At 57.5% G+C, this 56,920-nt stretch carries 59 protein-coding genes and 4 tRNA genes (2 of these 63 running past the window's edge); 32 read left to right on the top strand and 31 right to left on the bottom strand.

Features of this window, described 5'->3' with window-relative positions; all coding sequences use genetic code 11:
- Together ASAC_RS04560 and ASAC_RS04555 are read left to right on the top strand one after the other, a co-directional pair.
- On the top strand, positions 1–647 hold the 3' end of the coding sequence (locus ASAC_RS04560; protein ID WP_013266824.1) for a DEAD/DEAH box helicase family protein. Its footprint begins 694 nt before the window's first position; 647 of the gene's 1,341 nt are visible here — the last part of the coding sequence; its start codon lies beyond the left edge, outside the window; it ends in the stop codon at positions 645–647.
- Positions 634–2,097, top strand: a complete 1,464-nt coding sequence (locus ASAC_RS04555; protein WP_013266823.1) for a DUF790 family protein — start codon at positions 634–636, stop codon at positions 2,095–2,097. The genes ASAC_RS04560 and ASAC_RS04555 overlap by 14 nt, the downstream gene beginning before the upstream one ends.
- On the opposite strand, the gene ASAC_RS04550 is transcribed toward ASAC_RS04555, so the two are convergent.
- The 4 genes from ASAC_RS04550 to ASAC_RS04535 are packed head-to-tail and all read right to left on the bottom strand — an operon-like array spanning position 2,081 to position 6,070.
- The gene (locus ASAC_RS04550; protein ID WP_013266822.1) at positions 2,081–2,809 is read right to left on the bottom strand and encodes an isopentenyl phosphate kinase; all 729 of its coding nucleotides are present in this window, start codon (positions 2,807–2,809) and stop codon (positions 2,081–2,083) included. The genes ASAC_RS04555 and ASAC_RS04550 overlap by 17 nt on opposite strands.
- 41 nt (positions 2,810–2,850) lie before the next feature.
- Positions 2,851–3,639: a hypothetical protein gene (locus tag ASAC_RS04545; RefSeq protein WP_013266821.1), complete on the bottom strand. Its 789-nt coding sequence runs from the start codon at positions 3,637–3,639 to the stop codon at positions 2,851–2,853.
- A 21-nt stretch (positions 3,640–3,660) separates the two neighbouring features.
- A complete protein-coding gene (amrB, locus tag ASAC_RS04540; protein WP_013266820.1) occupies positions 3,661–4,527 on the bottom strand; it encodes an AmmeMemoRadiSam system protein B in 867 nt (288 codons plus the stop codon).
- Positions 4,528–4,570: 43 nt separating this feature from the next.
- Positions 4,571–6,070 carry an MFS transporter gene (locus ASAC_RS04535; protein ID WP_420805108.1) on the bottom strand — a complete coding sequence of 500 codons (1,500 nt, stop codon included), beginning with the start codon at positions 6,068–6,070 and terminating at the stop codon, positions 4,571–4,573.
- Positions 6,071–6,167: 97 nt separating this feature from the next.
- On the opposite strand from ASAC_RS04535, the gene ASAC_RS04530 reads away from it, so the two are divergent.
- Positions 6,168–6,245 (top strand) — tRNA-Val (locus tag ASAC_RS04530).
- Between the two features lie 140 nt (positions 6,246–6,385).
- The gene (locus ASAC_RS04525) at positions 6,386–7,162 is read left to right on the top strand and encodes a metallophosphoesterase family protein (RefSeq protein ID WP_013266818.1); all 777 of its coding nucleotides are present in this window, start codon (positions 6,386–6,388) and stop codon (positions 7,160–7,162) included.
- 123 nt (positions 7,163–7,285) lie between these two features.
- On the opposite strand, the gene ASAC_RS04520 is transcribed toward ASAC_RS04525, so the two are convergent.
- The 3 genes from ASAC_RS04520 to ASAC_RS04510 form a co-directional block, all read right to left on the bottom strand.
- Positions 7,286–7,750 (bottom strand): DsrE/DsrF/DrsH-like family protein, encoded by a 465-nt coding sequence (locus ASAC_RS04520; protein WP_013266817.1) that lies wholly within the window; start codon positions 7,748–7,750, stop codon positions 7,286–7,288.
- A 61-nt stretch (positions 7,751–7,811) separates the two neighbouring features.
- Positions 7,812–9,287 carry a 4-alpha-glucanotransferase gene (gene malQ / locus ASAC_RS04515; RefSeq protein WP_013266816.1) on the bottom strand — a complete coding sequence of 492 codons (1,476 nt, stop codon included), beginning with the start codon at positions 9,285–9,287 and terminating at the stop codon, positions 7,812–7,814.
- 54 nt (positions 9,288–9,341) lie between these two features.
- Positions 9,342–10,415, bottom strand: coding sequence for a COG1361 family protein (locus tag ASAC_RS04510; RefSeq protein WP_013266815.1), 1,074 nt, complete (start codon positions 10,413–10,415; stop codon positions 9,342–9,344).
- Positions 10,416–10,593: 178 nt separating this feature from the next.
- Here ASAC_RS04510 and ASAC_RS04505 point away from each other — a divergent pair, with 178 nt between their 5' ends.
- Genes ASAC_RS04505 through ASAC_RS04495 form a run of 3 tightly spaced genes read left to right on the top strand, consistent with a single transcriptional unit; the run spans position 10,594 to position 12,596 of the window.
- Complete coding sequence (locus ASAC_RS04505; RefSeq protein ID WP_238523589.1) at positions 10,594–11,298, top strand: uracil-DNA glycosylase; 705 nt, start codon at positions 10,594–10,596, stop codon at positions 11,296–11,298.
- A complete protein-coding gene (locus ASAC_RS04500; protein WP_013266813.1) occupies positions 11,282–11,770 on the top strand; it encodes a protein-tyrosine phosphatase family protein in 489 nt (162 codons plus the stop codon). Before ASAC_RS04505 ends, ASAC_RS04500 begins: the two co-directional genes overlap by 17 nt.
- Positions 11,748–12,596, top strand: a complete 849-nt coding sequence (locus ASAC_RS04495) for a triphosphoribosyl-dephospho-CoA synthase (protein ID WP_238523645.1) — start codon at positions 11,748–11,750, stop codon at positions 12,594–12,596. The genes ASAC_RS04500 and ASAC_RS04495 overlap by 23 nt, the downstream gene beginning before the upstream one ends.
- Before the next feature lie 87 nt (positions 12,597–12,683).
- Here ASAC_RS04495 and ASAC_RS04490 read toward each other — a convergent pair whose 3' ends face one another.
- From ASAC_RS04490 to ASAC_RS04480, 3 genes are all read right to left on the bottom strand, one after another.
- Entirely contained in the window at positions 12,684–13,163 is a 480-nt protein-coding gene (locus ASAC_RS04490; RefSeq protein ID WP_013266811.1) for a hypothetical protein, read from the bottom strand.
- A gap of 103 nt (positions 13,164–13,266) precedes the next feature.
- On the bottom strand, positions 13,267–14,313 hold the full coding sequence (locus ASAC_RS04485; protein WP_013266810.1) for a type II glyceraldehyde-3-phosphate dehydrogenase: 1,047 nt from the start codon (positions 14,311–14,313) through the stop codon (positions 13,267–13,269).
- Complete coding sequence (locus ASAC_RS04480) at positions 14,304–15,533, bottom strand: phosphoglycerate kinase (RefSeq protein ID WP_013266809.1); 1,230 nt, start codon at positions 15,531–15,533, stop codon at positions 14,304–14,306. The genes ASAC_RS04485 and ASAC_RS04480 overlap by 10 nt, the downstream gene beginning before the upstream one ends.
- 102 nt (positions 15,534–15,635) lie before the next feature.
- On the opposite strand from ASAC_RS04480, the gene ASAC_RS04475 reads away from it, so the two are divergent.
- Together ASAC_RS04475 and ASAC_RS04470 are read left to right on the top strand one after the other, a co-directional pair.
- Positions 15,636–16,301, top strand: a complete 666-nt coding sequence (locus ASAC_RS04475; protein WP_013266808.1) for an MBL fold metallo-hydrolase — start codon at positions 15,636–15,638, stop codon at positions 16,299–16,301.
- Positions 16,298–16,672 carry a hypothetical protein gene (locus tag ASAC_RS04470; protein ID WP_013266807.1) on the top strand — a complete coding sequence of 125 codons (375 nt, stop codon included), beginning with the start codon at positions 16,298–16,300 and terminating at the stop codon, positions 16,670–16,672. The genes ASAC_RS04475 and ASAC_RS04470 overlap by 4 nt, the downstream gene beginning before the upstream one ends.
- Here the strand turns inward: ASAC_RS04470 and ASAC_RS04465 are convergent.
- Complete coding sequence (locus ASAC_RS04465) at positions 16,662–17,063, bottom strand: helix-turn-helix domain-containing protein (RefSeq protein WP_048812810.1); 402 nt, start codon at positions 17,061–17,063, stop codon at positions 16,662–16,664. The two genes, ASAC_RS04470 and ASAC_RS04465, sit on opposite strands and share 11 nt — an antisense overlap.
- 144 nt (positions 17,064–17,207) lie before the next feature.
- A complete protein-coding gene (locus ASAC_RS04460) occupies positions 17,208–17,738 on the bottom strand; it encodes a hypothetical protein (protein ID WP_013266805.1) in 531 nt (176 codons plus the stop codon).
- 141 nt (positions 17,739–17,879) lie between these two features.
- On the opposite strand from ASAC_RS04460, the gene ASAC_RS04455 reads away from it, so the two are divergent.
- Positions 17,880–19,784 (top strand): hypothetical protein, encoded by a 1,905-nt coding sequence (locus ASAC_RS04455; RefSeq protein WP_013266804.1) that lies wholly within the window; start codon positions 17,880–17,882, stop codon positions 19,782–19,784.
- On the opposite strand, the gene udg is transcribed toward ASAC_RS04455, so the two are convergent.
- The 6 genes from udg to ASAC_RS04425 form a co-directional block, all read right to left on the bottom strand.
- Positions 19,771–20,403 (bottom strand): type-4 uracil-DNA glycosylase, encoded by a 633-nt coding sequence (gene udg / locus ASAC_RS04450; RefSeq protein WP_148217150.1) that lies wholly within the window; start codon positions 20,401–20,403, stop codon positions 19,771–19,773. The two genes, ASAC_RS04455 and udg, sit on opposite strands and share 14 nt — an antisense overlap.
- A gap of 63 nt (positions 20,404–20,466) precedes the next feature.
- Complete coding sequence (locus ASAC_RS04445) at positions 20,467–21,141, bottom strand: hypothetical protein (RefSeq protein WP_013266802.1); 675 nt, start codon at positions 21,139–21,141, stop codon at positions 20,467–20,469.
- A 253-nt stretch (positions 21,142–21,394) separates the two neighbouring features.
- A complete protein-coding gene (locus ASAC_RS04440; RefSeq protein WP_048812992.1) occupies positions 21,395–21,913 on the bottom strand; it encodes a TQO small subunit DoxA domain-containing protein in 519 nt (172 codons plus the stop codon).
- Between the two features lie 12 nt (positions 21,914–21,925).
- Positions 21,926–22,447, bottom strand: a complete 522-nt coding sequence (locus tag ASAC_RS04435; protein WP_013266800.1) for a TQO small subunit DoxD — start codon at positions 22,445–22,447, stop codon at positions 21,926–21,928.
- A gap of 179 nt (positions 22,448–22,626) precedes the next feature.
- Positions 22,627–22,703, bottom strand: a tRNA-Pro gene (locus ASAC_RS04430).
- A gap of 63 nt (positions 22,704–22,766) precedes the next feature.
- A tRNA-Ser gene (locus ASAC_RS04425) sits at positions 22,767–22,850 on the bottom strand.
- A 138-nt stretch (positions 22,851–22,988) separates the two neighbouring features.
- On the opposite strand from ASAC_RS04425, the gene ASAC_RS04420 reads away from it, so the two are divergent.
- Positions 22,989–23,546 carry a nucleotidyltransferase gene (locus tag ASAC_RS04420; protein ID WP_013266799.1) on the top strand — a complete coding sequence of 186 codons (558 nt, stop codon included), beginning with the start codon at positions 22,989–22,991 and terminating at the stop codon, positions 23,544–23,546.
- A gap of 51 nt (positions 23,547–23,597) precedes the next feature.
- On the top strand, positions 23,598–24,989 hold the full coding sequence (gene pyk, locus ASAC_RS04415) for a pyruvate kinase (RefSeq protein ID WP_238523588.1): 1,392 nt from the start codon (positions 23,598–23,600) through the stop codon (positions 24,987–24,989).
- A gap of 1 nt (position 24,990) precedes the next feature.
- On the opposite strand, the gene ASAC_RS04410 is transcribed toward pyk, so the two are convergent.
- Complete coding sequence (locus ASAC_RS04410; RefSeq protein ID WP_048812991.1) at positions 24,991–25,677, bottom strand: phosphoribosyltransferase; 687 nt, start codon at positions 25,675–25,677, stop codon at positions 24,991–24,993.
- A gap of 75 nt (positions 25,678–25,752) precedes the next feature.
- Here ASAC_RS04410 and ASAC_RS04405 point away from each other — a divergent pair, with 75 nt between their 5' ends.
- The gene (locus tag ASAC_RS04405) at positions 25,753–26,721 is read left to right on the top strand and encodes an ROK family protein (protein WP_148217149.1); all 969 of its coding nucleotides are present in this window, start codon (positions 25,753–25,755) and stop codon (positions 26,719–26,721) included.
- Between the two features lie 45 nt (positions 26,722–26,766).
- Positions 26,767–28,080, top strand: a complete 1,314-nt coding sequence (locus ASAC_RS04400) for an APC family permease (protein WP_013266795.1) — start codon at positions 26,767–26,769, stop codon at positions 28,078–28,080.
- On the opposite strand, the gene ASAC_RS04395 is transcribed toward ASAC_RS04400, so the two are convergent.
- Positions 28,028–28,387 carry a DsrE family protein gene (locus tag ASAC_RS04395; RefSeq protein ID WP_048812807.1) on the bottom strand — a complete coding sequence of 120 codons (360 nt, stop codon included), beginning with the start codon at positions 28,385–28,387 and terminating at the stop codon, positions 28,028–28,030. The genes ASAC_RS04400 and ASAC_RS04395 overlap by 53 nt on opposite strands.
- Positions 28,388–28,578: 191 nt before the next feature.
- On the opposite strand from ASAC_RS04395, the gene ASAC_RS04390 reads away from it, so the two are divergent.
- From ASAC_RS04390 to ASAC_RS04380, 3 genes are all read left to right on the top strand, one after another.
- Entirely contained in the window at positions 28,579–28,863 is a 285-nt protein-coding gene (locus ASAC_RS04390; RefSeq protein ID WP_013266794.1) for a hypothetical protein, read from the top strand.
- A gap of 98 nt (positions 28,864–28,961) precedes the next feature.
- Positions 28,962–30,899: a 2-oxoacid:ferredoxin oxidoreductase subunit alpha gene (locus ASAC_RS04385; RefSeq protein ID WP_238523587.1), complete on the top strand. Its 1,938-nt coding sequence runs from the start codon at positions 28,962–28,964 to the stop codon at positions 30,897–30,899.
- The gene (locus tag ASAC_RS04380; protein ID WP_148217148.1) at positions 30,889–31,818 is read left to right on the top strand and encodes a 2-oxoacid:ferredoxin oxidoreductase subunit beta; all 930 of its coding nucleotides are present in this window, start codon (positions 30,889–30,891) and stop codon (positions 31,816–31,818) included. The genes ASAC_RS04385 and ASAC_RS04380 overlap by 11 nt, the downstream gene beginning before the upstream one ends.
- A gap of 16 nt (positions 31,819–31,834) precedes the next feature.
- Here ASAC_RS04380 and ASAC_RS04375 read toward each other — a convergent pair whose 3' ends face one another.
- Complete coding sequence (locus ASAC_RS04375) at positions 31,835–32,980, bottom strand: MFS transporter (RefSeq protein ID WP_148217147.1); 1,146 nt, start codon at positions 32,978–32,980, stop codon at positions 31,835–31,837.
- A 76-nt stretch (positions 32,981–33,056) separates the two neighbouring features.
- Between ASAC_RS04375 and hjc the strand changes: the two genes are divergently transcribed.
- Complete coding sequence (gene hjc, locus ASAC_RS07645) at positions 33,057–33,539, top strand: Holliday junction resolvase Hjc (RefSeq protein WP_013266790.1); 483 nt, start codon at positions 33,057–33,059, stop codon at positions 33,537–33,539.
- Between the two features lie 52 nt (positions 33,540–33,591).
- Positions 33,592–34,788 (top strand): citrate/2-methylcitrate synthase, encoded by a 1,197-nt coding sequence (locus ASAC_RS04365; protein WP_013266789.1) that lies wholly within the window; start codon positions 33,592–33,594, stop codon positions 34,786–34,788.
- 63 nt (positions 34,789–34,851) lie between these two features.
- On the opposite strand, the gene ASAC_RS04360 is transcribed toward ASAC_RS04365, so the two are convergent.
- From ASAC_RS04360 to ASAC_RS04350, 3 genes are all read right to left on the bottom strand, one after another.
- Positions 34,852–35,682: an ABC transporter permease gene (locus ASAC_RS04360; RefSeq protein WP_013266788.1), complete on the bottom strand. Its 831-nt coding sequence runs from the start codon at positions 35,680–35,682 to the stop codon at positions 34,852–34,854.
- Positions 35,679–36,674, bottom strand: a complete 996-nt coding sequence (locus ASAC_RS04355) for a daunorubicin resistance protein DrrA family ABC transporter ATP-binding protein (protein ID WP_013266787.1) — start codon at positions 36,672–36,674, stop codon at positions 35,679–35,681. Before ASAC_RS04355 ends, ASAC_RS04360 begins: the two co-directional genes overlap by 4 nt.
- A gap of 114 nt (positions 36,675–36,788) precedes the next feature.
- Complete coding sequence (locus ASAC_RS04350; protein WP_274376798.1) at positions 36,789–37,886, bottom strand: MFS transporter; 1,098 nt, start codon at positions 37,884–37,886, stop codon at positions 36,789–36,791.
- A gap of 174 nt (positions 37,887–38,060) precedes the next feature.
- On the opposite strand from ASAC_RS04350, the gene ASAC_RS04345 reads away from it, so the two are divergent.
- The 4 genes from ASAC_RS04345 (at position 38,061) to ASAC_RS04330 (ending at position 40,818) form a co-directional block, all read left to right on the top strand.
- Positions 38,061–38,630, top strand: a complete 570-nt coding sequence (locus ASAC_RS04345) for a DUF998 domain-containing protein (RefSeq protein ID WP_013266785.1) — start codon at positions 38,061–38,063, stop codon at positions 38,628–38,630.
- Positions 38,631–38,720: 90 nt separating this feature from the next.
- The gene (locus ASAC_RS07715) at positions 38,721–39,131 is read left to right on the top strand and encodes a zinc ribbon domain-containing protein (RefSeq protein ID WP_013266784.1); all 411 of its coding nucleotides are present in this window, start codon (positions 38,721–38,723) and stop codon (positions 39,129–39,131) included.
- An 86-nt stretch (positions 39,132–39,217) separates the two neighbouring features.
- Positions 39,218–39,535, top strand: coding sequence for a hypothetical protein (locus tag ASAC_RS04335; protein ID WP_013266783.1), 318 nt, complete (start codon positions 39,218–39,220; stop codon positions 39,533–39,535).
- Between the two features lie 107 nt (positions 39,536–39,642).
- A complete protein-coding gene (locus ASAC_RS04330) occupies positions 39,643–40,818 on the top strand; it encodes a cystathionine gamma-synthase family protein (RefSeq protein WP_013266782.1) in 1,176 nt (391 codons plus the stop codon).
- 10 nt (positions 40,819–40,828) lie between these two features.
- On the opposite strand, the gene ASAC_RS04325 is transcribed toward ASAC_RS04330, so the two are convergent.
- Positions 40,829–40,901, bottom strand: a tRNA-Thr gene (locus ASAC_RS04325).
- A 244-nt stretch (positions 40,902–41,145) separates the two neighbouring features.
- Here ASAC_RS04325 and ASAC_RS04320 point away from each other — a divergent pair.
- From ASAC_RS04320 to ASAC_RS04295, 6 genes are all read left to right on the top strand, one after another.
- A complete protein-coding gene (locus ASAC_RS04320) occupies positions 41,146–42,066 on the top strand; it encodes a hypothetical protein (protein WP_013266781.1) in 921 nt (306 codons plus the stop codon).
- Positions 42,067–42,249: 183 nt separating this feature from the next.
- Positions 42,250–43,473, top strand: a complete 1,224-nt coding sequence (locus ASAC_RS04315) for a hypothetical protein (RefSeq protein WP_148217145.1) — start codon at positions 42,250–42,252, stop codon at positions 43,471–43,473.
- On the top strand, positions 43,464–44,129 hold the full coding sequence (locus ASAC_RS07900; protein ID WP_238523586.1) for a NosD domain-containing protein: 666 nt from the start codon (positions 43,464–43,466) through the stop codon (positions 44,127–44,129). Before ASAC_RS04315 ends, ASAC_RS07900 begins: the two co-directional genes overlap by 10 nt.
- Before the next feature lie 336 nt (positions 44,130–44,465).
- The gene (locus ASAC_RS04305) at positions 44,466–46,202 is read left to right on the top strand and encodes an adenine deaminase C-terminal domain-containing protein (protein ID WP_013266778.1); all 1,737 of its coding nucleotides are present in this window, start codon (positions 44,466–44,468) and stop codon (positions 46,200–46,202) included.
- 1 nt (position 46,203) lies between these two features.
- Positions 46,204–47,757, top strand: coding sequence for a glutamine-hydrolyzing GMP synthase (gene guaA / locus ASAC_RS04300; protein ID WP_013266777.1), 1,554 nt, complete (start codon positions 46,204–46,206; stop codon positions 47,755–47,757).
- Between the two features lie 43 nt (positions 47,758–47,800).
- Complete coding sequence (locus ASAC_RS04295) at positions 47,801–49,210, top strand: IMP dehydrogenase (protein WP_048812987.1); 1,410 nt, start codon at positions 47,801–47,803, stop codon at positions 49,208–49,210.
- Here ASAC_RS04295 and ASAC_RS04290 read toward each other — a convergent pair.
- A complete protein-coding gene (locus ASAC_RS04290; RefSeq protein WP_148217144.1) occupies positions 49,204–49,503 on the bottom strand; it encodes a hypothetical protein in 300 nt (99 codons plus the stop codon). The two genes, ASAC_RS04295 and ASAC_RS04290, sit on opposite strands and share 7 nt — an antisense overlap.
- Before the next feature lie 169 nt (positions 49,504–49,672).
- On the opposite strand from ASAC_RS04290, the gene ASAC_RS04285 reads away from it, so the two are divergent.
- Complete coding sequence (locus tag ASAC_RS04285; protein ID WP_013266774.1) at positions 49,673–50,635, top strand: sodium:calcium antiporter; 963 nt, start codon at positions 49,673–49,675, stop codon at positions 50,633–50,635.
- On the opposite strand, the gene ASAC_RS04280 is transcribed toward ASAC_RS04285, so the two are convergent.
- The 4 genes from ASAC_RS04280 to ASAC_RS04265 all read right to left on the bottom strand — a co-directional run bounded on the left by ASAC_RS04280 (position 50,619) and on the right by ASAC_RS04265 (position 55,026).
- Entirely contained in the window at positions 50,619–51,989 is a 1,371-nt protein-coding gene (locus ASAC_RS04280; protein ID WP_013266773.1) for an ATPase domain-containing protein, read from the bottom strand. The genes ASAC_RS04285 and ASAC_RS04280 overlap by 17 nt on opposite strands.
- Before the next feature lie 127 nt (positions 51,990–52,116).
- Entirely contained in the window at positions 52,117–53,412 is a 1,296-nt protein-coding gene (locus ASAC_RS04275; protein ID WP_013266772.1) for an ABC transporter substrate-binding protein, read from the bottom strand.
- 80 nt (positions 53,413–53,492) lie between these two features.
- Positions 53,493–54,176, bottom strand: coding sequence for a DUF2258 domain-containing protein (locus ASAC_RS04270; protein WP_013266771.1), 684 nt, complete (start codon positions 54,174–54,176; stop codon positions 53,493–53,495).
- 172 nt (positions 54,177–54,348) lie between these two features.
- On the bottom strand, positions 54,349–55,026 hold the full coding sequence (locus tag ASAC_RS04265) for a 2-oxo acid dehydrogenase subunit E2 (RefSeq protein ID WP_013266770.1): 678 nt from the start codon (positions 55,024–55,026) through the stop codon (positions 54,349–54,351).
- A 143-nt stretch (positions 55,027–55,169) separates the two neighbouring features.
- Between ASAC_RS04265 and ASAC_RS04260 the strand changes: the two genes are divergently transcribed.
- On the top strand, positions 55,170–55,679 hold the full coding sequence (locus ASAC_RS04260; RefSeq protein ID WP_013266769.1) for a hypothetical protein: 510 nt from the start codon (positions 55,170–55,172) through the stop codon (positions 55,677–55,679).
- Between the two features lie 2 nt (positions 55,680–55,681).
- Here ASAC_RS04260 and ASAC_RS04255 read toward each other — a convergent pair whose 3' ends face one another.
- Positions 55,682–56,557 carry a prenyltransferase gene (locus ASAC_RS04255; protein ID WP_013266768.1) on the bottom strand — a complete coding sequence of 292 codons (876 nt, stop codon included), beginning with the start codon at positions 56,555–56,557 and terminating at the stop codon, positions 55,682–55,684.
- Between the two features lie 111 nt (positions 56,558–56,668).
- On the opposite strand from ASAC_RS04255, the gene ASAC_RS04250 reads away from it, so the two are divergent.
- Positions 56,669–56,920, top strand: the start of a protein-coding gene (locus tag ASAC_RS04250) for a hypothetical protein (RefSeq protein WP_013266767.1). The gene runs 339 nt beyond the window's last position; 252 of the gene's 591 nt are visible here — the first part of the coding sequence; it begins with the start codon at positions 56,669–56,671; the stop codon falls past the right edge of the window.

The raw sequence follows: 56,920 nt of genomic DNA, 5'->3' as shown, positions 1-56,920 counted from the left end.
GAGGCAAGTACCTCTCAGACTACGACATTAAGAGGGTTTACGTAAGCCTCACGGACGACGAGAAGTCAAGGTATGAGTCCCTGAGGGCCAGGCTAAGGGAAGACCTGAAGAGGCTCGGCGTCACGTTGAGGTCGCTGGAGGACTTTCACAGGCTGCTGTCGTTGGCCGCAAAGAACCCGGTAGCCAGGGACGCCGTGGAGGCCTGGTACGAGTCCGTCAGGATAGCCGTTAACTCTAGGGCTAAAATTGATTCATTGAGGAAGCTTCTGGCGGAGTACAGCGACAGGAAAGTGCTGATATTCACTAGGGACACGGAAATGGCATACAGGATCTCGCGCGAGTTTCTCGTGCCGGCCGTGACCTATAAGACGCCTAAGCAGGAGAGGCTCAAGATACTCGAGCTCTTCAGGAAGGGCGCATACAAAGTCATAGTGGCCTCGAGCGTGTTCGACGAAGGGGTTGACGTGCCTGACGCAAGCGTGGCCATAGTTGTCGGAGGCTATGGGACTCCGCGGCAGTTCATACAGAGGCTCGGCAGGGTCCTGAGGCCCGCGGAGGGCAAGAGGGCCCTCCTCATAGAGCTGGTGACGAAGGGCACGAGCGACAGCAGGCTGAGCATGAGGAGGAGGTCAGGTGCTGAGGTCTGACCTGGTAAGGCTTATAGTTAGAGGCGCCAGGGCCAGGGTGCTCTTCGCAGGCGAGGACGACCTGGACCTGTTCTCTGAGGTGTTAAGGCACCTCAGGCCTGGGCTTAAACTTGGGGAGGCCCTTGAGGAGCTAAAGCCCCTCAGGAGGATATACGACCCTAAGCTTGTTGACGGCATCACGGAGGTGGCCCTGAGGTATTTAGTGCTTGAGGAGGAGTCCCCGGTAAGTCCATACATGATAAGGCAGAAGCTCTTCGAGGGAGGCCCGGCCCTCTCTGAGGAGGAGAGGCGCAGGAGGCTCGAGGAGGTAACTAAACAGCTGGGTGTCGACGCTGAGAGGTTCATGTACTCTGACTTGGACCTTGAGCGCGTCATAGTTTCTGGGCCCGCAATAGGCCCCAGGGATCTCATGGAGGAGTATAACATGGAGGAGCTGGAGGGCCTCCTGCTGAGGTCCTACATGGTTACGCTTGAGGTCAGCGACAATTGGAAGGACCTGCTCAGGTCAATTAAGGCGATGGGACTCATGTACTATGCAAGGTCAAGGCCTGTCCAGGTCGACGTCTACGGGCCGGTGTCGCTGGCTAAGCTAACCGACAGGTACGGCAGGCTGATGGCAAGGCTTGTGCCTCACCTGCTCAGGAGCGCCAGCTGGAGGCTCAGGGCGCAGGTTGCGGTGGGAAGGACCAGGAGGATAGTGACCGTGGAGGTAACTAGCGACGACGCGCCTATGCCCACAAGGCCCACCGTCTCAGGCATAACGTTTGACAGCTCTGTCGAGGAGGACCTCTACAGGAAGCTCACCCTCCTGGCGAAGGACAGCGGCTGGCTGGTTATAAGGGAGCCGGAGCCCCTGGTGACATCAACTGGCGAGATAATGATACCAGACTTTGCTGTCATCAGTGGGAGCTCTAAGGTATTCATAGAGGTCGTGGGCTTCTGGACCAAGGAGTACATAAACGCCAAGCTCAGGAAGCTGGCCGGCCTCAGGGACCCCATACTTCTTGTCGTCAACGAGTCACTTGGCGTTGGGGCCTTTAAGTTGACTGGCCACGACGTTGTTTCCTACAAGGATAAAGTTAACGTGGCGCCAATATACGAGTGGCTAAAGGCGAGGCTTTCTAGTCACGCCGGGCGGCTGCCAGAAAGGTTAGACGTGAAGGGCAGCTACGTGAGCTTTGAAGACGTCGCTAAACGCTATGGCGTTACGGTTGACGACGTGAGGAGGTTTAATGGCACGGTGGAGGGCTACGTTAAGCTCAGGAACTACTTCGTCAAAAGGGAGCTCCTTGACAGCCTCAGCAGGGAAAGCCTTGAGGGCAGGAGGCTCTCCGAGCTGACCTCAAAGTATGGCCCCTGGGTTCAGGAGGCCCTGGCCCTAGTTGGCTACTCGCTCAGATGGACGGGGCTGAACGACGCCGTGGTAGTAAAGGTCAGGGCACGACCCTAGTGCCTACCTCCTCGCCGTTAAGGGCCCTCAGGAGCGAGTCCCACCTGACTATCCTGGTGTTCGCGACCTTGGCTGAGGCCGCCTCAGCGATCTTACCCTTCATGCTGCCCGTGACGTCAACCCCACGTTTGGTTATGTCAGCTATTTCATCCCTTGGGCTTACAACCCTTAAGACCTTTCCCTCAGGGCCTATTACGCCATCGACGTCAGACACGTAGATCAGGCAGTCAGCCTTAGCCTCAGAGGCCAGCATGGACGCTATGGTGTCGCCGCTTACTACCACCCCTCCCCTTTCAGTGAGCACGGCGTCCCCATAAGTTAGCGGCGTTAGGCCGGCCGCGAGGTCCCTTAGCATCGGGGTCAGCTCACAGCTTCTCTCGCCGACACACATGCTGTGGGCGGCATGAAGGCTAACGGGCACCCCGTGCGACAGGAGGCTGTTGACCACGGTAATTCCGAGAAGGAGCATCTCCCTCTGCACTTCTGAGACCTCGCTGGGGCCTAGCCTTCCTCTCTCGGAGAGCAGCCTGCTCACTATGTAATGTCCAAAGCTACCCCCGCCGTGGACTAGGGCCAGCCGTCCGCCCGCCTTGAGGTAGCTGGCCACCTGCGCGGAGAGGCTCTCAAGCACGTCCCACCTGACGGTCTCTGGCGAGGACTTATCGGTTATAGCGGAGCCCCCCAGCTTGACTACAGCTAGGTTGCACCTCAAGTTTCATCTCCGCGCTAACTTTAACTCAAGGGAAAATAAGCCTAGGCCGTAAGGCACATCAGCTCAAGCTCGCCAGGAAGCCCGGGGACCCACTCGCACTCCCCCTGGGGCGTCTGCACCCCATAGAAGAGGTAGGCTGCCGCGTTCTGAACCCTCAGCCTCTTAACTAGCTCACCCCTAAGTGGGGAGCCTGACGTAAGGGAGTCCGAGAGGTCCACGACGGCCTGGCCTATCATGTGCACCGCCGCGTCAAAGAGGCTCTCGCCCAGCTCCTGCCTTGTGGCCCCCTTTCCAACCACAGAGGACGCCCTGACCTCCATGTTAAGGTCTACCCGGCCCAACTGCAGGTCAACGACTTCATCCTCGCTCCTGTACGCAGCGGCCTTGCCGCTGGCGGCCACGTACCTCATGGCGTCTATGGAGCTCTGCCACCACGTGGCCCCCTCCCCCCAGGGGTCTGACATCCTTCCCATCTCGACTATCTCCAGCTCGTCCACTGTGTCCGAGTGCGACCTGGCGGTGAGGTAAAGGAGCGCCGTTGTTAAGGCCGCATAGGTGCTTGCAACGGGCCGCCTCTGGGGCAGGCCCTCTGACCTAACGTAGGAGCAGTCGTTCATGTTAAGGCCGCTCATCAGCCTTCTCCAGAACTCCCTGGCCTTTCCGACAACCTCCTGTGACAAGCCCTCGGCGCTGAGGTCAGCCCTTTCACAGTTCTCCTGGTACTTCAGCTCAAACTTCACCTGCTCGCCCGGCACTACTAGGTAAGGGTTTACCACCTCATCTATTGGAATGCCCATCACTATGAGGGGCAGCCTTAGCGAGAGCCTCAAGGGAGGCCACCGTAGATATCTTTACTTGCCAGGAAGCGGCACCACGGCGGAGGCGTAGCCAACTACCCAGTCCTTCTCGCCGGTCACGTCACCTGACGTTGCGTGCTTCAATATGACGGCCCTGGTGGCGCCCAGGCTTCTTCCCATGTAAAGCAGTGTCATCGCCGGGCCTGGCCCGCACATGGTTATGTCGTCTGCTTCAAGCACCCTGAAAAGCCCCTCGGGGTCCAGGGACTCCACGTACCTCAGGGCCTCGTTATCCTTTGAGACAGTCACGTCGTGGGGCTCGTAGTGGTTCATGTCACTGCTGGCCACGAAGAGCAGGTCAACCCCGTTCTCATTAATTATCTTGACTAGGGCGTCTGCTAGGTCCTTGGACACCTCAGGGTTCTGAAGCTTTATCACTATGGGGACGAGCTTAAAGTTGGAGTCAAAGATATACTGAAGGAATGGGACCTGGACCTCCACCGAGTGCTCGTACAGGTGCGCCTCATTATCGAAGGTGAAGTACTTGGTATTTGATATTATCAGTTTCTCGACCTCTCTGTCAACCTCAACAGTTCCAAGGGGGGTCTCCCACGCGTCCCCCTGCCAGAGCGAGGCGGCCTCGCCGAGGCCCGTGTGGTTGGGGCCTGCCACCACAACTACCTTGGGGGCTCCCTCCTGAGCCATGTTATAGTAGCTATGCGCGGCGACGGGGCCGCTATACATGTAACCTGCGTGGGGCACCAGGTAGCCAACGCTTGTCCTATTCCTTGAGGGCGGCGCCTGGGGGAGCTTTCCTGGGCCAAGCCTGTGAAGGAAGCTTGACTCTATTGACTTTACAAGGTCATCCCTGTCAGCAGGGTAAAAGCTGCCAGCGTGGGCGGGCTTCCTTATTTCCTGCACCAGCTCTTCACCTGGGCTAGCTGGGCGATCAAAATTTAAACAGTTAGCTCCTGCCGTTATCATCGCTTGTCCTAACCATAGGGTGGGCGGCGACCTCCTTCATCCCCGAGTGCCTAGCGAGGGTGCCCGAAGGCCTGAGGGCCGAGAGCACTGCAGCTATGGCCAGAAGCCCAAGGGAGACATGGTAGGCGAAGGCCTGGGCGTTGAGGTAGCTTACCATTAACGACGAGGGGAGGTGGCCGCTCAAAGTGCCGACAAAGAGCTGGTAGACGTAGTACGCAGGCAGGGCGGCCGTCACCGACGTCAAGGAGACGGCGAAGCTCAGGATCATTCCCGTGTTCCTGAACGTGGTTAGAGTCCCAGAGGCGACCCCATACCTCTCCCTGGGAGCTGACGATATTACGGCTGTCGTGTTTGAGGGCCAGAAGAGGCCGCCTCCAAGGCCATAGATGCCCTCCACCATGGCAACCCACCAGAGCGGGGTCCTGGCGTTCATCATCGCTAGCAGGAACAGCGCAGCGCCCTGTATTACAAGGCCTGCCGTGGCTATTGGCCTCGGACCATACTTGTCGGTCAGCCTGCCCCCTATGGGACCAGCTATCATGTTGACGGCGGCCATGGGTATTATTAAGTAGGAGGCCGTCAGCACTGGCAGGCCGAATATGCCCTCAAGGTAGAACAGGAGGAGGAAGTTTACCGCAAACATGGCCAGGCTCTGCACGGTTGCCGTGAATATTGACGCCGTGAACATTCTGTTGTACTTAAACATCCTGAGGTCTACGATAGGGTCCCTAACCTTATACAGCTCCCAGAAGGCGAACGCCGCGAGCAGCGGGGGTGCCGCCGCAAATGACAGCAGCGTGTACACGTCGGACCACCCCCTTAGGAGGCCTAAAGTGAAGCCCAGCTGGAGCGCGAGTATACCCAAAGTGAACAGGACGGCCGCGGGCACGTCAAAGTTTTCGCCGACCCTCCTGAACTTAGTCTCCCTGAGGGTCGCGTAAGCCCACGCCGTCCCAAAGATTCCTATGGGCACGTTGATCAGGAATATCCACCTCCACGTGGTATACGTTATTATTAGCCCTCCTAGGATTATGCCGAGCACCGTGCCCGAGGACCACACTATGGAGTTAATGCCCAGCGCCCTGCCCCTCTCGTTGACTGGGAACGCCTCAGAAATTATTGCAAGGGAGTTTGATAGCATCATAGCCGAGCCTATGCCCTGCAGGGCCCTGAAGGCCACCAGCTCAAGGCCGCTCTGGGACAGCGCCGAGAGCAGGGAGCCTATTGTGAAGACTACGAAGCCGGCGTTGTATATCTTCTTCCTCCCGTAGGTGTCGCCGACCCTTCCAAAAGTGAGCACCAGGGAAGTGTTGGCGAGAAGGTAAGCTACAACTATCCAGACTATGGTCACGTAGTCGGCGTGAAGGTCCTCAGCTATGGGAACGAGTGCCAGGAGCACCACGGTGCTGTCTATTGCCGACATCAGCGAGCCGACGCTTGTAACTGACAGCGCCTTCCACTTGTACTCCAAGCCGGCCACCTTGAGTATCAAGCTAACCGAAATATCTTATACCTTACTATTAACTTTTGCGGCTGCACAGAGCTTAAAAACTAGGCCGAAAGCCAAGAGTGCTGGTGGGCCCGTAGTCTAGATTGGTTAGGACGCCGCCCTGACACGGCGGAGGTCGCCGGTTCAAGTCCGGCCGGGCCCACCACCTGCCTGTAAGTTGGCCGGCCCCTACGCCCTGAAGGGCAAGGCTTGTCGTTCGTTCTGTGCCATGAAGGCAAGCGAGTTATGTACATAAACGTCCCTAAATTCAGCAGCGTAGTGTAAGGGGTTTCAGGGCTAGAGATCATGACGAAGCTGTTGGTGCTGAGCGACGCTCACGGAAACCCTTATGCCTTACGTGCCGTTATTAGCTCTGAGAGCTACGACGAGGTGCTGTTTCTTGGGGACGCCGTGGACTATGGCCCAAGGCCAGGCGAGGTTATAGACATACTTAGGTCCGTTGGCGCAAGGGCTGTCATGGGGAACCATGATAACGCCTTGGTTCACGGCGTTGACTGCATGTGCGGCGAGGAGACTCACTGGGTAAGCGTCTTCTTCAGGGAGAACTTCACGAAAAGGCTGGTTTCCCGTGGCGATTTAGCGTTTATAGCTTCATGGCCTGAGCGGCTGGAGCTCGACCTAGGCTACATGGGGAGGTCGATGGCAGTTCACGGTTCCCCCTCAAGCCCCCTTTACGGCTACGTCTATCCATGGCTTGATGACGACTCCGTAAGGAAAATGCTAGTGAGGAGCCTCAGGCTCTCATTGCCCGCTGGCAACAGGCCGGGCTATTCCATGTACCTGGTGGGGCACACGCATTACCAGTTTATGAGGAGGGTCGGGGGCAGCCTCCTCATGAACCCGGGCAGCGTGGGCCAGCCAAGGGACGGGGACCCGAGGGCGGCCTACGCGGTCATTGACGTTGATAACGGTAAAGTGGAGCTAAAGAGGGCCAAATATGACGCCAGCCTCATTGTCAGGGACCTTGAGGCCCTAGGGGTGCCGGAGCCCTACATGGGTGCCCTTAAGCTGATGTTCCTGGAGGCCAGGGTGCCTTCAAGGGCCCGGGGCTTAGCTAATTAACGTTCTGAACCAAAGGATCAGGTGGCCGATGAGCGATAGCAAACCGGCTGAAGCGGTGATTGAAAGCTCTCGTGCGAGGCCGAAAAACACGTAGGCCCAAAAAGTCATTGAAGAGATGCCGGCTCAGCCTATGTAAAGTATGGGGCCCCCGTAGACCTCGTCAAGGAACGCCTCGGCGCCCTTTATGTCGTCAACCACGTCCGCTAGGTCCTCCTTCTTAATGTTGTAGAACTGGGCCGCCAGGGGACAGGCGTATATCTTGAACGAGTCCCTGTAGAGGTCCTTCAGCTCCTTTATCCACGAGTACCAGTCCTTGACCTTGCCGGAGCTGATCGACTCCTTGAGGTTCTTCAGGTAGGTCTCCACGTAGGGCTTGAAGTACTGCGGGAACGTGGTCAGGTCTATGTCGTCAGTGCTCAGCTTGGGCAGGACGTCCTTCTTAAAGGCAACCAACCCCTCGTTAACCAGGTGCACCCTTACGTCATAGCCCATGGCCAGCGCCGTGGCGCCGTATATTATTAGGCAGCATATCCTGTTGGAGGCGCCTGAGGCGAACACTATACCCAGCTTCCTCTTCCCCTCGCTCAAGGCTCTCGCCGCCCTTTAGAAAACGCTTGAAGCTATTATAACTTTCTCTATATAGAGCAAACTAACGCCCGTAGGCCCTTGTCATGTCCCTGAGCCTTCTCGCGGCCCTCCTGAGCCCATCAAACGATTCAAGCCTCCACCTCCAGTTGTTGCCAACAGTGCCCGGCGTGTTCATTCTGGCCTCAGGGCCCAGGCCGAGCACGTCCTGGACTGGGAAGATGGACACGTCTGCCACGCTCATCATGGCGAGCCTTATGAAGGCCCAGTTTATCTCCCTGGCATCCCTGAGCCCCATGTAGTTCATTGCCTCGCGCCTCGCCCTGGGGGAGGCCTCGTGGAAGAACCAGCCAACTATTGTGTTGTTGTCGTGGGTGCCCGTGTAAACAACGAAGTTCCTGCCGTAGTTGTGCGGCTTGTACGGGTTGCCTGGGTTGCCGTCCCAGGCGAACTGCAGCACCTTGAGGCCAGGGAGGCCAAGCCTGTCCCTGAGCTGCACCACGTCAGGCGTTATGAACCCCAGGTCCTCAGCTATGAGCTGGAGCCTCGGCACCTCCCTCATAACCCGCCTGAAGAGGTCCTCCCCGGGACCCCTGGCCCACCTGCCGTTGACGGCGGTCTTCTCGCCCGCCGGCACCTCCCAGTAGGCGGCGAAGCCCCTGAAGTGGTCAAGCCTGACGGCGTCGAATAACTCCGAGGCGTGGGCGAACCTCCTTATCCACCAGGAGTACCTCTCCCTCCTAAGCGACTCCCAGTCATAGACGGGCGTGTTCCACAGCTGCCCCGTCCTGCTGAAGTAGTCGGGCGGCACCCCGGAGACGTAGGTTGGCCTGAGGTCACGGCCCAGCTTGAATATCCTGGGGTTGGACCACACGTCAGCGCTGTCATAGCTCACGTAAATCGGTATGTCACCTATTATCCTTATGCCGAGCCTCCTCGCGTGAGCCCTGAGCGAGGACCACTGCGAGAAGAACTCGTACTGGATGAAGTGCTCAAGCTCAATCCTCTCCTTCAGCTTCTCGCGCCAGGCCTGCATCTCACCCCTATCCCTGCGCCTAAGGCCCTCGGGCCACGAGGACCAGTCGGAGCCCTTGAAGTGCTCCCTCAGCGAGACGTAAAGCGCGTAGTCCTCAAGCCACCAGGAGTTCCTGTCAAGGAACCTGTCGTAGTCGCCGCTGGGCTTAAACCTTGAGAAGGCCAGCCTTAGGAGCCTCATCCTGTGCTCATACGCAAGCCCGTAGTCCACCCTGTTCGGCTCTCCCCGTGGGAGGGAGGCGAGCTCATCAGCCGCGAGGAGCCCCTCGTTTGCCAGCAGCTGGGGGCTCACCATTATGGGGTTTCCAGCGAACGCTGAGAGTCCGCTGTAGGGCGAGTTGTCGTGCTCAGGGGCAGTGGGGCTCAGGGGCAGCACCTGCCAGTACCTCTGCCCTGCATCCCTGAGTATTTCGAGGAACTCATGGGCTGAGGGGCCCAGGTCGCCTACCAAAGGGGAGCCTGGGAGGGAAGTTATGTGCAGCAGTAGGCCGCTTCCCCTTTCCACTTAGCTTCCCCGCTTGAAATGCTGACAAAGAAAGAAGTTTATTAAGAAAAAGGGTTACATGCCTGGCTTAAGCCCAGCCCTCAAGGCCCTTATCGAAGCGCCTGAGGCGCCGGCCGATAAAAGCATGAGCGAGGCAAACGAGAGCGTCACCCCAAGCGACGAGAACGGCGTCAGGCCCATGCCGAACAGGTAGTCAATTCCGGCCATGGAGCCTGGGGAGTACACGGAGCTGAGCGGGAGCCCCAGGGCGGCGTCAAGTATCATGGCAAGCGTCATAAGCCCTGCTATGGCGGCCGTGAGAGCATACGCCGCCCTCAGGGGCCTCAGGAGGAGCGTCACCCCCGCCGCCACACTGAAGGCCGTGTAGGCGGCCAACAGGTAATAGTGAAGAGGGGCCGTGGCCCTAAGCGCAGGGTCAAAGGCCAGCAGGTAGCCCTCAGGGATGAGCGATAGCAGTGACAGCGCTGGCGCCGACTTGCGCGGCCCGAGGAGCCCTAGGCCAAAGACAGCGGCCAGCGAAAGTATGACGACGACAACAAACGCGCCGAGAGGCGCGAGGCTCGAGCTTGAGGACGAGGGCGATGGCGCGGTAGTGGTGTAGGTGCTTGTAGTAGTTACGGTTTTCGTTGTAGTCACAGTGGTCGTGGCAGCGCTGGACGGCGTTGTAGTTGTAGTAGAAGTCGCGCTGGTAGTTGTAGTGCTCGTTGTAGTAGTTGTTGTGGCAGTGGTGCTATTGGACTTAACGTAGACGTAAATAGTTGCCGGCGAACTTGACGGATCGTCTCCTGTGGCGCTGACGTTGACCTCGTAGACTCCGGAGGGGGCATTAGAGGCCACGGTTATTGTCAGCTTGCCTGAAAACGTGGGGTCACCTGACGAGGGTGACGCCGTGGCGCTTACGTAGCTTGACGACGTTACTATCTTGACGTTGGTTCCCCAGGTGTTGCCGCTCACCAGCTTAACTGTAAATGATATTGTCGTGGAGCCTCCTGGGTATAGGGTGACGTTATTGGCGCTCACTACCACCTCTGAGGCCCCGTAGCCGTACTGGGCCATGGCCACGGAGGGCAGTAGGGCTATGAGAAGGGCTGCGAGGACAAAGATGCCCAGGAGCCTCACCTTACCCACCTGCGTGCCCCCTGAGGGGCGATGGGCTTATGCCTATCTCTATAAGGAGAAATACCTTGCCTGTCCAGGTATAGACAGATATATATGATTTCTAAAAGAAAGGCATTCTCTCAGAGTAGCCATTTAAGTTGGCGTCGGGCTTATTGGTATGGCGAGGGAGCCATCAAGAGGGAGCGGCTTGCAGGGGCTCGAGGAGAGGCTAAGGAGGCTGAGGGAGCTTCAGGACGCCATATTGAGCTGCAACAGGTGTCCAAGGCTCAGGAGGTTTGACGTCGAGGTCGGCCTCAACCCGCCCAGGAGGTTCAGGGGGCAGGCCTACTGGTCGAGGCCGGTTCCAAGCCTTGGGGACCCTCTGGCCCCAATAGTGGTGGTTGGCATGGCTCCAGCCCCTCACGGCGGCAACAGGACAGGCAGGATGTTCACGGGGGATCAGTCAGGGAACAACTTCTTCAGGGCTCTTTACGAGGCCTGCCTGGCTAACAAGCCCACCAGCGTCAGCAGGGACGACGGGCTTCAGGTGTACCACGTTTACATAACAGCCTCGCTTCACTGCGCCCCGCCTGATAACAAGCCCCTCAGGGAGGAGATAGGCAACTGCTTCCCGTACCTCAAGGAGGAGCTGAGCCTCCTGCCCAACGCCAGGGTCTTCGTGGCCCTGGGAAGGCTGGCGTTTGACCAGCTCTGCAAGGTCTTTAACGTCAGGTTTGAGTTTAAGCACGGGGCCGAGTACAGGCTGCCGGACGGCAGGTGGCTCATAGCCAGCTACCACCCGAGCCCGAGGAACGTGAACACCGGGACGCTGACGATAGAGGACCTCAGGAACATCTTTGAGAGGGCTAAGCAGCTGGCCGGCATAGGTGATAAGTGTGAGAGGCCCAGCTGAGGTGGTGCCCAACCTCTACGCAGGGCCAGGCTGCGTCGACTTAGATGAGTATGACATAAAGGTAGACGTGATCATAACGCTTGATCCCTCGTGCCCAGCGGAGGCGACGGGCTCCTCGAGGGAGGTCTACCCCATAAGGGACATGGAGGTGGAGCCCATAGGTAACACGGCCTCCGCGATTGCTGCAATAGCAAAACACCTTGAGCAGGGAAGGAGGGTCTACGTGCACTGCTACGCCGGCTGCGGCAGGACTGGAACCGTGGTCTCAGGGTACCTGATACTCTTCAGAGACATGAGCCCTGAGGAGGCCGTGAACGCCTTCGAGGGAGCCAGGGGCTGCGGGCCGGAGTCCGAGGAGCAGCTTATGTTCCTCGACCTGCTTGAAGTGATGAAGAGGAGGCTGGGGCCGTGGGGCACGATAAGGGAGCTGTCGCAGGGGATGGGGCTTGGTGACGTCCTCTCAGGTATATGAGTGCATGGCCAACGCCTCGGCGCTCTCGCTTGGGGCAATCCTTGAGCCCCTTGCGCATCCAAAGCCTGGGGCGGTGACAAGGGTTGAGGGCCAAAGTGACAAGGACATCTTTGACTTCGCGTTAAACCACGAGGCGGTGGAAAGGGGCGCGCTGGTCGCCTGCGTTAAGGTCGCTGAAGGGGCGGAGGACCCTATAGCGGCTGGCCTTGAGGAGTACTTGAGGGCAGTTAAGGAGATGAGGCTAAGGGCAAACGTCGGCCTGGGCCAGGCCCTCATGATAATTCCCTTGGCCTCGGCGTCGCTGGGCAGGCCGGACATCAAGGGCCTCTGCAGAATGGCCAGCGAGCTGGTCAGAAGGTCAACGCCCAGGGCCTCCGAGGTCTACTATGAGCTCCTCAGGCTCCTCGCGCCGTCGCACCTGGGCAGGTACTGGGGGCCTCTCCCTGACGTCAGCGAGGGCAGGCCCACGGTTGGCCTTGGGGAGGTGTTAAACGCCGTTGACGATATAACGTCCCAGGAGGTCGTCAACGGCTACAGGCTCACACAGGCCGTGGCCGAAATTATGAGGAGAGAGGCTAAGGAGGGGTACGAGAGGGCCCTGGTTAGGGCTTACTCATACTTAGCCTCGGCTGTGCAGGACTCCCTGCTCGCAAGGTCTAAGGGTATCAGGGCGTCACTCATAGCAGCCGCAGAGGCCTCGTTGGCGGGCAACTTCGAGCTATTAGATAGGTTGTGGAGGTCCCGGAGCTGGAACCTAGGCTCCATTCTCGATGTCCTGAGCGCGGCGGCCTCCCTGCTGGCCTATGAAAGCCTAGCCCTAATATAAAAACTTATTAAAAAGTGATAAAAGCGAAAGAAGATCAGAAAACTTAATGGAGTAGCCGCGTGATGTACAGGCTAGTGCTATTCGGCCTCACGGCCACGTTGTTATATATGTTGCAGTTACGCCATCAGAGGTCGATGCCACTATTTCTACAGCCGTGCCTGACGCTGGTGCTGGTGTTGATGACGACAGCGAGCATGTGAAGGAAAGGGTAACGCTCTTGCCTGGAGGTATGGTAGTTGGAGAGAAAGAGGAGGTAGACGTTGACGAGGATGTGCTACATATAACGGAGGAGGTGGTCACGTTCTCAACAGCCATGTAGTTAATGGTGGCTGCAGTTCCGCCTATGTTTTCAACCGTAGCGGAGACGGTATATTGTCCACTTGTTGATGTTGAGGTAATGCTTCCTCCGACTATCTCTATCTTCGTGTATAAGCCTGCATTGCTGGTGTGAACGCCGCCTACAAGGCCGCTGAGCCAGGCGTATATAAGGACCGCGGCAGCTATTGCTATTATTATTAACATAACTACTGCGACTATATCTGAAATGGACCTCCTACTTCTTGCCATGCCCGGCGCCTAAGATTTTTATACCAAAATATACCTAAATGCGTTTTTCTCTTCCCTCCTTTAGAAATCATATATGATAAGGCGTGATAGGTATTACCCAGGCTCAAAGAGAGAGCCCCGGCAGCTTTCCGATGCCCAGGGCATAGTTGGTCAGCTTAACTGACTGCTCGCCGTCGCTGAGGCCTGTGAGCGCCCTTATGGCATCTACGTTTTCTGGTACCACTATGGACTCCTGGTGGACGGCCTGTATGAAGGACACCTCGTCTCCCTTGGATAGGACGCTCTCCTCAAACACCACGAGCTCAGGCACGTCACCCCTGGGCCTAATGTGCCTAGCTGCATCAATGATCTGGGAGGTGCCCTCCACGCCGGACTTTGAGGCGCTGACCACCAGTACCCTCGGCGACGACCTCAGGGCGTCGAGAACCTCCTCCCTTGAGGCGTTCCCCTTAAGCTTCATCGTCACGTAGTGGACGTGCATTAGGGTGGTGGGCACCACCACGGCGGCCGTAGTTATGTCGAGCCAGGGGAGCACGGTCCTCACGTCGCCCGCGTGGTGGCTGGGGACCCTGGGCGGGTTGAGCACAACTGAGTTTATGGGACCCCTCTTGACCTCGTGCATGTCGGCCGCCCTCCTAACTAGGAACGCGTTGACCGCCCTGACACCCACGGCCGAGTTGATCGCGCATATGGACCTCAGGAGCCCCGTCGTGTTGCACGAGACCACCCTGGCGCTGTCCTTGCCTACGGCCTCATCGTAGTTGCACAGCGCGCTGAACGAAACCTGGGCCACCGAGGCCTCCTCGCCCCCCTGGAAAATTGCCTTGACGCCGGCCTCCCTGTAGAGCTTAGAGTAGGTGGCCCCAACGCCGTCCGGGGTCGCGTCAACTATGACGTCAACCTCCCTCAGCAGGTCCCTTATGGTGCCGCTGACCTCAAGGCCTGCCTTCCTGAACCTCTCGGCCTCGGCCTCCCCTGGCACGTAGACCGGTATCCCAGCGCTCATGGCCTGGGCGGCCGCGTAGTCAGGTTTTGTCTTAACCACGCCAACTAGCTCCATGTCAGGCTGGAGGCCCGCCGCCCAGGCCACCCTCCTGCCTATGGTTCCATAGCCGTTTACCCCTACGGCGACCTTGCCCCTCACGGCCACCCTCCCCTGGCTATGAACTTTGAGTAGGAGTAGGCCAGGGCCTCGACGCCCGGCATCTTAAGCCCGGCCGCAAGGTAAAGCATGGCCCCTCCGGCGGTGCTCGTGTAGCCAACGGCCTTCCTCAGGCCCTCCTCGACCCATGACAGCGCGGCGCTGGCGTGTCCCCCGCCGACGAGCACGAAGGCCCCTGACTTCAGCGCGGCCTCAAGGAGGGCCACGGTGCCCCTCCTGAACCTCGGGTCCTCCACCACGCCGGCCGTGCCCTTGAATATCACGGCGTCGGAGGCGTCTATGACGTCCCTGTAGGCGGCCACGGTCGTGGGGCCTACGTCCTTGGGCACGCCGCTCAGCTCCTGCCCGGCCTCCTGGACCTCGACCTCGCCGTCGGGCCTCTCGACGACATAGTCTACTGGAACCATGACCTTGCCCTTCTCGAGGACCCTCCTGGCACCCTCAATGACTTCAACTCCAAGCGACTTAACTATGTCCTCAGCTGGCCCCAGGTACTGGCCGTAGGCCTTGGCGAACGTCAGGGCCACGAGGCCCCCAGTCATAACTGTTCCCTTGCCTATCAGGTTTGGCATAACTTTAACTACGTCGTCAACCTTGGAGCCCCCTATGAAGAATGACCTTGAGCTCACGTCAAGCACCTTGGAGAGCCCCCTGAGCTCCGACTCCATGACCCTGCCGGCCACCGAGGGGAGGACGTAGGGGAAGCCGGCGACGCTCGGCTGGCTCCTGTGGGCCGTGGCGAAGGCGTCACCTACATATACGTCAAAGTGGGGGGCAAGCTCCCTGACCAGGAGCGTCTTAACGAGCCTCTCGGGCTCCGCCTGTATGTTCTCCTCGGCAAGGAGCCTGACGTTGTCTAGGACCAGGACGTCGCCGGGCTCCAGGGAGTCTATTATCCTGAGGGCCTCAGGCCCCGTGACGTCCTTAACGAACTTCACCGAGGTGCCTACCAGGGGCTCGAGGGCCCTGGCGTGCTGCTCAAGGTGGTCGAAGTCGTCACCTCCAGGCCTGCCCTGGTGGGCCATGACTACAACCTTCGCCCCGGACTCGTGGAGCTCCCTTATGGTCTTGGCGTGGGCCTCTATCCTGCTCCTGTCAAGGAGCCTGCCGTCCTTCATGGGGCTGTTTATGTCAACCCTTGCCAGGACTCTCTTGCCCCAAAAGTTAAGGTCGTCCATGGTGCCTACTATAATTCCCCTGAACCTCACGTGAAGCAAGAGGCGCACCAAGCATCTTTCAGAACCAGAAATATAAAAATTTTGAAACAAGGGGCCTAACAATAATAGGCCTTGCCTCCCCCGGCGTCCTGAGTGAGGGAGTTGAGGATCAGCTGGTGCGGGCAGTCATACTTCATTATAGGGAGCGGCAACGCGAGGCTGGCCATAGACCCTCACGACGGCGACAGCCTGGGGCTGCCCAGGTGCGAGGCCAACGCAGATTACATTCTGGTGACCCACGACCACTACGACCATAACTCCGTTGAGACCGCCAGGGGGCCAAAAACTAAGGCCGTGGCGTTCTCAAGGGAGGGCTCCTTCACTCTGGGGCCCTTCTCGGTGACCGGCTTCAGGCTGCCCCACGACCCTGAGGGCGGATCCAGGTATGGCTGGACCACAGCCTACCTCGTTGAGGCGGAGGGACTTAGGGTTATGCACATGGGCGATGTGGGTGTGGGCCCTGTGGACTATATAATCAGGTCAGTGGGCAAGGTTGACGTGATCATGGTGCCTGCCGGCGACGTGACCACCGTGAAACAGGCCGAGGCCCTTGACTGGGCCGCGAGGCTTGGGGCAAAGCTGGTGCTGCCCATGCATTACTGGGTCGCTGGGTCTAACGTGCCGCTCGACCCAATAGACGTGATGCTCTCGCTCTGGCATGGCTCTGTGACAAAGTTAGGCGAACCTCTGGATATCGAGCCAGGCAGGCTTAACGGCCCCGCCCTCGTAATATTACCCCTGGAAAGTGAGCCGAGTTGAGCAGGGCGCCGCCCTTCGCCACCGGCAAGGTGGTTAGTGATTACACGCCGCTCTTCCTCTACTGGGAGAGGGCCAGGGCCGAGGGCAGGGAGGACCTGGTGGAGAAGTCCATGCTGAGCGAGGACGACTTCAAGTTCGTTGAGGGCCTGGTTAAGTCGTCGCCGTCAATGACCCTCCTTGAGCTGGTGGACGCGATAATGACCAGGTTTCAGGGCAGGGTTGACCCAGGCGTTGCCTCAAGGGCCCTGGGGGAGCCCGAGGATGTTGCCGTCGAGAGGCTCCTCTTTATAATAGCTGGGTGGCTGGTGGAGGCGGCCGAGTCGTTCATGATGCTGGGCCTTAGGTCCAGATACCAGATGCCTAAGGATTAACCTTCTCGTCAACCTGCTCCGGGAGCCTCCTCGAGGAGAGGGAGGCCAGGCCTATCTTAGCGGCTATCTCTGAGAGCTTAACTGAGAGCCTTGGATCTGCGACCCCCCTCTCCAGGGACCAGTTCACGTAGTCGTCTATCCCGTCAAGGAGTTCGGCGGCCACCATCCTTGAGATCTCCAGGGCCTCCTCGGGGTTCGCGGACTCTATGGCCCTTTCAAGCACCCTATCTGATGGGTGCGTCTCACCCTTGAGGTACTTGCTTATGGCTGCCGGCGTCACGCCTAGCTCTTCTGCCAGCTGCCTCACGCCCCTTCCTGAGGCCATCAGTTCTATGATCTTCCTTCTGGTCTCTTTCCCCAGCAGGTGTACATAACTGGGCAACAGCCGCACCGTGGCTTGCTAGGCCATCAAGCTAATTGGGGTGTTAGAAACCCTTCGTGGGCCTTACGCCTTATAAATGCCTGGGAAGTTCCTACATCCCGCCTGAGTGCGACAACAGCGCAAGAAGGTCGAACTAGCTCTATAATATAAGGCTCAGAGGCCCAGGGGGAGCCTTGAAGAGCGGCGGTTGGGGGCCCCGACGCCCCTACGTATCTCTACATCTATCCTGGCGTCCATCATGGAGCTCTTGGCCTTAAGCTCCTGTATGGAGCTCTCTACCACGTCCTGCAGCCCCTTGGGGGTGCCAACCTTCTCCAGGGCCTCCTTGCCGGAGGAGCTCACGACCAGCTTCTTGTACCTGGGCTCCGCCTCAAGAAGGCCAACATATAGCAGCGCGACAACGTCGTTCTTCAGCGCCGGACTGTAGGGGTCCTGTCCCACCTTGAAGAACTGGTAGCCCAGGTCGAAGCCCTTCTGCTGAACCTCGCTAACTATCATGTGAAGGGTCCTCTCGTGTATGGGGCCCAGCCTGCTGACCAGGTACACCAGCGACATGAGCTTAGGGTTCTGGAGCACCTTGTCCTTGGTGACCACCTGGGTAGGCGTTATCCTGAGCTCCTTGGCTGACCCTGCCTTCTCGTCAACGGAGGCCTCCTTAAGCTTTGGCTGCTTTCTACCTCCCATAACCTCTCACCTAACGGGCTCACCTGTTTAGGGTCCTCAGGCCTTTAAAAAGTAATGCTCAATGGTTAACTCCATGAGCTCCTCTTGTTGACATAATCAGAGCATATAATCTTTACAGGAGGCGCAGTTGCAGGGGGTAGTATGTCCAAAGGCTTGGCCTTCCTGCTGGCGTCGCTAATAATAATAGCGTCGTTAGCTGCCACGTCGCCTTCCGTGGCAAGGGCCCAGCAGGCGTCGTGGAGCAGGAGTACCTGGATACTTTTGCCTGCCGTGGAGGGCACAAGCGGGGTGGTGACGAACACGACAATAACTCTGTCCTACCCGGGCAGCGGCCAGGTCACGGTGAGCGACAACACGGGACCAGCGCAGCCGTCAACGCTTTACAGTATGGAGACAGCGTTCATGGTAGCCATGACTTACGCTGGCCTGAACTGGAGGTACTACAACCTCAACGTTCACATAAATGTGAGCGGCCAGATATCTGGGCCGAGCGGCAGTTTTGGCGTGATGCTTGCAGTCTACACTTTGGCCACGGGCCTAAACGACACGTACCTCCACAGGTTCGCCATAACGGGGGCGGTGTCGCCCTCGGGCCTCTCAGGCCCCATAGGAGGGCTTCCCTACAAGTGCGAGGCGGCGAGCAGCAATGGCCTTGGAATAGTGTACCCGGTGGGCAACCTTGAAACTGGCATAGCGTCGTGCAACGACACGGACCAGGTGCCCGTGGCCGGCATAGTGGACGCCCTCGTTAAGGTCCTTCACTCGTACAGGTTCAATGTAACGCTGAGCGTGGAGCCCCTGCCCATGTTTAACGCAGTGATGGAGAACGTCGCCACGGGCTTCATAAATGAGTCCACCTCGCTCCTGCACGGCGTGAACCTGTTTGATGAGCCGCAGCCCCTTCAGGGGGAGGTGGAAGGTTACATAAATGCAAGTGAGCAGGATATAGGCCTGGCCGAGAAGTTCCTCAAGACTCTCTCATACGCGGCCGCCAGCTACGCGTTCACGGCTTACATCAATGCCCTGGCAGCCAACTACACAGTTTGGGCCTACAGGGCCTACCAGTCTGGGGAGGGGCTCTCCCAGTTCTTCTCATCCCAGTCGAGCGCCATAACATCTGAAGCCGAGAGCCTAATAGCTCAGGCCGTAGCTTATACCAACAGCTCTAACGGGCTCGCATATGACGAACTCGCGGCGACCGCCTTTGCGAGGCTGGCCGACTCCATATACTACGCGGGCTACGCCTCAAGTATATCCCAGGAGGTAAACGTCAGCGGCGCTTACCTGCCGGCCTACTACCTTGGGGTGGCCAAGGCAAGGATACAGAGCGCCATAGGCTGGCTGATTGCGGCCAACGCTACCAGGGGGACAGGCCCCCTGATATCCCCTCAGTTCGTCGCCTCAACTGCAAGCTCCGTGGGAGCCTTTACTGACACGGCGATAAGGTATGCTAATTCTCTGATAAGTTACTATGTACAGGAGTTTGAGAGTGTAGGGGACATAGCGGACGCCCAGGTGCTGCAGTCCATGGAGAACGACCTCAGCTTCCTCGTCAGTGAAGGCGATCACATGCTCTCACAGGGGTATTACCTGGCGGCCATAGGTGTCTATGAGGACGCCCTCACCAACGCCCTTAACGTCATATTCATAGAGACTCAGAGCTTCTCAAACCCAGCTGTTATCAGCGCTTACGCGAGGGAGCTCGAGATGGAGTACTCCCTGCTGGGCTCCGCGCTGTCGATGAGGGGGCTCAGCAGCTCACTTGACGCCTCATACATGAGCTATGCCACCACGTTGATGCCCTCGGACCCGCAGGACGCTATCTACATAATGGAGAGCGCCGTGGTCGACGAGCTGGTGTGGTACATAGGGGCTGTAGGCTACAGCGGCGGCGAGCCTCAGGCCGTAAGCACATCGCAGTCAGGCCCCAGCCTGGGCGCGACGCTGGCCCTCGTGCTCGCCGCCATGGCTGTGGGCGCCATGGCAGTGGCGGCCATCTCGCTGAGGTCATATAAGAATTACATAAGGAGCGTCAGCCGCCCATGAAGTCAAGCAGAGTCTTCCTCGCCCTCGCAGGCTCCTCCGCCTCCTCAGCAGCCTCCTTGATGTCCTTTGCCAGGTAATCCTTTAGGTCCGGCTTGTAGAGTGCCGCAGCAGGGTGATAGGTCGGTATAACAGTTAGTTCAACGCCCCCTATGGAGACCTTCACCTTCCTCCCCCTCTCGGCTGTGACCCCCCTCCACTGCTTTCCCGCAAGGGACATGAGGGCGGAGCCGGCGGTGTTGCCAAGGGCCACTATAACCTTAGGCCTGACTAGCGATATCTCCTCCTTCAGGAACCCTATGCATGCGGCCACCTCGTCCTCCGTTGGAGTCCTGTTGTTCGGCGGGCGGCACTTTACGACGTTAGTTATGTAGACGTCCTGCCTCCTGAGGCCCGCCTGCTCAAGCAATGAGCTAAGGAGCTGCCCAGCGGCGCCCACGAAGGGCCTTCCCTGCTCGTCCTCGTTCTTCCCCGGGGCCTCACCAACCAGCATAATCTTTGCGCTGAGGTTCCCCTCCCCTGGCACCGCGTTAGTCCTCAGCCTGTGGAGCGGGCAGGCCTTGCAGTTCCTCACCCTCTCCGCTATGTCGTCGTAGGAGGCCTTCTTGTTATCAAGGCTCACCGGGGACACCTCCAGGCCTAAACAAATGTTTTGGGAGAGGCTAAAGCCCGTCTCGCGGCGGTTTTACCCAATGCTCTTGGCGGCCGCCGCGGTGACCTGCACTAGCTGCCCCTTACTGGCGTTTGAGAGGCTAATCACTATAATGAGGTAGGTAGACCTATACGATGCGTACACGAAGGTTATGTTATAGACAGGCGCGTAGGGCTGGACTACGACATAGGTTATGCCGTCAGCGGTCTGAGGCGCGATATTAAAGTGGCCCTCCACAGCGCTCATGGTCCAGTTTATCTGAGTGGAGTTAGTCGCCCTGAAGACCTCTATGCCCAGCTGGTAAGTTGTGTTAGGCGACACCTTAGAGTAGTAGAAGTACCCTGTGACCCAGAGGGGGTAGCCGCCGTTGGCTTGGCCAGTTGGGCCTATGAGCTCAAGTCCATTGCTCAGGTTCAGGGTCTTGCTGGTGCCGTTGAGGTATCCAACGTCCAGCTGACCCTTCTTTAAGTTCACGACGGCTACAAAGGAGCTGTTGCCCAGCATCGTCCAGTTGCCTCCCAAGAGCGAGGAGAGCTCGCTTGAGTTAACGGCGCCAGGCTTGGCTGAGAGCAGTTGCCCTAGGCTGGTGCTGCTTGAGGGCTGCGTTGCTGGGTGCCTTATGACAATAAAGTAGTAAAGACTGCCAATGACCGCTATCGCTATCACGGCGGCGACCGCCGCCAGCACCTTCAGGTTCAAGTCAATCACGTCAAAAGTTACCTTGTACGCGGCGTTTTTATGTTGATCTGAGAAATAGCTTATCGCTGCAACGATTCCACGAAGTTTAACAGCTAAACGTAGGCGCGAAACGCTGATGGGGCTTTGACGAGACCTCTAGAACGAACTGGAACAAAACAGAACAAAACTAAAACACTAAAAAGTAAGGTAATAATAATCTATCTTAAAGTAATTCTCTTGCGGTCTCTTTTTATTAATAGTATTACAGTTATGAGCCTGGTTCTCAGCCCTGCGCCATCACTTCAACCTGGAATGTTATACCATAGGCAGAGTCCTGTCCGTCCACGTCATAAACCCTAACTATGTAGTTGCCCGGCTTCACATGCATGGGCATCTGAAGGATGATCGTTGAGTTCTGCCCTAGGGGTACTTCAAGGGCGAAGCCCGTTGAGTGGGTTAAGTGCCCAGGCAGGTCGTACTTGTTGGTTATATCGCTTGAGGGTATGTGAGCCAGCTGGCTTTCATTCCACTGGTAAAGCACGGTGCCGTTAGGGTAGAGCACCTGGACAAGCGATATGAATCCGCCGTAGGTGTCAGGCCCCGCTACCCTGGCTACCTGGAGGAAGAGGGTGCCGTTCTCGTAGAGCCTGGTCCCGTAGAGCTCGTAGGCCGGAGTCTTGGAGTAGTTCACGAGGTGGCTCAGGCCGCCGAAGTTTATCTGGTACATTGCAAGGGTAACCCCAGTGACGAAGATGAAGGCTACTACGGCTATAGCCTCCATGGCCTTAACTGAGACGCTCATGAAGCTCACCCCTCACCACAGCGGTATGTACATTTTACCTACCTTCAGGCCCTGCGGGAACCTGCTTGAGAGCAGCTGGTCCAGCGAGAGCCACCTGCTTCCAGTGAAGATGAACATGAAGGCCGCAGCTCCCTCGACCACTGCTATCTGCCACTCGTCAACGCACGTGGGCCCCAGCCAGCCCGCCCCTAGCCCTATGCCCCACGAGAGCAGAGCGAGCACAAGGCCCGAGAGCCTGGTGAACAGGCCAAGCATCATCAGGAGGCCGAAGAGCGCCTCCATAGCTGTGAAGAATATCAGGAACTCATAAAGGAGGGCTGGGTGCAGGAGCACGTATTCAAGGGTGCCCCTTATTGGTGCCCACGCGTGGGGCAGAAACGTTATCAGTTTGCCTCCGACGTAGGCCGAGGAGTGAGGGTTCAGCTTGTCTGGGACGTTTATGGTTCTCCTCACGAAGGCCGAGAAGAACATGAAGCCAAGGGTCACGCGGAGTATAGGAAGATACATCTGTGTGGTCTCAACGCTCCTGCTCATATATCTCACAAAACTTTTAAGTAAAACGATTTTGTTTAAACGTTTTTATCAAGTAATTAAATATATCAATTAAGCTCATATAAATAACTTTATAACTATTTTATTGTTTAATAAAACTAGCGACTGCGGCAACCTATGTGGTGCTCCTGACTACAGACCTTTCATGGCTGAAGGTGAGGTGGTGGGGCCGCCGGGATTTGAACCCGGGATCACGAGGGCCCAAGCCTCGCATCTTACCAAGCTGGACTACGGCCCCATGGTGGGTGTGATCCCTCCATACATTTAAGCTTTAGGATTCAGGCCCCGTGGGCCCTCATGACGCCGGGGGTGGGATTTGAACCCACGCACCCTTGCGGGTAACGGGTCTCGAGCCCGTCGCCTTGGACCGCTCGGCCACCCCGGCTCGTGTGCTAACTTGTTACGAGGCCCTTTTATCGCTTCCACCCAGGACAGCTGGCTTCGGCAACGTTAAGGTCCTTGCAGCAGAGTTCATTAAGTTACTTTAAGGTCCCCAAGGGAGTATGTCGTGAGGTAGGGCAAGGTGGTCAGCAGGAAGGCCTTCGCCCAGGCAATAAGGATGCTCACGTCTAACAACGTCAAGTTCACGCTGATAGGGGGCAGCGTCATAGCAATAGCGGTAGGCGCGAGCGACCTAGGCGACGACGTGGACCTCTTCGCAGAGTCCCCCAACGTGATAGATAACGAGGACGCGTACCGTGCTATGGCTGAAGCCAACTCGTGGGACTACGGGCAGACGTGGCTCGGCACCCCCAGGATAACTATGCTAGTGGAGGGCGAGGAGGTGCCGGTGGAGCTCTATGACAACCTTTATGACTTCTATGTGCCCGAGGACTTCATATCCAGCGCAAGGAGGGTTGAGGTGGAGGGCGTCAAGGTGAAGTCCATAGGCGTGGAGCACTACCTGGTGCTTAAGGCCAGGGCTGGCAGGGAACAGGACGAGGAAGCCCTGAAAGAAATAGGGGGTCTTGTGAAGGGCGGCAGGCTGAGGGTGGACAGGGGCAGGGTTGAGGAGCTCGCGGGCGAGTTCGACGAGAGGCAAGTTATACTTAGGAGGCTCCGGGAACACGGCATAATTTAGCATCACATGAATAGCTTGAGCTAATATTCCCTAGCCGGTCAGGGCTACTGGGTGCCGCACGTGAAAAGGCTAGCCAAGATAATGGTTACCATGGGTCCCTCGACGCTTGACTACGCCATAGTAAGGAGGATGATGTCCGCGGGGGCCGACGGCTTCAGGATAAACATGAGCCACGGCGATGAGAAGCAGTGGGCCACGTTCCTTGAGCTTATAGACAAGGCGTCCCAGGAGCTCGGGGTTCACGTAGCCAAGGTAGCGGACCTTGAGGGGCCGAGGGTCAGGCTGGGCGAGTTCCAGGGGGTCGACATAGCTCCAGGGCAGCAGGTCAGGTTTAAGTACAAGGACGCCCAGGGCGAGGGCATACCTGTTGACAACAGGGCCTTCTTCGCATCCCTTGAGAGGGGCGACAGGGTGCTCGTGGACGATGGTAAGGTCGTGCTCTCCGTGGAGGACATAGAGAGGGACTCCGCCACGCTCAGGGTGATAAGCGGCCAGAGGCTGGAGCCAAGGAAAGGTGTCGTGCTGGCCGGCAAGGAATATGACCTGCCCCCGGTTACTGAGAAGGACCTGCAGAACATGAAGTTCATAGCTGCCAACAACTTCGACTACGTTATGGCCAGCTTTGTCAGGAGCGCCAGGCATGTGGAGATCATAAGGAAGGCCCTGAGCGACGCTGGAGCTAAGGACGTGAAGCTGCTGGCAAAGATAGAGACGCCTAGCGGGGTCAACAACATAGACTCCATACTTGACGTAGTGGACGGCATAGTCGTGGCCAGGGGGGACCTGGGCATGCACTTCCCACTCGAGGACATACCGGTAATTCAGAGGAGGATAATAGAGGCCGCCAGGAGGAAGCTGAAGCCGGTGATACTGGCAACGGAGATATTCATGAGCATGATAGAGAGGCCCCTGCCCACCAGGGGCGAGATCTCCGACGTCTACGCAGGCATTGAGGAGGGGGTCGACGGCTTCCTGGTGACCTCGGAGACCTCCATAGGTAAGTACCCTGCCGAGGTGGTCTCGTGGCTGAGCAGGGTAATAGAGGAGGCTAACAAGAACGTGAGGCCCAGGCGCGTCGACCAGCTGACGTCAAGCCTGGAGAGCAGGATATCGAGGGGAGTGGTGGAGATGGCACAGAACGTTGGCGCTTCGGTGGTGGTCTACGCCCATGACTTTGACGTCGCCAGGCTAATATCAGCGTTCAGGCCGGGCACATCGATATACGTGGGCGTGCCCACGACTCAGCTGGCCAGGCAGCTCTCGCTGCTCTGGGGCACAGTGCCAGTAGTAGTGGGGCCTGCCGACAGCGAGGAGCAGGGGCTTGAGGCCACGGAGAAGGAGCTCGAGAGCAAGGGCATAACTGGGCCCGGAAGCCTGCTGGTGGAGCTGTCCTGGACCCCGGACAGGAGCACCGCTGTAGTTAAGGTAAAGCAGGTCTTCTGAGCTACCTCCTTGACTTTGACAGCACAAAGACCCCATCCTTGACCTCTAGGACCCTCTTAGACGTCAGCCTGTCTATCGCCAGCCTCCAGTAGCTGCCGAAGTCCTCAGGCTTAACGCCGTACCACTCAATGAAGAGCGACTTAAGGCGGTCCTCGCTCAGGCCTCCCTTAGCCCTCTCGTCCTCCCTGAAGATCCTCTCTATGAACTGCGTCAGGTCCTCAAGGCGGGTCCACGGGTACTGGAACCAGGCCCAGTCCTTAACTTCAAGGTAATAGTAGTCGGGCTTGAACTTGGCTACGGGGCTTATCCACTGCAGCGCCGCAGTCCTGACCTCCTCAGGCTTCCACTCGCTCGCGATGAAGTCCTTCGCTAGGGCAAGCGTCTCGCCAGTGTCTACTATGTCATCAACTACCAGGACCTTCAGGCCCTTGGCCTCAACCGAGTAGGGGTTCCTTATGATGGCCTTCTGTGACGCCTTAGCGGCCTCGGTCCAGTGCTGGCTCTGCAGGCTCATGAGGTCACTTATGCCGAGGTAGTCGCACAGGAGCCTGGCAGGCACGTAACCGCCCCTCGCCACCGCCACAACCATGTCGGGAAGCCAGCCGGACTCCTCTATCTTCCTGGCAAGGCCAAGGCTCCACTCAACTACCTCGTCCCAGGAGACTAACTTGGTGACCACTTTGGGCACAGTTATCCCCACTGGAGCCACTTGACCACATTTAAAAATATATCGGAGGCTACGCTTTTGTGGGCCGGGGAGCCTATGGGAAGGATAATAGCCGTTGACATAGGCGCTACCAACCTGAGGGTTGCCCTGTTTGAGGGCGAAAGGCCCGTCGCTGTAAGGAAGACGCAGACGCCTAGGACCAGCGGCAGCGACCTAGTTAAGGCGATAGTAGACCTGGTAAGGGACGTGAGTGGGGGCTACGACTTTGAGGCCATAGGAGTGGCCTCCATAGGCCCCCTTGACCTAAGGAATGGGACCCTGCTCTGGGCCCCCAACCTGGGCTATGGTAACGTTAACATAAGGGACTCCCTGGGCAGCGAGTTCCAGAGGCCGGTCTACCTCACCAACGACGCGCTGGCAGGCGCCTGGGCTGAGAAGGTCCTGGGGGCTGGCAAGGAGCTCGAGGACCTGGCCTACGTCACTATGAGCACGGGCCTTGGAGTAGGCGCTGTAGTTGATGGTAACCTCATAGTTGGAAGGAGGGGCAACGCGCACGAGCTGGGACATAGCATAGTTGACTTCGAGTCCGAGCTCAGGTGCGGCTGCGGGGGCAACGGCCACTGGGAGGCCTACGTGGGAGGGAGGAACATACCCAGGACGGCCCAGTACCTAACGTCCAGGTGGTCAGGGCCTCGCACTAAGGCCTTCGAGCTCGCCTCCAGGGGCGAGCTCAGCCCAGAGGCCCTCTACTCAATGGCCAGGCAGGGCGACGAGTTCGCGCGCTACGCGGTGAGCTTCATAAACAGGGTCCACGCGGCCGGCATGATGAATATAATCGCCGCCTACGACCCCGAGGCCATATTCATAGGGGGCAGCATATACCTGTACAACGAGGACCTGATAAAGGGCGAGCTAATAGAGTTCATGAAGGAGTACGTGGGCGTCTTCGGCGTGCCTAGAATAGAGAGGTGCACGTTTGGGGACGACGAGGTGCTTTACGGTGCCGCGGCCACAGCGATAAATCCGCCGCAGGCCATAGCTAGGAGCGCCTACAGGCCAAGGTAGAAACACATTTTATTAGGTCACTTAGATGGCTGGATAGGGTATCCAGTGAAGGAGCTGAGGAAGTCGTCGGTCCCCGGCTACATGATATTTGCCCAGTCGTTAAGCTCTATAGCGCCCCTCAGCTCGACCGCCGCCCTGCTGACAATAGTCATGGCCCAGTCCCTAGCGTCAGCCCCTCTGGCCACAATCCTCGGCGTGGCCATGTATGGGATCTGGGTTGCCATAGGCTACAGCTACTCTAAGGTCATAGCTTCCTACGGCGGCACCTACGAGTTTGCCAGGAGGTCGGCCGGGGAGGGCATAGCCAGGGCCGTCGGTTGGACGTACTGGCTTAGCTACACCGTGTACATATCGGCCATCTCATCATACTTCGCTGGCGCAATGCTCCCCGTGCTGCTCCCCGCCTCGAGGCCGCTCACGGAGCTCGCGGCCATTTTAGTTCCGCTTGCCGTGGCAGGGCTTGCGGTGACTGGCACAACTGCCCCCCTGGGGATCACGCTCTTCACCTCAGCGGCGGAAGTCGTAGTGATCGTTCTGCTTGGAGCGTTAGTGCTGATGCGCACTGGGCTTAGGCCCCCCAGTCTCTCAGTGGCCCCCCAGGACCTCTTCGCAGGCTCCATGGCGGCCGCCTTCACTGTGGCAGGGGGCGGGGCCTCGTTCTTCATGGGTTACGAGGCCAGGAGGGGGTCAAGGGACGTGAGCCTCTCATTTCTTGCAGCTTTCCTAGTAGGCGCAGCGACCATATCCTTTGCCGCGTACTACGAGGTCGCCGCGGCTGGCTTCACAGACCTGGGGGTCTCCTCGCTGCTAGCGGAGACCCAGTATCCAGGGCTCTGGGTAGCAGAGAGGTTCGTCGGAGGCTGGTTCCCCTACCTCTACGTGGCGCTTACCCTGAGCAGCCTCTTCGGCACGCTGGTGGCAGCCTTCATGGCAGTGCAGAGGCTGACCTACGCGCTAACTGGCATCAGGGTCGACAGGTCCGCGATGCTGGTCCTAGCAGTAGTTGTAGGAGTTAACCTAGTTGGAGCCGTGGCTGGGGTGCTTAACGTTTACTTCTACTCTGTAATAGTTTCGCTCACTGCGCTGTTCACTTCCCACTCAGCGATATCTCTGCTCTATGCTGCGTTCTCGCGGAGGTACCTGAGGAGCGCCGCGAAGGGTTTGCCGCTCGCCGTGGGGGGAGCGGCGCTGATGATAGCTGGGCTCTACTATGAGGTGATATCCCAGGGCCTCAGGGCGGCGCTGGTCGGGGTTCTGCCCACGGTGTGCGTGGCGGCGGCCGCAGGCCTCGGCGGAGCGGCTGCCTTCAGGGCTTTATATAGGCGTAGCCCTCCCTCTCAAGCTCAACTATCCTCTTGATGCCCGAGTCCACAACCTCAACGCCGTCGATGAGGTCCTCCTTCTTGATTCCGAGCGCCCGCAGCGATATCGAGCACACGAAGAACTTCACCCCCATGCTGAGGAGCTCATTAATCTGCTCCCTGGCGTAGTCGTCCAGGGACCCCCTAAGTATTGTCAGGGGTCCCCTGACGTTGAATACAAATGCCACCTCAGCGTTCTTCTCGCCGACGCTGTCGAGCAAATTATAGGCGTTCCTCAGGGCAGCCATCAACTTCTCACGCGAGTCCTCGTCAACATGTATGACTGCCCTATACCTGGCGCTCACGGTTGACCCCAGTGGCAGGGCTCCGCCGAAAATTTAAGCGGGCGACAGAGTTAGCTGAGTCCCCGCGTTAAAGGAGCGCGGCTTAGCCGCCTCTGAGGTCTTAAGGCTAAGGCTCCCACGATAGTGCCTGCAGCTGTTGGCAGCTAGCATTTTACTTCTTTAACGGCTACTGCGACCCCCTGGGAGGGGGCTTGAATAGCTCTAAGAGCTGCTCCACCTGCGCCTACTGGAGGCCGCACGTGGTTTACCCTTTCGTGGGCCTCTGCACCGCCTGGGGCAAGCTCACCATGGACGACGATGGCTGTGAAAGGCACGCGGATCTCAAGATAGATCCCGGCTCGTTCTACTGGGTGCCGGAGCTCAGGACAAGAGTGAACGGGGAGGAGGCAAGGCTGCTGGTTAAGGAGGGTGTAAGGGTGTACGTGGCTGCATATGTTGACCCCGACGTCAGGGAGGAGATCTACGGGGCCTTTTAAAGGTCTGTGTAGGCTTTAGGGGCAAACTTATAGGTAATTTGATCTCACTTAATAAGTCCTGCTAGGGCCAGAGAGCACGGTGTGGGGTGCCGCTGAAGTTGAGCGAAGCAGTGGACCTTGACGTCATGATAGGAGGGCCCCAGGGAGGCGGCATAGAGTCATCAGGGCAGATGATGCTCAGGGTCTTCATGCTTAAGGGATATGACGTCTTCGGCATAAGGGAGTACCACAGCGATATAATTGGGGCCCACAGCTATTATAATGTAAGGGTGAAGGCCTCAAGGCCCAGGAGCGTGAGGCTTCCTGCTGACGCGCTGCTAGCGCTAGACGCTGAGGCCATATTTACGCACTATAATGAGCTGAAGGAGGGCAGCTACCTGATATATGACGTGGACTCCTTGCAGACCAGGATAGAGAAGATAGCGCCCATGGAGCCCGAGGTAAAGGAGAGGGTGATAGCTGACCTCAAGTCTAAGGGAGTAGAGCCGATAGCGTCTGAGCTGGTCAAGTACCTCTCCAAGAACGGCATAAAGACCATCGGGCTCCCCCTGAAGGATCTCCTGAAGCAGACCGCGGACAGGCTTAAGACGACGGTTGTGAGCGTCTCCAAGAGCGTTAACACTATGACAATAACTGCCCTGGCGACAGTGTTGGGCATAGACCTGAGCGCTGTTGAGAGGTCCATAAACCTGTACTTCTCAGGGAGGAAGAGCATCATAGACTCTAATGTGGAGGCCGCCAGGGTCACGTACGAGTACGTCAGGAGCAACTTCGGCATCTCCAAGGAGCTCCCCGATGGCCCCCACAGGGGTAAGGTGAGGATGATAGCAACAGGCAACGACATAGTTGCGATGGCTAAGATAGTGGGCGGCGTCGGGCTTGAGACGTACTACCCGATAACGCCAAGCCAGGACGAGGCGTTCTACATGGAGTCCCACAGGGTGTTCGACCTTGACGAGGAGGCGAGCAAAGCGCTCGGGACCAGCAAGATGAACTCGCTGACCCTTCAGGCCGAGGACGAGCTGGCGGCGCTCAACATGGCCATAGGTGGAGCCATAGCTGGCGCCAGGGTGGCCACCACCACGAGCGGCCCCGGCCTCTCACTTATGAATGAGGCGATAAGCTTCGCAGTGATGGCCGAGGTGCCGGTCGTCATAAGCGACTGGATGAGGACTGGGCCCTCAACTGGAATAGCCACAAGGCAGGGGCAGCAGGACCTCCTGCACGCCATATTTGCTGGCCACGGCGAGGCGTGGCCAAAGATAGTGATCGCCAGCGGCGACCACCTGGAGGCGTACTATGACACAATAAAGGCCCTCAACTGGGCCGAGCAGTTCCAGGTCCCTGTTATTCACCTGCTTGACAAGTACATGGCCGCAAGCATGATGAGCTTCGACAGGGAGGACGTAGATCCCTATAAGGTGCCCCTCACGAGGGGCAACTACGTGTCAAACCCAGGCCCTGACTACAGGAGGTACGAGATCACGGAGGACGGCATAAGCCCAAGGGCTCCGCTTGGCTCCGTGAGGTTCCTGGTATCAAGCCTTGAGCACAACGAGTACGGCATTGTGACCGAGGACCCCTCGACTAGGGAGAAGATGATGTTAAAGAGGATAAAGAAGATGGAGGCCATAGAGAGGGGCATACCCGACTCAGAGAAGGCCGTGCTCCACGGGGATCCTGACGCCAAGATAACTATAGTGTCCTGGGGGTCCACTAAGGGACCGATACTGGACGCCATGGAGAGGCTCAGGGCTGACGGCCTCAGGGTTAGGTTCCTTCAGATAAAGACGTTCCTGCCGTTCCCAACGGAGGTTGTGAAGGGTATCATAGGCTCGTCGGACGACGTCATAGCAGTTGAGAACAACGCCTTCGGTCAGATGGTTATGGCCATAAGGATGTTCACGGGGCTTGACATAAAGAAGAGGGTTGCGAAGCTCAACAGCAGGAGCCTCATGGAGCAGGAGGTTTACAATGGAGTTAAGAAGGCGCTTGGAATGAAGGAGGGCCTGGTGGTGGTGAGCGATGGCTCGTAACTGGATGGACTACAAGACGGACGCGTGGGTCCAGTGGTGCCCTGCCTGCGGCAACTTCGGCATATTGACAGCCCTGCAGAGGGCGCTGGCGGAGCTGGACCTGCCGAACGAGAAGGTCACCATAGTCTCAGGCATAGGGTGCTCCAGCAGGATGCCGTACTACGTTAAGACCTCCAACGTGCACACGCTCCACGGCAGGCCTATACCCGTGGCCCAGGGCATAAAGCTTGCCAACCCTGACCAGGTAGTTATAGTGGCCTCAGGCGACGGCGACCTCCTGGGAATAGGTGCTGGTCACTTCGTCGCGGTTGGCAGGAGAAACATAGACATAAAGGTGCTACTGCATGATAACGCCGTCTACGGGCTCACCAAGGGTCAGGCAGCGCCGACGCTGCCCCTCTACGTCAAGACCAAGGCCCTGGGACAGCCCAACATACAGAGCGCCGTCAACCCGCTCATGCTTGCGTTCGCCAGCGGCTACACGTTCATAGCAAGGGCCTACGCTTACCACATAGATCAGCTGAAGGAGATGATAAAGGCCGCCATAAAGCACAAGGGGACCTCCCTCATTGACATACTTCAGCCGTGCCCGACCTATAACGACATAATGACCAAGGAGTGGTACGAGAAGAGGATATACTACCTGGACAAGGAAGACCCGAGCTGGGACCCCAATATAGAGAAGCCCGAGGACGTCAAGAAGATACCGAAGATAGTAGAGAAGATGCTGGAGTGGGACGCGAGGATACCCCTGGGCATATTCTACAGGAACACCATGATAGAGCCGTTCGACGTGAGGATAGAGAAGATAATGCCTGGCTACCTTCAGAACCCGCCGGCCAGGAGAGTGGTCGGGGTTAACGGCAGGGCCCTGACGAACCCATTCGACGCATTCAAGGACAGGCTCGTGCCCACTTAAGTTTAAGGCCATAGGCTCAAGTTTTCCTTTCTTTTGTTTCTGCGGTCCGCGCCCTCGGAGCAAGGGCCGAGCTTACGATAAGTATAGTTGAGGCCACCAGCACTGCCATGATGAGCCCTCTGCCGGAGCTGGGAAGGGTCACGAGGAACGGCGCAAGGCCCCCTATCACTCTCCCAAACAGGAGCGACAGGTTAATAGCTAAGCCTTCGCTGCTCCCTGGGAAGAGCTCAGTTACCCACGCGCCCGCCGCAGAGAAGAAGCCGCTGGCAGCCACTGCGACAGCGTAGGCTGTTGCAAACACCGCTTTGTTGCTTGTCAAGGCTAACATAAGGGCGCCTGAGGCCGCACCCATGATGCCTGCGATCGCCAGCGGGAGCCTCCTTCCAACCCTGTCCGAGAGGGCGCCTATGCTAACATATGATATTATGCCGGCGGCGCTGGCAGCGCTTATAACTACCGATGCCAAGGATCCGCCTATGCCAGCTAGCGAGAGCGTGTATGTTGGGTACGTTAGGAGTGGAACCGTCAGTATAAAATATGATGCCATTATAGTCGAGGAGAACAGAAGGGGCTTTGCGGGGATACTTGAAAGCCTGAGGGCAACCGCTTGTCTCCTTGGAGGGAACTTCGACAGCGCCAGAAGTACGGCTGAGATCACATTTAGTGCGGAGAGAAGCAAAAACGTTAGCCTCCAGCCAGAGGCTCCAAGGGCGGCGTAGAGGCCGGACATAATCATGGCTCCAACGAAGTACAGGCTCTCGAGCACGCCGATCGTAGTCCCAGACCTAGATGGGTGAAGGTCGGCGGCCACATAGTAGGCTATTCCGTTGTTTGAGTTGGCGCCCACGCCGACAAGGGCCCACGCCACGTAAAGGCCGCAGAGGCCCCTGGAGGCGGCCGCGAGCAGAAGGCCCAGAGCGAGGAGCGACGAGGACATGACCATGACCGGCCTGTCGCCGATGCGATCGGCAAGCCTGCCAAGGAGTACGGAGGCCACCGCCCCAACCTCCCACGACAAGAGTATGGCCACTGAGGCCTCGCTGACGCTGGCCTTCAGGGACAGCGACACGCCCTCTATGTCGTAGCCCAGCGACAGGACTGAGACGGCGGCCCACAGAAACGAGAGCGTCACTGACGCTGTCGTCATCAGCCTATGTCGCAAAGCCCTTCCCCGCGCCTGGAGGCCCAGGACATAAGAATTAATAATCGTGTAGAACTATATAGATGTTGAGGCGTGGATGATTAGGAACCCCAAGGCAAAGGGCACGAGGGCTGAGAATGAGCTCGCTGACATCCTGTGGGAGAGAGGGTTCGCTGTGGTCAGGGGGCCAGCCAGCGGGGGAGGGGCTAAGAGGAGGTTTCAGCCTGACCTGGTGGCCGTCAGGGACGGTAAGGTCCTCGTCATAGAAGTTAAGTCAAGGTCGGGCTCTGGCCCTCTCTACATAGAGGCCGAGCAGGTGGTAGGCCTGGCTGAGTTCGCAAGAAGGGCGGGGGGACTGGCACTGATAGCGTTCAGGGCCAGGGGAGGCGAGTGGAGGTTCCACGCTGTCGAGTCCCTGAGGCCCACCGGCTCCAGCTTCGCAGTTGATGACCCGGCGAGCGGCATGAGGCTCAGGGACGTGGAGGAGATGCTGGAGAGAAAGCATAAGGACCTCTCAACATACCTCAGGCTGGACTCTAACTCTCCAAGCCTTAGTAAGTTAGATACGACTGACCTCTAACTCTCTTATTGAGCCTCGCCTACAGTTTAGCGTGGACGGAGGTAGGTCCAGTTTGTCTAAGCAGGTGGAGTGCCAGTACGAAGAGGGCCCGCTTGGCAGAAGGATCGTGGTTCCAAAAGGCCTTGACAACGTGATAGTTGACACCACTAACATAAGTGGCGTTGACCCCACGGGCAAGGCTACCATATATCGCGGCTACACAATAGATGACATAGGTGCGAACGCCGACTTTTACGAGGCCGCTTACCTCATACACTATGGACACCTGCCCAACCAGAAGGAGTACGACGAGTACAGGAAGAAGCTTGACAGCTACAGGGCGGAGATACCCGAGAAGCTAATAGACGCGCTGAAGCTGGTTCCCGCCACTCACCCGATGTACTATGCCCAGTACGCTTACAACCTGCTGGGCCAGTTCTACGCGCCAGAGTGGCCCCAGAAGGCCTCCTTCGAGTTCCTAGAGGAGCACGCAATGAGGCTCATAGCGTTAACCCCGTTCATATTTGCCGCCGCGTGGCACCTGCCGAGGGACGGCGTCCTCTACAGGCCTGACCCAAGCCTGCCTCACGCCAAGGACGCCCTGAGGATGATCCTGGGCAGGATGCCGAGCGACGTTGAGGCGAGGGCCTTTGAGGCCACGCTAGTCCTCTACATGGATCACGGCTTCAACGCCAGCACCTTCACGGTAAGGGTGGCCGCCAGCACGCTGACGGACATTTACAGCGCTGCAGCAGCCGGCGTCGCCTCGCTCAAGGGGCCGCTGCACGGAGGGGCCAACGAGCAGGCCATGAAGATGCTGCTCGAGGCCCAGGCGCAGGCCCAGGCAAAGGGAATACCGCTGGAGGACTACATAGAGCAGTACATAAAGGACAGGCTGGCCAGGAAGGAGCTCATAATGGGCTTTGGCCACAGGGTCTACAAGGTGCACGACCCGAGGACCGACGTGGCCAGGAAGTTCGTGGCGCAGCTGCCCAACGGTGACATGTGGGTTAAGGTGCTCGCCAAGGCCGAGGATGTAATGAAGAAGGAGAAGAACCTGCCTGCCAACATAGACCTCTACACTGGCGTGCTTTACTACCAGCTCGGCATTCCAATACCGATGTACACGCCAATATTTGCCATGGGCAGGATAGTAGGCTGGACTGCTCACTACATAGAGCAGTTCCTTAACAACAGGTTAATAAGGCCCGACGAGAAGTACGTGGGCCCCACCGGCCTCAAGTACGCTCCCATAAGCGAGAGGAAGTAATAAGCAACTTGGCCGCGCTAACCTCACTTTTTTGAATTAAATAAACACCTTATTTATTATATTTCAGTAGTTCTCAAGCACCCTCAGGCTGGCCAGAAGACCTGCAGTCACGAAGACGGCGGTTATTGCTATAAGTATCGCCCAGTCTTCAAGTATGTTGAAGCTGTGAACTCCAAGCAGGTTATACCTAACTATGTCAACGGCATACGTGAGCGGGTTGAACCTTGCTATGTCCCTAAGCCACCACGGCATCTGCTGGAGGGGGAAGAGGGCCGGCGACGCGAACATGAGGGGCAGGTTTATGAGGTTAACTATGGAGAACATTATCTCCTGGTTGTCGACAGCAAAGCCTATGGCCTCAAATATGCTTATGAAGCCGGCCGCCAGTAGGGCTATCGCAGCGCCGGCCTCAATAAAGTTGATGGCGTTCCAGTCGACGCTGAAGCCCAGCGCCACGGCTATAACAAGGAGTATGGTCTCATAGAAGAAGGTCCTTACGAGCGTGGCTGCCATCTTGGCCAGGAATATGCTGGACCTGGGGGCCGGGGTCATCCTTAGCCTGTTCATGCTTCCGAGCCTCTTCTCAAACACTATGTTCACGCCGCCGAAGACGCTCTGGAAGAAGGCGAAGACCACAAACATGCCGGTGGCCAGGTAGGCGAAGTAGTTGGTGGTCCCGAAGAGCCTGAGCAGCGTCTGGTCTACATACTGCTTAACGATGACAGGGTTGGCGCCCTGCAGGCCCGCTGAGGAGAACATGTTGACGAAGTTGAGGCTCTTCCCGAAGAGGGCCAGCCACGCGATGGGGGTTATCAGCGATATGAAGAAGGTGCCCCTCCTTCCCACCCACTTCTTGAGCTCCCTTTCCACCAGCACGTAGGTTTCCCTTATCATGATCTCACCGCCCTCATGAGCCTCCTGAACTTAAACGCGTCAAAGGACTCCTCGTCCCTAAGCCCATGACCTGTGAGCTCCAGGAAGACCTCCTCCAGGTTGGGCCTCACCACCCTGAGCTCAAGCACGTTAAACTGCGACAGCTCCTTTATGAGCTGCGGCATGGCCTCAGTGGAGGACTCCACTTTTATTACGACGTAGCCCTCCAACAGCTTCACATCGCCGAAGATGCGGGAGAGCTCCCTCACGGCCTTCTCAGCCTCGGCGTCGCCTGAGAACTTTATGTAGATCCTGTCGCCCTTGACCTTGGCCTTCAGCTCCTCGGGGGTGCCCTCGGCCACTATGTGCCCATGATCTATAATCGCCACCCTGTCGGAAAGCTCCTCGGCCTCCTCCATGTAGTGGGTAGTCAGTATGACCGTGACGCCCTCCTTCTTCAGGGCCCTCACGAGGTCCCATATGTGCCTTCTGCTCTGAACGTCAAGCCCAACCGTGGGCTCGTCAAGGAACACTACCTTGGGGTTATGAACTATGCTCATGGCTATCTCAAGCCGCCTCCTCATGCCGCCGCTGTAGTACATAACCCTCCTCTTGGCCGCGTCCTCAAGCTCCATGAACTTTATGGCCTCCCAGGCCCTTTCCTCAGCTTCCTTGCCACTGAAGCCGTGAAGCCTCGCCATGAGTAACACGTTGTCGAAGCCTGTTAGCTCGTCATCTGCAGTGAGGTCCTGGGGCACCACACCTATGACTCTCCTGACCTTGACCCTGTCCTTCACTATGCTGTAGCCCTCAACGAGGGCGTCGCCCTCGGAGGGCATCCTGAGCGTTGCTAACATAGAGATAGTGGTCGTCTTGCCTGCCCCATTAGGCCCTAGCAGCGAGTAAATCTCGCCCCTCATAACTTTGAAGTTTATGTGGTCAACTGCCAGGAGGTTGCCGTACCTTTTGGTGAGGTTTATGGCCTGTATGCTCACGTCTGACGTGTGGGTCACCTGGGCTTGGATTATCTAAGAGCTTTATATATCTTTATTCTATATTTGTAGTTCATAATATCCTGTCCTTCTACATTCTATGCGTCACGTTATATTATTCTGTGATGGCGATGGCTAATTGCCTGATCGCCCCCTGGTAGCGTAAAGCAAAGGCACTGTCATTACATTGGTGGCTGTTAGGACAAGAGCCTCCGCCAGGAGCCCCCTGGGCAGCGCGTACCCAGCCAGGGGAAATATCCAGAGGCTGACGGCCATGTTAGCCATATTAATGAAAGCTAGGGACAGGGCGCTCTGGTCTCTGCCGTACCTCTCCACAGCGTACGCGTAGTAAATGCTGAAGGCCAGGTCGACCAGGAAGCCGTTAATAAAGGATGCCGCCAGGAAGAACACAAATGACCTGCTGTAGATCATAAGGTAACTTATGGATGACACTGCCAGGAGTATGGACACCAGCCGCCTGCTCCTGGCCCAGCTGGCGGGCACCCACACCGCCAGGAAGCCCCCAAGGGCGGCCCCGGCGAACATGAGCAGCGTCAGGGACCCAGAGCCGAAGGGGGAGGCGCCGAACGAGAGCTGAGCCATAGAGGGCAGGAGGAAGCCGAAGGCGTAGGAGGTTCCGAAGGAGCCAGCCCCGGCCGCGCCAACTATCAGGAGGTCAGTCCACGAGCTCCTTGCCCTGGGGCCCGCACCTGCAGGCCTGCCGTTGAACTTTATCACCGTGGCGCTGGCGACGTCCATAACTATGCCAAGGAGCCCTGCCACAAGTGTTCCGAGCCTCCACCCCAGGAGGCCGTCCACAACCCCCCAGGCCAGGGCCGCGAGGCCCCCCAAGTTGAAGGTGGCGTTGTAAAGTCCCATGAGGCTTGCTGACGAGGAGTCGCTTATGTTAACGAGCACGAAGCCAGCCGGGGCGAAGAAGAGGCCGGTGCCGAGCCCCGCTATGAACCTGAGCATCACAGCCTCCCAGGCGCTGCTGGCAAAGTATATCATGATGTCCGAGAGCGATAGTATTGCAAGGCCGATGACAAACGTGTTCCTCGCCCCTATCCTGGCGGAGAGGGCTACGCTGACCAGCTGCGTGGACGCGGCCCCTGCTATGAAGACCAGCGGCAGCACGCCAGAGAGCCAGCTAGGGGCACCGTACTCCGACAGTATCTGGAGCATGGCTGGCGCTAGGACGTACCACTGCATCGAGTAAACCAGCCTCGTCAGCAGCAGGGTAACTTCCTGCCTCAGCTTGTTCGTGCCCTTGCGCCCTTTCGGCTAACGTCAACTTTGATGGGTTTATAAGCTTAGGGCCTTTATGCAGAAAGTTACGGCGGCGACAACTACGCTTATTGTCTTCCACTGGCGGGCTATCTGGGATCCCGCTTGAGTGGGAACCGCTTGGCCGGATACATCATCTTTGTTGGAGTTGCCCAGTTCGTGCTCTTTATGTTAATAGCCGAGGCCATATACCCAGGGTATAGCGTTTCGAGGAACTACATAAGCGACCTGGGGAACCTGAGGCTGGAGCCCTCTACGCCTCACGCAGCCGTTTTCAACACCTCAATAATGCTACTGGGCATTCTGCTAATAGCTGGCGGCGCGCTGCTATATCGCTCTGGGAGGGACGCGACCGGCAGGGCACTTGGAGCCCTGGTGATGGCCTCAGGCGTTGGAGCTGCGGGCGTTGGCCTCTTCCCAGAGGGGTCCCCGCACGGGCTTCACATAATCTTCTCCCTCGTGACTTTCCTGGCCTCCTCCCTGGCCTCATACCCAGCGTCGCTCTACAGGGGGCTTAGGACTCCCCTGTGGGGGGCCCTGGGCACCATAGGCCTTATGGCCCTGGCGCTTTACGTGAACGGGATATACCTGGGCCTTGGGTGGGGCGGGATGGAGAGGCTCATAGTGTACCCCAACCTGCTCTGGGCCGCAGGCTTCTCAGGGGCTTTGTTGGGCAAGGAAAAGGGCTAGCCACAGGTAAGGATAAGTAGAAGCTGTTGTACTAAATAACCGGGAGCCGCCACGTCTAAGGAGCCGTTTTACTTCAAGAGCTTTGACAGGGTGATAGGGGTTGCCAAGGATGAGGAGGAGCTCCTGACGGAGATGAAGAGGCTCTCGGAAGTTGACCCCAAGGCCGTGGAGTATCACCTGGCCCAGGGCCACATAAGGGCATGGCTTGACTACATAGGCAGGGGCGACCTGGCGAGCCTGCTCAGCGACGTTAAGTCTCTCGCGGACGCGGTCAAGCTGCTCAGCGACGCCATGTTAGGCTGGGACTCGGAGCTCACCTGCCCGGGCTGCGGTTTCAAGGGCAAGGTCAGGGACTTCAAGCTCCTCCGCCCTCCATGGTATTTTGGCAAGTACTTGGGCAGGAGCCTCCAGTGCCCCAGGTGCGGCCTTAAGTTCAGGTACTTCTACCCGCTCGCCCAGGGCGGCAAGCCTTACACTGTTCCCAAAGGAAAGGGCATGTAATGGTTGGCCCAGACATAATGTATTGATCATAAGCTTTACAATAAATCTTTTTAATTTTGGTAGTCACTAGAGATCTAGTGAGAGCTATGCCCAGCGCTCTCCCAGACGAGGCGGTTAGCGTCTCCATAGAGCTGGCGAGGCAGGCCATAAGGGAGGCCAACCTAGCCTACCGGGAGGGGCTCAGGGACGTAGCTGAGGCCCTTAAGTCTCTTGGGGAGAGCGCTAGGGAAATAGCTATGTACCTGGCCAAAGGAGACGTTGAAAAGGCCTATGAAATGGTTGAGAGCAGCAGCATTGAGAGCTTAGTGGTGTACGCGTCCCCCAACACCAAGGACGCCTACGAGCATCTAAGGTATCTGCTGGTAACTACTAGGTATTCGAGGGTCCGCGCCGCCAGGCACTAAAATTATCACTTTCTTATAGTTTTGACTGGAAATCTTAGCCACATTACTATGTTTTAACTGGGCCTTACTTAGCAGCATATATAAGCTATGACTATATCTAAGGCCCGGTGCTCGACTTGCACGAGGACACGGAGATCCTAGGGTCGCAGTACGGTAATGACCCCTACAGGTCTGTAGTACCTCCTATCTATCTCAGTGTTGCCTATGATTACATAACTGATGATAATGCAGTTAGAGACGACAAGGGCAGGGTGGTCAGATATTCAAGGGAGACGAATCCAAGCCTAAGGCCCCTCGAGAAGGCCGTAGCCGCGCTGGAGGGCGCTGACGATGCTCTTGCCTTCAGTTCAGGCATGGGCGCCATAGCTGCGTCCCTCCTGGCCCTGTTGAAAAGGGGCGCGAGAATCCTGACGTTGAAGGAGATGTACGGTGTTACAATCCAGTTGCTTCAGGACTTACTGAACCTCGTTGGAGGCTCCTTGGTTAAAGTTTACCCTTCAACTGAAGAGGTAATTAATGAGCTTGCGGGAGGGAAGTACGATGTGGCCGTACTTGAGGTAATGACAAACCCGACGCTCAAGGTGATAGACTTAAGGGAGATAGGCAGGGCAGCCAAAGAGGCCGGTACCAAACTTATAGTTGATAACACTTTCACGACCCCCCTGCTGGTCAGGCCCCTCAGGCTGGGGGCGTCAGTGGTAGTACACAGCAGCACCAAGTACTTAGCCGGTCACAACGACGTGGTAGGCGGGATCGCCGCTGCAGGTGGCCCAGAGGTAAAGGACCTCTATGAGTGGAGGAGGAAGCTCGGAACTGTGCAGCCGCCGTTCGAGGCATACCTTACCTACAGGGGCCTGAAGACACTGTCCCTGAGGTTCGAGAGGCAGAGCAGGACAGCTATGGCGCTGGCCGAGTTCCTCCATGATTGCAGCAAGGTGGCAGCCGTTTACTACCCGGGCCTCCCTGACAGCCCATATCATGGAGTGGCCTCAGGGCTCTTTGAGAGGCCCCTGTACGGCGGCGTCCTCTCCTTCACGCTCAGGGGAGGCCCAGAGGCCGCCCTCAGGCTTGTGAAGGCCCTCAGGGTGGCCAGGGTGGCCCCAAGCCTTGGAGGCACCGAGACCTTAGTGACGCTGCCGGCGTTCACCGCCTCAAGCCACATAAGCCCAGAGGAGAGGAGGGCCCTGGGCATAGAGGAGTCCCTGATAAGGGTCTCAGTGGGCCTGGAGGATGAGGGCGACCTAGTGGAGGACTTTGGCAAGGCACTGGGGGCCATAAGCTAAAGCATGGCAGAGCCGCCGCCGGGACTTGAACCCGGGACCTCTGCCTTACCAGGGCAGCGCTCTACCGGCTGAGCTACGGCGGCGCTGGGGGCTTTTGGCCCCCAGCTCCCTCTCCTCCTAGCTAGTTATAACTTTTGTGGCCTTTGCGTCGCCCCTACTGCTATGAACTTCTAGTAATTTTGAGCCCTAAGCATGGCAGAGTAAGCCACGAGCGAACACCTTACAGGCCTATACAACTACTTTAGGCAACGGCATAGCAGTATAGTAAGTCTAAAGTAAGGTTTATATGTGCACAGTAAGCATCAGTTCCTTTGGTGAGTGTGCACAATGAGCGCTTGGGGCTGGGTCGAGTGGCTGCTGAACCCGCCGCAGGGCCTGTCGCTGGGCATGATACTGCTTATTTCATATGTGCTGGGCCTCCTGCACGGCGCGACGCCGGACGAGCACACGTGGCCCATAACCTTCAGCTACGCCGTTGGCAAGTACAGCACCAAGGGGGGCATGAAGGCGGGCTTCCTCTTCTCGCTCGGGTTCACGCTGCAGAGGGCGCTCCTGACGACCCTTGGGTTCCTCGGGCTGGCTTACTTCTATCAAAAGTATAACCTCGACGGCCCGGTCTACGTGGTTGTTGGAATAGTTATGGCTATAGCTGGGTCCTACATACTGAAGGGCAAGTACCTGCACCTTGAGCTTGACAGGCTGCTGGGCAGCAGAACGCACGGGAGGGCAGCTGAGAGGAAGAACATATACGAGCAGCTGAGGGACGTGCCGCTTAAGATGACCATAGTTCATGGCCTCATAGCTGGCTTCGGTTTTGGCGCCTACGCCAGCGTAATAACGTTCATACTCGCGCCGAGGGTCGGCTCCCTGCTCTACGCCCCGCTGCCTGGGGCGATGTTTGGGCTTGGAACAATGACGATGCAGATAATATTTGGGGCGGCGTTTGCTAACCTGGCAAGGCTTAAGGGCCTGGGCGAGGAGGGCGTGAAAAGGCTGGGCGCGGCCACCGCTGGAAGGACTCTATACTACGGAGGCTTAGCCTTTGTGGTGATAGGCCTTCTCATAGTGCTGTTCCCAACAATAGATTACCTGGCCCTGAGCACTGGGGTGCCAATACCTAACCTAGACGCCGTGGACGTAGGGCTGATCCTCGTGCTTACTGTGGTGGGAGGCATAGGAATAGGAAGCATGATAAAGGCTTACAGGGAGCTGAACAGCATAAGCAGCGCAACGCGCGCTAGGAGCTGAGTATTATAACTCAATTTATGTAATTGACTTTGAAAACTTAGTGTATCACGAGGACCTGCTAGATGCTTATATTGATAGATGCATCTTCTATTATATACCAGCACATTTAGATGATACCATTCTCCCGTTCATAGACCTAAAATGAGTAAGGAAAAGCATCTAGCTTTTGTTTTAATAGTGTTCATGGCATTAGTGACTATAACTGCCTTAGTGGGCGAGCCCCTGGGGGCACTGGCAGCCCACGGAAGGCCGGCCTCATCATTTAGCGTGGGCGAGAACGCCAACAGCGTTTACAGCGCTTCGAAGGATCCCGTGGAAATAACGGGACCTATTAATATAACAAAGCCAGGATACTATGTTATAGCTAGCAACATCAGCGTGTGCAGCGATAACTATACGATAGGCGTGTTCGCGAGCAACGTAATAATAAATGGAGAAGGCCATGTAATCACAGGGTGCAGGGTAATTATCGGCGTTGGCGTCGTCAAAAGCGTTGGCATACTTATAAACAATGCCAGTAACGTAACCATAGAGGACCTTGTTGTCAGGAAGTATTACTATGTGGTGAATGGAAGCGGCAACGACATACGCGTCATTAACGCCTCCCTGGAGAAGGGACTCACGGCAGACCTTCAGCTGTGGGGCAACAACATAAGCATATACAACGCCTTTGTGCCAAGCAGCGGGCGCGGCATTAACATAACTGGCAACAACATAACCATATACAAAGTTAACACCTTTGGTGACTACATAGGCGTTGCAGTTAATGGCAACCAAGTTAAGTTGGAGAGGGTGACTAACCCGGATAACAGCTACGGCATCGTAGTTAATGGAGACTATGTAACCGTGATAGGCGGCGCCTCCTCGAGCAGGTTTGGGGCAACGTTTAACGGCAGCCACATAAGTGTGGTCAACTCTACGTTCAACGTGGAGAGTGGTTTATACGGCAAGAGCTATGGCGTGGGCGTGCGCGGCAGCTACGTGACCATGCTCAACGTCACCGCGGGCTCAGGCCAGGTGAGCGTAGAGGTTAACGGCTCTTACGTTAACCTCTCAGACATAGAGGCCAACGGTGACAGCATAGGCATTCTAATTAACGGCAGCCACGTGAACGTGGACAGCGTCACGATATATACGGCCAGGGTAGGAGTTGAGGCCTTCGGCAGCCACATAAGGCTGTCCGGGCTTAGCCTATCATATAATGTAGTGTATAATGGAACGGGGGCCACAGGGCTGCTAGTGAAGGGCGAAAACATCAATATGTCAGAGGTCAGGGAGGCCGGCTACACATATGATATAAACTCGACGGGCACTAACATAACTATATCGGACTCCGAGCTCTGGTCACTGGGCGCAGCGGCCTGGGAATCAACGTCACAGGAAGCGGCGTCTCACTGGTGTATGTGAACGTAAGCTCCTTCGCCTATGGAGTGTACGTCAAAGGGCCCAACGCTACCATATATGGCTCAGACATACAGGCTGCTAACTACACGCTTTACCTCTACGACTCCTACAACGACCTAATATATAACAACGTCTTTGACGGTCCTGTAAAAGTTGTGAACTCGACAGCCACCTGGTACGTCACGCCAAGGCCTGGCACTAACGTGCTTGGTGGCAAAGTAATAGCTGGAAACGCGTGGCTGCTGCCGAACGGCAGCGGCTTCTCGCAGGTGACACCCTCGTCACCATCAGACCCATACATATGCGATGAGCCGTATGAGGTGGCCCCAGGTCAGTACGACATGAACCCGCTCAAATACCCACAGCCCAGCAACGCGTCCACGGTCACTCAGACTACAACATACTCTACTACAACCACCACAACTAGCACTACAACTGTTAGCGAGACGACTTCAACAACAGTAACAACTACGACACAGCAGGCGGAGTCGCAAACCTTAACAGGGACTTCAACATCATCCACATCTACAAGTACGCTGCCTACTAATACGGTGTCCCCAAGGGCTCACTCCAGCCCTACGACCATCTATGTGGCGGTCGGAGCTGTAATAGCAGTAATAGCAGCTGCGTCAGCGGTGGTGCTAATAAGAAGAAGGTAATCAGCTTACCCTTGATGTACGCAGACATTTAGCATATAGTCGCTGCGGCCCAGAGTAAAAGAGTATTACCTTAAGAGTGCCTTTTTGAACATCCTAATCAGTCCTGCTGGGCAATGCGCGCTTTGGGCCGTCACTCTACATTTGATGTGAAGGCCGGGACCCTTGAGACATAGGGAATTACCCTATGACTTGCCGTTGTCGCCCATAGGAGGCCAAAAGTTTAGTGTGTATGCCAAAGGTTAAATACTACGCTGACCTTATGGGTAAACAGCAAAGCTATTAACCCCATTTCCAACACACTGAGACAAAAAATAAAGCGTAGTAAGGTGTTGATTGTTGACGCTGGAGAGGCCTGTAGGCCCATCCCCTCAGGAACTGGTCTCAGCGTCCAGGGCCGCGCTTGGGCTAGAGCCCCTGGACCTCCTGATAAAGGGTGCAGAGGTAGTCGACGTCTGGGGCAGGAGGACAGGAGGCTGGGACGTGGGCGTTAAGGGCAGGGTTGTGGCCTGCGTCGGCGACTGCAGGTCGCGAGCGAGGCGCGTTGTTAACGCTAAGGGGGCCTACCTGGCCCCCGGCTTCATAGACGCCCACATGCACCTGGAGAGCACCTTCCTCAGCCCCGGCGAGTTCTCCAAGGAGCTTGTCAAGCACGGCACCACAGCCGCCTTCGTTGACATACATGAGGTCGGCAACGTGCTTGGCATCAAGGGAGTCTATGCCGTGGCTGAGGAGTTCAGGCACGCGCTGCTTAAGGTGTTCCTGCTGGCGCCGCCCAACGTGCCACCTTCAAGGCGAGTGGACGATGCAGGAGGGGCCTCAATAAGTTACTCCGAGGCCCTTGAGGCCGCCAGGGCCCTCTCAGGCCTGGGCGAGGTCATGGACCTCCAGTCGCTCGTTGAAGGCGACGAGGACCTGATGAACTTCGTGGCCGAGGCCTCAGCCTCGGAGGCGGTTGTCCAGGGCCACATGGCGGGCCTCTCAGGCCCAGAGCTCGACGCCTACGTAAGCCTAGGGGTGAGGAACGACCACGAGGTCACCGCGCGGGAGGAGCTCATGGAGAGGCTTTCGAGGGGCGTGTTCCCCTTCGTGAGGTTCGGCTCCAGCTGGAGGGACCTGGACAGGCTCAGCGACCTGGTCTCGAGGTACTCGCCGCTGGTGCCAATAGTGGTTGACGACATTCACGCCCTTCACCTGGTCCGCGAGGGGCACCTGGACAGGGCCGTGAGGAGGGCCATAGAGCTCGGCGTGGACCCCGTGGACGCCGTGAGGGCAGTCACGCTGGCCCCGGCCCTGTCCTATGGCCTTGAGCGCTGGCTCGGCTCGGTGACTCCTGGAAGGTTCGCTGACCTGGTCCTGCTGGATTCCCTGGACGATAAGCTTCGCGTCATTCAGACCTTCATAAACGGCTCCGAGGCGGTGTGCTCGCCAAAGAAAGTGTCGTCGCAGCTCGACGGTAACACGGTAACGGTGAGCTTCAGGCCGTCGTTTGAGCTTAGGGCGCCTGTGAGCAGCGGCCAGGTGCAGACGAGGGTGATAGAGCTTGTGAACGGCTCGACTATAACCTCAGAGTCGTTTGAGGTACTAAGGGTGGAGGACGGGCGCCCCATAATCAAAGGCAACCTTTCCGAGGTGCACGTAATAAACAGGTACGGCAAGGAGCTTCAGGGCTTCGGCCTGCTGGGGCTCAGCGTAAGCGGCGCCCTGGCGTCCTCAGTGGCCCATGACACGCATAATATTATCATAGTTGGCAACGAGAGGGGCTCCATGGAGGCCGCCCTGGAGGCCATAAGGGCGAAGGGGGGAGGCATAGCGTTTGCGCAGGAGGGCTCGGTGAAGGCCTTCCTGCCGCTGCCCATAGCCGGGCTCATGAGTGACCTGAGCTCTGAGGAGGTGGCCTCAAGGCTTGAGGAGGTCACCAACGAGCTCAGCAGGGCCTGCAGCTGTGACGGCGACCTGGTACTCAACCAGATACAGCTCCTCACTCTGCCAGTGATACCTGAGCTCAGGGTCACAGACAAGGGCCTCTACAGCGTGGGCAGGAGGTCCTACGTGCCCCTCTTTGAGGTGTCCTGAGGTGTCGTGGAGCCCCAGCGCGGAGCACGACACTGTGCTGATCATTAGCTTCGGGGGCCAGTACGCCCACATGATATCAAGGAGGGTCAGGGACCTCGGAGTCTACAGCGAGGTGGTGCCTTACGCCGCGGTCAGCCAGAGCACCGTTGAGGAGCTGAGGCCCAGGGCAATAATACTGTCCGGGGGCCCGAGCAGCGTCTACGAGCCGGGGGCCCCTGCCATAGGGGACTGGGTCCTGAAGCTCGGCCTTCCCGTGCTGGGCATATGCTATGGGCACCAGCTCCTGGCCGAGATGACTGGGGGGAGGGTGGAGAGGGGGCAGGGAGAGTACGGGAGGACCAGGGTCACGGTTGACGGGCCTGACCCGCTCTTTGACGGCTGGGGCAGGGAAGAGGACGTCTGGATGAGCCACTCGGATTACGTGGCCTCGGTGGGTCCCGGCGTCAAGGTTCTGGCCACATCAAAGGACACGGGCTACATAGCAGCCATGAAGGCCGGTGACAAGATCTACGGGGTTCAGTTCCACCCAGAGGTCAGGCACACGGAGAAAGGGGTGAAGCTGATTGCCAACTTCCTCTTCAAGGTAGCTAAGGTAAGGCCCACCTGGAGCGTTGAGGGCCTCGCCGAGAAGCTCGTGGAACAGGTGAGGTCCCAGATTCCTCGTGAAGATAAAGCTATAGTCGCGGTCAGCGGTGGCGTCGACTCGACCACGGCTGCAGTCATAGCAAAAAGGGCCCTGGGCGACAGGGCGGTCGTGGTCTTCATAAATCACGGCCTGTTGAGGGAGGGCGAGGCGGAGGAGGTGCTAAGCGCGCTGAAGTCCCTGGGGCTGAACCCCATTTACATAGACGCCTCTGACAGGTTCCTGAGGGCCCTGAAGGGGGTGACGGACCCTGAGCAGAAGAGGCTTGTAGTAGGGAAGGTGTTTGCTGAAGTCTTCAAGGAGGTGGCCACCTCGGACAGCTCGATAAGGTGGCTGGTTCAGGGCACGACATACCCTGACGTCATCGAGAGCGGCGCTGAGGCGGGGGCTGACAGGATTAAGAGCCACCACAACGTGGGGGGCCTTCCCAGGGACCTGGGCCTCAGGGTGATAGAGCCCCTCAGGTACCTCTACAAGGACGAGGTCAGGAGGCTCGCCCTCTCCCTCGGCATCCCTGAGAGCATTGCTATGAGGCACCCGTTCCCAGGGCCCGGCCTCGCGGTCAGGGTCATAGGTGAGGTCACAGAGGAGAAGCTCAGGATAGCAAGGAGAGCGTCAATGATAGTAGAGGAGGAGCTGAGGAGGGCGGGCCTTTACAACTCGGTCTGGCAGGCCTTTGCCGTCGTTGGCGACGACAAGTGGGTGGGAGTCAAGGGCGACAGGAGGGCCTTCGGCTACATAGTAACAGTGAGGGTCGTTGAAAGCGAGGACGGCATGACTGCTGACTGGGCGAGGCTCCCGTATGATCTGCTGCAGCGCATAGCCTCAAGGATAACGTCTGAGGTGCCTGAGGTTGTGATGGTAACGTACGCTGTGACCACCAAGCCACCGTCAACCATAGAGCCCGTTTAAAGTTATAAAAGCAGCGCGTTCAAGGTCCCACGTGGTGGAGAGCATGGGATTCCTTGAAAAGCTCGGCAGCGCTGAGAAGCTGTACACGTTTGACGACGTTTACATAGTCCCAGGCAGGGCGCCAATGGATCCCAGTAAAGTTGACGTAAGCACCAGGTTCAGCAGGCGGGTGAGGCTCCTCATACCTATATCATCGTCTCCCATGGACACGGTGACGGAGTACGACATGGCGGTGGCCATGTCACTTATGGGAGGCATAGGCGTGATCCACAGGAACATGCCCAAGGAGCAGCAGGCGGAAATAGCGAGCAGGGTGAAGAGCGCTCCTCCGATCCCCACCTCGAGGATATACGTGACGCCTGATGAGGACTGCAGCAGAGCCTATGATGACCTTAGGTCGCTGGGCCTCAGGGACGCCCCGTTGGTCTCGGCCGATGGCAAGGTTTTAGGTCACGTCAGGGCCGGGTCGCTGAGAGGCTGCAGCGGCAGGCCTGTGGCGGAGTTCGCGGAGCCCTCGAAGGCCTTCGACGTGAGGCACGTCGAGGATGCGCTGAACTTCCTGGAGTCTGGAGGGTCGGACACCGTCGCAATAGTGGCCCCAGGAAACGCTTACGTGGGCACCGTGACCTTCGACTCCTCACTGAACAGGGTCAAGCCTTCACTTGACTCGGAGGGAAGGCTTCTGGTGGCGGCCGCGGTATCGCCGTTCGACCTGGAGAGGGCGAGGCTCCTTGACAGGTACGTCGATGCCCTGGTGACTGACGTGGCGCACTTCCACAACGTTGAAGCTATGACTGCGGCTAAAGTCATGGCGAAGGAGGTCTCAGCGGACTTCGTGGTAGGCAACATAGGCACTTATGAGGCCGCGGTAGACGCCCTCACGGTAGTTGAGAGGGTTGATGGCTTCAGGGTCGGCATAGCTGGAGGCTCAATATGCACCACATCAAGCGTTGGCGGAGCGTACGCGCCAGCCCTCTGGGCCGTCGCCGCTGTGAGGGACGCCATTGATCAACATGGAGCAGGCGACGTGCCCATAATAGCTGACGGGGGAATAAGGTCGTCGGGCGACGCCGTCAAGGCCCTGGCGGCTGGGGCCTCGAGCGTGATGCTAGGCTACCTGTTGGCGGGCACTGATGAGGCCTCGGCGCCGCTGATAAGGATCGGGGACTCGGCGTATAAGCCGTACAGGGGTATGGCCAGCAGAGGCGCCATGGAGAGGAGGTTCGCAGTCGACAGATACACTCGGGCCTCTAAGAGGGTCGCTGAGGGCGTGGAGGGAGTGGTTCCCTACAGGGGGTCGGTGGTGTCCGTGCTGGCTGACCTGGCGGAGGGCATAAGGGCAGGGCTCGGGTACGCAGGGGCCTCAAACATAAGGGAGCTGTGGGAGAAGGCCAGGTTTGGAATGGCGATACCAAAGCAGGTGCCAGGCGAGCTCTTCAGGGCGAGTCAGTGAGCGTCGGCCTGAACCAGCGCCTCTACGTCACTAGCTATGTCATTAGCGTTGGCGTCTATGTAATCTACATGTATGTTGGGGTGTGTTTTCTCAAACTCGGGCAGTATGTCATTCTGGAATACGCTGGCTTCCGTAGGCGACAGGTCGTCATAGTAAGTGATAGTTATAACTTTGCTTGGGTGGTATGTTGCAAGGAAGACGCCGACCACAACAGCCACTATTACGACTATTATTATGACGGCCATCACTGCAGTTGAGATAGACCCCCGCCTACTTCCCCTACTTTTGTGCAAGGAAAACACACCTCCCTGAGTATAGGTTATTGTAGGGAGCTCGTGTTTAAATTCGCATGTGTCCCACTATTTTTAAAGATAAAAATAAATTAATATTAAAAATAATTATTTCATGCCTGCTCAAGCCCAGCCACATTTAAAGGAGGGGGAAGACTTTGATTGGTGGAAGGTGTCAGCGCTGGTCTGGCAGCTTGATGTCGCGGCAGGCCTTGCCCTAACTTTAGCGTCCTCGATAGTCTTTGGGGACTCTATGGAATTTCTAGGCTTTAGGCTTGGCCTTAGGACTGGCCTGATGGGCTCCGTGGTAACGCCCCTCTTAACGTCCATCCCAGAGCTTGTCGTGATCCTCTACGCTCTAATAGCTTACCACGGGGGCAGGGGCAGCGAGGTGGCGGAGGGCACTGTCATTGGGGAGCCTTTCCTCGTGTCCACGCTGATGCTGCCCCTGCTCGTGGCCTTCTCGTTGCTGAGGGGCCGCAGAGGGCTGTCGGCTGAGGAAGAGCTCTTGACGCCCCTGGTGGTCTTTGTTGCGCTCTTCCCCTCCGTGGCAGCCCCCGAGCTGCTGGCCGACAGCAAAGCCAAGTACTTGGCAGCGGCGCTGCTGATGGCCGCCTACGTGGTTTTCACTGCAACGCAAAGCAGGGCTGGCGAGCCGTTGGCCGAGCCCTTCAAATCGTCATTCATGGGGAGGGCTGGATTGGCCTGGGGCTTCCTTCAGCTCCTGCTCTCACTGGCGGGCCTCTACGTGGGGGCAGGGGTCCTGGTGAGGGGCGTGGTCGCTGCCTCACATCATTTAGGGCTTTCCCCCCTCGAGGTCTCAGTGCTCCTGGTTCCGTTGGCCACCGCAGTTCCTGAGTCAAGCGTCGCCTTTCTCTGGGAGCTAAGAGGCCACGACAGCCTCGCCGTGGGCGCCCTCATAGGTGAGATGGTGCTCTACGCCACAGTTTACCCTGCAGTGGGGCTGCTGACAACTCCATGGCAGCTGGGACCTCACGGGATAGCAGCCGTGGCCGCCACTGAGCTTGCATGCGCAACCGCTGCATATGAGGTGTGGAGGGGAAGGATATCATGGGTAACAATGTTGCTGGGGCTTGGAGGGCTGGCGGCTTACCTGACTATGATATGGGCCTGAGGCCGTTCGACTTTATGAAGTCGCAGGAAGTAAAGTCTGAAGCCTTAAGGTAAGTGCTGCCCCCTGGCAGCACCTCGCCCCACGTCTTGAGGAGCCTGACCTCGAGCAAGTCCCCGACGGGCCTCACGGAGATTACAAAGTCATAGAACTTGGCCAGCGGGATCTCGAAAACTCTCTCGGAAGGCCACAGGTATATGTGGAATGTGACCACGTTGTTTGTAGCTAAGTAGGGCAGACACCCATAGATGACCTTAGTGTAGTCATCCCTATCCAGCAGGTCTAGAAGCACGTTATTACCTTCATCTATAACAACGTCTGGCTTGAAATCCTCAACGAGCCTGAAGAGGTTGGCCAGCAGCTCACCGCCACTCATAGATGAAGGCTCGTAGGTAGGCACTAATAGCTTTCCCTGAAGGTCCTCACCAACGCACTCGCTTACCTGGTCCCTTATAGTGGAGGGCCCGTGTATGAACGATTTAACGACGACCTTAAGCCCAGCCGAAATGGCGGAGGAGGCTAGAAGCAGCGTGGTTATCTTAAGGGGGTCCACAGAGGGGTCGACAGCCACAAGGATATTAGCTCCTTCAGGTATCCTCAGCCCCAGCAGTGAGAAGCTTCTGCGCGGCTTCACGCCGCTGGGCATCGATGATATGTCCGGCGGTACCACTATTTCGACCCCCCTGGGGGTTATCGCTATAGGAAACTCGCTTCTCTTTATGTTCGTCCCCCTCATCTTCCTCACCTCCGCGTACCTCTCAAGCTTACCCTTGACGACCCTGTACCTCAGGACTATTATGCCGTCAACTATGAACTCCTCGGGCCCGAGGCCTGAGGCCTCCTGGCCCACGGGGAGCTCTGAGATAAGCAGCGCCGTCGCCCCCCTCCTCTTGAGCCCAAGGTAGAGGGCCGAGTGCATTATCTCCCTCGCCCTGGGAGGGTCCCTGGCGAGCTGCTCAACCGCTGTGACGCTGTCAATTACCACGCGCTTGGCGTTCATAGAGTCAACCTGAGACAGCACGTCCTCGACCACGTCCCCCAGGGCCTCCGGGTCGCTGACGCTCAGCGCCTCGTAGTACCTGAACAGGCCCCTGCCCTCCAGGGGCCTGAAGTCCATGTTGAACTGAAGGGCGTTGGCCATGAAGTCCTCCCTGGGCTCAACGAAGCTCACGTAAAGGGAGGGCTCCCCGGATGAGGCGCCCTGGTAGGCGAACTGGCTCGCCAGCGTGGTCTTCCCCGCCCCGGGGTAGCCCGCGACAAGTATTATGGAGCCCCTCCTTATGCTGCCCGCAACTTTATACCATGCATTTAGTGGTATAGTTATCTCATCAGACGTTGACGTAGCCAAATGAGACACCAGGGGCTACAGTCTCTCATTCCTTGGTTTTTGGCCAGCAGGCCCTTTTAAAATAAAATTATCAATGCTGGCAACAAACACCTTATATACTTCTGCTAAGAGGCAGGACTTAAGACGTCACTGAAGGTTACGGGCATGGCTCAGGTATTACCGCCGTGCTGTTCGCGAACGCTGGTGGGTAAACTATGTTAACAGTGGTCGTCCCGTTAGGCCATACGAAGACCTGCCCTATGGGCGGCGCCTCTCCTACCTGCATTCCGTTGGACGTGACGTTAAAGACTCCTGCCAATGTCATCACCTTGCCGCTTACGTCGCTGAGCACGGCCTGCTTGAGAGCGGCCTGGTTCAGCGTGCCCGCGTCCTGTATGGCAAGCTGGATTATGAGCCCAGCGTTGAAGCCAGCTATGTTGTTATAGTTAACGCCGCTCGTGTGGAACTCCTGCTCGAACATCTGCTCAAACTGGGGCAGCGTGGGCCCAAACCACTGGAGGCCCAGCTTTGAGGCCACCTGCGGCGTGTAGTTTATTATGGGCGGGAAGACCGCCGTGAAGGTGCCGTTCATGTCACTCCCTATGTCGCTCAGCAGGGTTGGGAGCATCAAGCCTGGGTAGTTCGTGAACACCAGTGGGAAACACGCCTTAGAGGCCACGAGCTGAGGCAGGAAGGCCTCGTCGTTGGTGGGGTAGCCCAGCTCTATTACTGCGAACGGGCGCTCGGACTCCATGGCGCTTATGAGCGATAGGTACTGCGTGGTGTCGGTGGCCACGCTGGTGTTGTAGACAACAGGTATGTCGTATTGTCTAAGGAAGTAGCCCAGGTAGTAGGACTGGAAGGCGTTGAAGTCATTGTCGTCCCAGATGACGGAAACGTTGCGGACCCCCTCATACTTCAGGAAGTCAGTCACGTTATTCATCCAGACCTCGGAGACGGGTATTGAGGTGTCTATTATGTAGTTGTTATTAGTGAAGAGCCCAACGGCGCTAGCCGTCACGTCCCACAGCAGCACGTGGCTGGCGTTCGTGAAGCTCACCGCGGGCGCTGTCATCACTGAGCCGAAGTCAGCCACAAGCACGTCCACGTGGTAAGTGTTGACTAGCGTCTCGTAGTCGCTCTCAGCAGTGGACGGGTTGCTGGCCGCGTTGAGGGCTATTACCTTAACCGTGAGGTTCCTGCCGTACTGCTTGACGTATATGCCGCCGTGGCTGTTGACCCAGCTCGCCCAGAGCTCAAGGCCCTCGTATTGTGCCAGAGAGTCCACTGCCTGGCTTCCGCTATTGTCGTAAACGGTACCAACAAGTATGTACTTAGGTGCGGCTGAGAGCCTATGAGAGTAGGCGTTATATGCAATGTAACCTCCCACGGCGGCTACGATTATGATAACTATTATCGCGGCAACTGCGATGGAGGACATGCCAGCCCTCATTTCATTCCCACCAGTCATCAACATTAAAAGGAAGGAATTTTATACATATTTGTACATATGCAGGGCACTAATTGATACTATTATGGCTTATCCGAGCTCGTTATCTCAGGGCTCAGCCTTGACCTGAGCTCATTTATAATCTTAGATGCGCGCTCTTGATCTTGCTCCTCCTGTAAGAGGCCTGGCAGCGCGTCCATTATAGCGTCCTCAGGGGTGCGGCCCCTCAGCTTAAGCTGTGACCTCTTTATTGTGGCCGGCGATGGCGAGAGGACGGCGCCTCCCTTTATGAGCACGCCCCCTTCAAGGGGAGTCACTATGATAGCTCCCACGTCCTCGCCATTTAGGCTGAGTGAGTAAAGTACGTCGCCATCTATTGTGGAGCCCAGCTTGACAAGCGAATACCTTGGAATGGCCGCCAGCTGCTCCGCGGTGGAAATGGTGTCGCGCATCGCCGCGTTCAGGTCCTCCTGGCTAACCCTCCTGAAGGCTTCCACGGCTAGGGTGTTCCACTTCCACCTGATCTCCTTGGAGTTCTCATCAACGTCGAACTCTATCCTGACCCTGACCACGTCACCCTTATCAAGCTTAAGCTTCCTCACCAGGAGCTCAAAGAGCACCCTGTTGAGCTGGGCTGATGAGTAGGCAATCCTCCTGGACCACTCCTTGTCCCCCTTAGCCCTGTCGCTGAGAAGTGCGAAGAGCGCCCTTCGAACCTTTGTGGCGTAAGCGCCCACTATTATGAGGCCTGTACTTAGTCGGGGCAAGGCAGACGCCCACTAGTATAGTTAATAGTAGGCCCACTATATATAAATAATTTGAAAGAATCGACTATATACCTGGGCCTGGCAAGCACTTTTATCAAGCTTTTTTAAAACTTAATTGGCAGACGGTTTTCGTAAGTCTTGACCCTCACATAAAGTCACCGCAGCTACCTACTCAAGACAAGAGCTGAAGCACCAGGTCCTTGTTAGCCAGCACGCTGGCCAGGTCCGCCAGGAAGGACCCTGTGACGTCCGGCCCCACCACCCTTGGGTCCACAGTAAGCGTGACCCACGCTATGTTCGCAGTGACCGTCCTATCCCTGGCCTCGTCGTAGACAGGCCCCTTCCTGATCCTGCCTATCGCTACCGACGAGGCTATGCCGGGCAGGCTGATGCCAGTTATGGCGTCTATGCCCATCACGCCGAGGTTTACGAGGAGGAACGTGGCCTTTGAGTAGTCGGTGCCCTCCTTGGCCGACCTCACCTCTGAGGACAGCTCCTCAACGGTCTTCCTGTTTACGTCCTCAACTACTATGACTGTCGTTCTCCCCCTCTCCCTATATATTGGGAGCGCTACGTTGACGGACTCGTAAGTTATAACCGTGTCCTGGTCAACCCTGGAGTTAAGCTCATTATACTGGGGCCTTGAGAGCAGGGCGCCCATAACCTTAAGCAGGATTACCGTCGGCGTGAGCCTCTGAAGCGGCGCCTTCCTGCTGAGCTCCTCCCTCGCCTTAATCATGCCGTCAAATGACATGAGCCTCATGAGGCTAAGCCTGGGGCCCGCCTCACGTAACGTCATAGATGCGGCGAAGAACTCCTCAGCGCCCGCTAACCTCCTCTGGGTGGGCATTTCGCTTCTCCACTACAACTAGGGCCCTCAGGTAAATATCCGTTCAAAAGGCGATATACAAGTCGTAAGGTGGTGTTACAAAGGCAGGGCACCTGGTGAGTCCTTTTTAAGTCCCCTCACGTCAAGGCACTGGGTGCTGACGTTTGCAGCAAATAAGGCCAGACGTTAAGTTCTTCGCAATAGGGATGGTGCTTGCCACCGTGGCAAGCCTCATAGGTTTCGTGATGTCCTACGTTATGATTTTTTACATAAGGTCCCCGATTGCCATGAATTACCTAAGGAGCGTCCTAGTGGAGAGGGTGCCAAACATAAGTCAGTCCCAGCTGAACGAGACTTTAGCTGAGGTCATCTCCATAGCCAGGGGACTTGGCTATTACCTGCTCGGGGTGAGCGTCGTAGGGCTGGCCCTGGGCCTTGCGCTGCTGGCGCCCAGGAGCATGGCCTTGAACATGAACTTCGGCGGCGCCTCCTCCGCATCGTTAGCAATTGGAGTTATATTGATCATAGTTGGAGTCATGTCTATAATAGATATCATTCAGCTAGTGCTTTACATAGCTGCGGGTGCCATGGTTTTGCACGAGCGCACTCTCATAAGGAGGGCCGAGGCCTTGGCGGCGTCCCAGCCAGCAGGCGGCACAAACATGACGGTCTAAATTTAAGCTAGGCTTAAGGCCATTCCAGCGAGCACCAGGAAACCGATTAGGTATGAGTAAACGGCTGTCTCAAAGTCAAGCTTCTCCAGCCTCCCAGCCATAGACTCCCTGAGCAGCTTCGCCGCGTAGGCTGCTGAGGCCAGCGACGCAAGCGAGAGGACCGGGTATAGTCCTATGGTCACGAGCACGACCACCGACGCTAAGGAGGCGAGGAGAACGGCCGCGTAGTAGGCGGCCGACAGCCGGGGGCCCAGGACCTGCGCTAGGGTCCTTGCGCCTAGGGAGCGGTCCCTATCCGTGTCCCTCCAGTAGTTTGCAAAGAGCACCCCCTCAGTGGCAATAACCACCGGCAGGCCGGCCAGGAGGCCCTCTGGCAGGAGCCTCCCGCTCGCAAGGTAAAAGCCCGCCTCTGCCAGGACAACCATTGAAAGCGGGTACGCCAGGTCGCCGAGGGCCCTGTACTTGAAGCCTATGCGGGGGTCGCTGTAGCCGTAGCCGAAGAATATGCCTATAAGGCCAAACACCATGGCCAGGGGCCTGCCCAGCACCGTCACCGCGACCCCCAGCGAGAGCCCCGCGAGGCCAACGGCGATGGCGTCCCTCCTCAGGTTGCAGGGCTTGGTTATGCCGTTAAGTATTGGGTGAAGCCTGACGGGGCTGGGGGCCGAGTCAAAGCCGAGCTTGAAGTCGAAGTAGTCGTTGAACATGTTAACCATGGTATGCACCAGGGCCTCCCCAGCAAGGCCCAGGCCCACAAGGAGGTAGCTTATGCCCAGGCCCAGCCTGACCGCAGCGAACACGCCTAGCATGTAAATTAGCGCTGAGAACGCCACAGTCCAAGGCCTGGTGGACTTTATGTAGTCTACTAAGTTTGCCATCTTCTTAGCCCGGGACCGCTATGCCGGGAATCTCTAAAAGGCAGGGTATAGATGTGGGTCCACGGGTAGAGCTTTTAATATGAAGAAAGCCAAGGAACCAAGGAGATTACCTTGAAAGCTGAGAACTTAGCTGCAGCGTTCTCCTGGATTTTCCATCCAACTGTAATGACAGCAGCGCTGTTCCTGGCCGCCAGCCCAGCGCTGGGCTATGGGCCGCTGGGAGCGGCTATAGCGGTGTTCACCTACTCCCTGCTCCCCCTCACCTTACTAGCGGCTCTGAGGGCCCTCGGGCTCGTGAGCTCCTTCGACGTAGTTAGGACGTCACAGAGGCTGGCGCCGCTCATGTTAGCCGAGGCCTCGTAC

This window comes from Acidilobus saccharovorans 345-15 (genome assembly GCF_000144915.1).
Taxonomy (GTDB): Archaea; Thermoproteota; Thermoprotei_A; order Sulfolobales; family Acidilobaceae; genus Acidilobus; species Acidilobus saccharovorans.
This window is presented reverse-complemented; position numbering and strand designations above follow the sequence as displayed.

What these genes read in the sequence shown, in the direction of transcription:
- ASAC_RS04320 (WP_013266781.1), top strand. Translation starts at nt 41,146, where the DNA reads ATGAGCGCTTGGGGCTGGGTCGAGTGGCTGCTGAACCCGCCGCAGGGC.
- ASAC_RS04360 (WP_013266788.1), bottom strand. Translation starts at nt 35,682, where the DNA reads ATGATAAGGGAAACCTACGTGCTGGTGGAAAGGGAGCTCAAGAAGTGG.
- ASAC_RS04295 (WP_048812987.1), top strand. Translation starts at nt 47,801, where the DNA reads ATGGGATTCCTTGAAAAGCTCGGCAGCGCTGAGAAGCTGTACACGTTT.
- ASAC_RS04380 (WP_148217148.1), top strand. Translation starts at nt 30,889, where the DNA reads ATGGCTCGTAACTGGATGGACTACAAGACGGACGCGTGGGTCCAGTGG.
- ASAC_RS04435 (WP_013266800.1), bottom strand. Translation starts at nt 22,447, where the DNA reads ATGAGCAGGAGCGTTGAGACCACACAGATGTATCTTCCTATACTCCGC.
- ASAC_RS04490 (WP_013266811.1), bottom strand. Translation starts at nt 13,163, where the DNA reads ATGGCAAGAAGTAGGAGGTCCATTTCAGATATAGTCGCAGTAGTTATG.
- ASAC_RS04440 (WP_048812992.1), bottom strand. Translation starts at nt 21,913, where the DNA reads ATGAGCGTCTCAGTTAAGGCCATGGAGGCTATAGCCGTAGTAGCCTTC.
- hjc (WP_013266790.1), top strand. Translation starts at nt 33,057, where the DNA reads ATGATTAGGAACCCCAAGGCAAAGGGCACGAGGGCTGAGAATGAGCTC.
- ASAC_RS04315 (WP_148217145.1), top strand. Translation starts at nt 42,250, where the DNA reads ATGGCATTAGTGACTATAACTGCCTTAGTGGGCGAGCCCCTGGGGGCA.
- ASAC_RS04455 (WP_013266804.1), top strand. Translation starts at nt 17,880, where the DNA reads ATGTCCAAAGGCTTGGCCTTCCTGCTGGCGTCGCTAATAATAATAGCG.
- ASAC_RS04275 (WP_013266772.1), bottom strand. Translation starts at nt 53,412, where the DNA reads ATGAGGGCTGGCATGTCCTCCATCGCAGTTGCCGCGATAATAGTTATC.
- ASAC_RS04405 (WP_148217149.1), top strand. Translation starts at nt 25,753, where the DNA reads ATGGGAAGGATAATAGCCGTTGACATAGGCGCTACCAACCTGAGGGTT.
- ASAC_RS04255 (WP_013266768.1), bottom strand. Translation starts at nt 56,557, where the DNA reads ATGGCAAACTTAGTAGACTACATAAAGTCCACCAGGCCTTGGACTGTG.
- ASAC_RS04265 (WP_013266770.1), bottom strand. Translation starts at nt 55,026, where the DNA reads ATGCCCACCCAGAGGAGGTTAGCGGGCGCTGAGGAGTTCTTCGCCGCA.
- ASAC_RS04460 (WP_013266805.1), bottom strand. Translation starts at nt 17,738, where the DNA reads ATGGGAGGTAGAAAGCAGCCAAAGCTTAAGGAGGCCTCCGTTGACGAG.
- ASAC_RS04335 (WP_013266783.1), top strand. Translation starts at nt 39,218, where the DNA reads ATGCCCAGCGCTCTCCCAGACGAGGCGGTTAGCGTCTCCATAGAGCTG.
- ASAC_RS04525 (WP_013266818.1), top strand. Translation starts at nt 6,386, where the DNA reads ATGACGAAGCTGTTGGTGCTGAGCGACGCTCACGGAAACCCTTATGCC.